This window comes from Siccirubricoccus deserti (genome assembly GCF_014283215.1).
In the GTDB taxonomy this organism is placed as follows: Bacteria; Pseudomonadota; Alphaproteobacteria; order Acetobacterales; family Acetobacteraceae; genus Siccirubricoccus; species Siccirubricoccus deserti.
Genome location: NZ_JACOMF010000035.1, coordinates 1 through 53,477, shown reverse-complemented (window position 1 = coordinate 53,477; position 53,477 = coordinate 1). Strand labels below are relative to the sequence as shown.

Genomic DNA, 53,477 nt, shown 5'->3' with positions numbered 1-53,477 from the left:
TGCCGCCTCGGGAGTGGGCCATGGCCAAGGCCCAGTTCGCCGTGATCTTCAGCCAGCGCTTCACCAAGGCCCTGGCCTGACCGTGTCGTTCAACCGACCGGCCGAACACGGAATTCCTGACACTCCCACTCGTGTTCGGAGGACAGTGTCCTCCCCTCACCCCCCGACGATCACCCCCGCCTCCGCCAGCCTCGCAATCTCCCTCACCTCAAACCCGACCTCGGCCAACACCTCGGCGTTATGCTCGCCCATCCTCGGCGGCTGCCGCACCAGCCCGGCCCTGTTCCTGCCCTCGCCGAATTCCACCGGCAAGGCCGGCAGCCCGAACATCGCGCCGCCGCCGAGCGCCGAGATCGCCGTCTGCAGCAGCCCGCCATTCGCCGCCAGATGCGGGTCGTCGAACAGGTCGGCCGGCTTGCCGACCGGCGCCCAGGAAATGCCGGCGGCCTCGCAGCGGCGGGCGACCTCGTCCTGGTCGTATTGCAGGAACACCTCCTGCAGCGCCGGGATCAGCCAGGACCGGGCGCCGGCGCGCAGCGCGTTGGTGGCAACTCGCGCGTCGGCGGCCAGCGCCTCCAGCCCGAAGGTCTGGGTGAAGCGCACCCATTGCTGGTCGCTGGTCACGCCAATGAACAACTGATTGCTCTCCCCCTTGGCACCCGCGGTGTCGAACACATCGTAGATGCCCCAGGCGCCGCGCCGTGCCGGCATTGGCGGCGGCGGCTCGCCGGTGGCGGCGAGGCCGGCCATGTGGCTGCCCATCAGGAACACCGCGCTCTCGAAGAGCGAGGAGCAGACGCGCTGCCCCTCTCCGGTCCGGTCGCGCTCGCGCAGCGCCGCCTGCACGGCGATCACGCCGAACACCGCGCCGAGGATGTCGACGATGGAAGCGCCGGCGCGCAGTGGCCGCCCCGGCGGGCCGGTCATGTAGGCGAGGCCGGACTGGAACTGCACCACCTCGTCCAGCGCCGGCCGGTGTTCATAGGGGCCGGCGAGGAAGCCCTTCAGCGCCAGATAGACGAGGCGCGGATTGACCTTCCGCAGATCCTCCCAGCCGCAGCCGAGGCGTTCCATGGTGCCCGGCCCGTAATTCTCCAGCACCACATCGGCCTGCGCCACCAGCCGGTGCGCCGCGGCGCGGCCGTCCGGTCGCTTCAGGTCGAGCGCCAGACTGCGCTTGTTGCGGTTGAAGGTGGCGAAGAAGCCGGCGGCGAAGCCGGGCAGCCGGCGGGTGTGGTCGCCGGCCGGCGCCGGCTCGACCTTCACCACATCGGCGCCGAGGTCGGCCAGCACCAGCCCGGCGCAGGGCCCCATGATGGTGTGGGTGAACTCGAGGACCTTGATCCCGGCGAGCGGCTTTGGATTCACGCGTTCTTCTCCGTGTCGAGGCCGGCCAGGAACCGCGCGGCCGCCCGGGTCCGCGGCCGATAGCCGAGCTCGGTCTGGACTGTCCAGAAGCGGACCTTCTCGCAGAACCATGCCTGGGCGCATTGCGCCCTGAAAGTCCTGACCGCACGTTCGACGAGATCATCCTCGACGTAGTTGAGCCGGCGCTTGCCGAGCACGTATTCGAGGTTATCGAGTTCGGCGAAGGTGATCATGTTGCGGTGATGGTCGAGCAGCCAGGATGCCGGCTCCTCCTTCGGCGCAAGCTCGCGCAGCCGGGCGTATTCCCGACCGGCGGCATCGATGTGCTCGTTCACGAGCCTCATCCGGTCGTAGTACTTGTCGTAGGAGGCCTCCTCGCGCCCGAGGTGCCACTGCACATAGGTGAAGGCGAAGGCGATGCCGGCGGCGACGGTCGCCAGGACCCTGGCGACCGGATCCTCCTCTCCCGCCACCGGCTCATGCGGCCGAAGGAGGTAGAGCGCATGCGCCACCACGACCACGGCGGTGGTGACGAGGACCGTGCGCTTGCCCGTCAGTATCCGCCAGAACGGCACCTTGATCCTGGCACGCCGGAGAACCTCGGCGGCCAGGCTGCCGACATCGGGCGCTGGCGCGAGTTGCGTCACGCCGCCTTTCGCCGGAAGGCATCCAGGCTGCCGGCGCGCAGCAGCTCGCTCGGCAGCTGGTGGCCGACGATGCGCTCGGCCAGCCGCCCCACCTCGATCAGCGCGTCGAGGTCGATGCCGGTGGCGATGCCCATCTCCTCGCAGAGCAGGGCCAGCTCCTCGGTGCAGATATTGCCCGCGGCGCCCTTCTGCCCGGCGAAGGGGCAGCCGCCGAGGCCGCCCACGGTGCTGTCGAATTTGGTGACGCCGAGCTTCAGCCCGGCATGCGCATTGGCTACCGCCAGCCCGCGGGTGTCGTGCAGGTGCAGGCCGATGCGCAGCTGCGGCCAGCGTTCCCGCACCGCGCCGACACCGCGCTCGATGCGGATCGGCGTCGCCCAGCCCATGGTGTCGGCCAGCGAGACGTCGGTGACGGTCTCGCCTGCCTCGGCGGCAACCGCCAGCCCGTCGGCGACGGTCTGCACCACCTGGGCCGGCGTGATATCGCCCTGGTAGTTGCAGCCGAAGGCGGCCATGACCCCGACCCGCGTCACCGCGATGCCGTTCTTCCGGTGCACCGCGGTCTGCTTGCGCATCGCCTCAAGGTTCTCGGCATGGCCGCGGTTGAGGTTCTTGATCGAGAAGGCGTTCGAGGCCGCCAGCGAGATCGAGCCGCCGAGGGTCAGCCGGTCGCGGAAGGCCAGCGCCCGGTTCAGCCCGTTCTCGTTGAACCAGAGCGCGGTGTAGTGGACGCCATCCTTCGGCCGGAAGCCGGCCGCCACCGCCTCGGCATCCGCCCAGCCGGGCACCAGCCTCGTGTTGACGAAGGAGCAGATCTGGATGTGGCGGAGGCCGGTCTCGGCCAGCGCCTCGACCAGCGCGATCTTGTCGGCGGCCGGGATCGGCCCAGGTTCGATCTGAAAGCCCTCGCGCGGGCCTTCCTCGAAGATGTCGACGGACTTCGGCAGGTCGGCCATGGCTCCCCCTCCCCTCTGCTGCGTGGTTTCGGCTGCCATGGTGCCCCCGCCGGCGGCCGGACGCCAGACGGTTGCCCGGGACCAGTTGCCGAAGCCGGCATCCCCCGGCACAACCCTCCCGACCGGAGGAACCGAACCATGAGCGCTGCCGCTGACACCGCCCGTGCCACCACCAAGGACGAAGGCAGCCTGCCGAGCCTCGCTCTGGAAGGCAGCCGCGCCACGCTGCATCTCAACCGCCCGCTGGTGATGAACCGGGTCCAGCCCGAGGACATCGTCGAGATCATGCGCATCCTGGCCAAGGTGGAGGCCGACCCGGCGGTGCGGGTGCTGGTCATCGCCTCCACCGGCCGCGCCTTCTCGGCCGGGGCGCACCTCGGCAGCATGGCGCAGCAGGCGGCGGCGGGCGGCATCAAGGACACCCCCGGCGCCACCTTCGAGGACATGATCAACCGGCTGGAAATGCTGACCATCCCGACCGTCGCGCGGCTGCACGGCGGGGTCTATGGCGGCAGCACCGACCTGGCGCTGGCCTGCGACTTCCGCGTCGGCGTCACGCCCTCGACGGTGATGTTCATGCCGGCGGCGCGGATCGGCGTGCACTACTACGAGAGCGGGCTGCGGCGCTACGTCTCCCGTCTCGGCTTCAACAACGCCAAGCGCCTTTTCATGCTGGCCGAGGAGCAGAGCGCGGAGGAGTTGCTGCGGATCGGCTACCTGACCGATCTGGTGACGCCGGAGGCGCTGGACGCGCGGATCGACGCCATCGCCGCGCGGCTCGGCGAGCTGGCGCCGCTGGCGGTGCAGGGCGCCAAGCGGGCGATCAACGAGATCGGCCACCAGGCGCTGGACGTGCCGGCGCTGAAGGAGCGCATCCGGCGCGCCAAGGACAGCGAGGACATCAAGGAAGGGCTGCGCGCCTTCAAGGAGAAGCGCAAGCCGGTGTTCCAGGGGCGGTAGAGGAGGACCTCCGAGGCCGCGACACCCGAGGCCGCGGATCGCGCCCCCGGGCGGAGCTGGGCCGGGGCTGCGAAACCCGAGGCTCTGCCGCGGGTTCATGGGCTCCCAGCCGCCGGAAGCCTGTACCCATGCCCTTCGACGAAGGTGCCGCCGTCTCCGCCATCATCGACGCGCGCGAGGCGGCGAGCGAGGCCGGGCTGCGTTATGTCTCGGACGAGGCGCCCGGCATCGGCCGGCGGCGCGTGGGCAAGGGCTTCAGCTACCGCCAGCCGCAGGGCGGGCCGGTCCGCGACGCGGCAACCTTGCGGCGCATCCGTGCCCTCGCGATCCCGCCGGCCTGGACCCAGGTCTGGATCTGCCCGCATCCGGAGGGGCACATCCAGGCCACCGGCCGCGACCAGAAAGGCCGCAAGCAGTACCGCTACCACCCGCGCTGGCGGGAGGTACGGGACGCCGCGAAATACGACCACATGGTGGAATTCGCGCATAGCCTGCCGGCCATCCGGGCGCGGGTGGACGCCGACATGCGGCGCCCCGGCCTGCCCGGGGAAAAGGTGCTGGCGACGGTGGTGCACCTGCTGGAGGCGACGCTGATCCGCGTCGGCAATGACGATTATGCCCGGCAGAACCAGAGCTATGGCCTGACCACCCTGCGCCACCGCCATGTCGCGGTGGAGGGTACGACCTTGCGCTTCACCTTCAAGGGCAAGAGCGGCAAGACCTGGCAACTCGGCCTGGCCGACCGCCGGGTGGCCCGGATCGTCCGCGCCTGCCAGGACCTGCCGGGCCAGGAGTTGTTCCAGTACCGCGATGCCGAGGGCGGGCTGCGCGACGTCACCTCGGCGGATGTGAATGCCTACCTCCGGGAGATCGCCGGGCGGGACGTCACCGCCAAGGACTTCCGCACCTGGGCCGGCACGGTGCTCGCCGCGCTGGCGCTGCGCGAGTACCAGCGGGCGGACAGCCAGGCCGCGGCCAAGCGCAACCTGCGGGCGGCCATCGAGCGGGTCGCGGCGCGGCTCGGCAACACGCCGGCGATCTGCCGGACCTGCTACATCCACCCGGCGATCCTCGATTGCTACCTCGACGGCGCCCTGGCCTTCGAGGTGGAGGCGGAGCCCGAGTTGCGGGACGGGACCGGCCGGCTGCGGCCGGAGGAAGCCGCGGTGCTCGCCCTGCTGCTCGAACGCCTGAGGGGGGACCGGGCAGCAGCGGGGATGACCAGCGCCACACCCCGGCCGGCCTGCCATGTCGCGGCGGCATGGCCTCGCCTTGGCCACGGGTTGCGGTAAAGATGCCCTGACATCGAAGAGGGTCGCGGCATGGAGGAGTTCGACTGCGTCGTCGCCGGCGCAGGGGTGGTGGGCCTGGCCGTCGCCCGCGCCCTGGCGCTGGCCGGGCGCGAGGTCTTGGTGCTGGACGCGGCGGAGGGGATCGGGACGGAAACCTCCTCGCGCAACTCAGAGGTGATCCACGCCGGCATCTACTACGCCGCCGGCAGCCGCATGGCGCGGCACTGCGTCGCCGGCAAGCACATGCTCTACGCCTATTGCGCGGAACGCGGCCTGCCGCATGCGCGCTGCGGCAAGCTGATCGTCGCCACCGATGAGGAGGAGGCGGGCAAGCTCACCGCCATCCAGGCCCGTGCCGCCGCCAATGGCGTTCCCGACCTGACCCTGCTGAGCCGGGCGGAGGCGCTGGCGCTGGAGCCGGCGCTGCATTGCACCGCGGCGCTGCTCTCGCCTTCCACCGGCATCATCGACAGCCACGCCTACATGCTGAGCCTGCAGGGCGATGCCGGGAATGCCGGGGCGATCTTCGTCTTCCACGCCCCGGTCACCGGTGGCCGCGCCACCGCGGCGGGCATCGAGATCGAGGTCGGCGGGGCGGAGCCGATGGCGCTGCGCTGCCGCACCCTGGTGAACGCCGCCGGGCTGCACGCGCCGAAGCTGGCGCGCAGCATCGCCGGCATGCCGAGCCAGCACATCCCCACCGCCTATTACGCCAAGGGCAATTACTTCACCCTGACCGGGCGCAACCCCTTCTCACGGCTGATCTACCCGGTGCCGGTGCCGGGCGGCCTCGGCACCCATCTGACCATCGACCTCGGCGGCCAGGCGCGGTTCGGGCCCGATGTGGAGTGGGTGGAGAGCCTGGATTACGAGGTCGATCCGCGGCGCGGCGACAGCTTCTACGCTGCCATCCGGCGTTACTGGCCGGGGCTGGCGGATGGCGCGCTGGCGCCGGGCTATTCGGGGATCCGGCCGAAGATCGTCCCGCCCGGCGCGCCGGCGCAGGATTTCACCGTCACCGGGCCGCGCGACCATGGGGTGCCCGGGCTGATCCACCTCTTCGGCATCGAGAGCCCGGGGCTGACCGCATCGCTCTCCCTGGCCGAGGAGGTCAAGGCGGTGGTGGGCGCCGACTGACGTTGGCACAACCGTTGCGGGATCATATGCGGCAGGGCCTACATGTTTCGGTAAGTCACGCCTGCCAGAATGCGCATGTCTGCAATGTCACGCGAATATGGTGGATCGCGGACCCCCCTCATCGCATTGAGGCGCCGCGTTTCGAAGGATCGTCGCGTGTACGAGTCCCATTGGTTGACCTACCTACTTGATGCCACCGACCCCGGCCCGGGCCAGGCCCCGCCTCAGGTAGGCGATGCGCTCGAACTCCGGCTGCTGCGGAACGGCAGGGAGATCGAGGCATGGCGGCTGGACGGCCAGCGGCTCGGACGGCTGCCGCCGGCTGAGACCGTGCTGCTGTCCGGCCGGCTGGCCGAGGATCCTGCCTGGCGGCAGGGCCGCATCACCGCGCTGGTGCCGCGGCCGCTGCAGGGCGGTGCGCGCATTCACGTCAGGATCGGCACGGCCTGATACGAACGGCGTTTGATCATGACCGATCAGCCACCTGCCTCAGTCGCACGGCATGGATGGACCACCCATGCCGCGCACCAGGATTGACGGCGCGCCACCGGTGGCCTGAGCCTGCCGGGTGATGCCGGATGTGCTCACCCTGCGGGAAGCGGCCGACTACCTCCGCCTGTCCGAACGCGCGCTCTATGCCCTGGCGCGCAGCCGGCGGGTCCCGGCGGTGCAACTCGGCGGCAAATGGCTGTTCCCGCGCGGGCTGCTGGAACGCTGGCTGGCGGCCCAGGCCGACATGCCGGGGCAGGAACACCGGCTGGCGCCGCCGCCGATCCTCGCCGGCAGCCATGACCCCTTGCTGGACTGGGCGGTACGGCAATCCGGCTGCGGGCTGGCGCTGCGCGGCGGCGGCAGCCTGGACGGGCTGGAGGCGCTGGCGCGCGGCGAGGCGGCGGCCGCCGCGATCCATCTGATCGATCCCGATTCGGGCGCCTTCAACGAGCCCGCGGCGCGGGCGGCGCTGGCCGGCCGCGGCGTGGTCGGGCTGGTCTGGGCGTGGCGGGAGCAGGGGCTGATGGTGGCACCGGGCAATCCGCTCGGCCTTGCCAGCGTCACCGACCTGGCGCGGCCAGGATTGCGCATCGCCGGCCGCCAGCCCCGCGCCGGCAGCCACGCCCTGCTGCTGCATCTGCTGGCGGAGGCGGAGCTGCGGCTCGACCAGCTCGGCTTCCTGGCGGAGCCGGCGATGGCCGAGGATGAGGTGGCGGCGGCGGTGGCCGAGGGCCGGGCCGAGGCGGGCTTCGGCATCCGCGCCGCGGCGGCGGCCCGCGGCCTCGGCTTCGTGCCGCTGCTGCGGGAGCGCTTCGACCTGGTGATGGACCGGCGGGAGTATTTCGGCCAGGGCATTCAGCGGCTGCTGGGCTTCACCGCCGGCGCCGGCTTCCGCGCCCGGGCCGAGCGGATGGGCGGCTACGACATCGCCGCCTGCGGCACGGTGGCCTTCAACCTTTAGAACGCCCCACCGAACCACCCTGTAGTGTTGCAGGGACTCCGATGATCCCTCCCGATCGGCGCTTCGGCGCGCCTTTCGCGGCAAAGCCGCGGAAGGACACCGGCCAGCGCCCGGTACCGAAGGGCACTCTCGGAGCGGATCGCGGAGAGGCTTGAATCCGCTCCGCAAGCAAAGGGCTGGCGGGCTGGCGTTCGGACAGGAACGCGATTCGCTGCAGCGGGCCGCCAGACCATGGCCGGCCTTGACCTGGCCATCCGGGCGTTTGGCTTCGCTGCGGTGTCCGAGGCGCGGGCCAAGCCCGCGCATGGCGAGAGAAGGCCGCTGGCGGGACCTCGGCACCCTGTCAGGCGTGCTTGCCGCCGGCGTGCTTGCCGCGCCTTACACGTGCATTATTCAGCATACAAAATCAACGCAAGCATCACCCAGAAGACGCTCGACAGGGCCACGGCACAGAACAGGCCAATGGCTGGCCCGCCTGCATCTTCCTCCGGATCATCCCGTCCGGCGCCAGGGTCGGTCGTCATGCCGGCCAAACTCCGCGAACTTCGCCACATGGTTGTAGCCATAGATGGATACACCATCCCTGGCTGTTCAACTTTGCATGCATTCGCCTCAGGCGCAGCAGAATTCGTGCAGCGCCTCGCCAGGAAATCGGCGCCGCCACAATCCGGCCGCAGACACGTCGCAATCCCGTACGGGAATTGCGGGAGAAAGGCTTGCCCGGGTCCCGGGCGGTGCGACGGCAGGACGGCGGAAGCGGCAAGACGCTTCCCACTCCCGCCCCGGACCGCAGCGCGGCACCGGCGAGCGAACGAGAGGGTGACGTCGTCCATGTTGGGCGTTGAAGCGATCCAGACTATGGGCCAGGGCCTCGGCCAGACCATGTCTCCCGAGGCGTCGAGCCAGGCTTTGGCCAGCTATGGCGTCTCGCGGGCCTCATCCCGGCAGGCTGCTACGGGGCATTCCTGGTCGGTGGCGCTGCAGCCGCGGCTGAAACGCGCCTTCGATATCCTCGGCGCCTCGACGCTGCTGCTGCTCTGCCTGCCGGCCTTCGCCGCCATCGCCCTGGCGGTGCGCGCCGATGGCGGCCCGGCCTTCTACGCGCATGAGCGGGTGGGCCGCGGCGGCCGGCGGTTCGGCTGCCTGAAGTTCCGCTCCATGGTCACCGATTCGGCCGAGCGGCTGGCGGCGCTGCTGGCCAGCGACCCGGCGGCGCGGGAGGAATGGGAGGCGACGCGCAAGCTGAAGCAGGACCCGCGCGTCACCTGGATCGGCCGGCTGCTGCGCGCCAGCAGCCTCGACGAGCTGCCGCAGCTGATCAACGTGCTGCGCGGCGAGATGAGCCTGGTCGGTCCCCGCCCGGTGATCCAGGCCGAGCTTTCGGCGCATTACGGCGCCGCGGCCGAGCATTACCTCTCGGTCCGCCCCGGCATCACCGGCCTTTGGCAGATCAGCGGCCGCAACGACACCACCTATGCCGAGCGCGTGGCGCTCGACGTCCGTTACGCGGTGAACCCCTCGCTGCTGGCCGATGTGGTCATCCTGCTGCGGACCCCGGCGGCGGTGGTGGCGCGGCGCGGCGCCTACTGAGGCGTCCTCATAAAGCCGCCGCGCGGTCTTGCGAGGGCTCCGGATTGTCTCTCCCGACCAGCGCTACGGTACGGCCTTCCGCGGCGATGCCGTGGAAGGCCGGCGGCAGGCGGCAGGGTCCGGTGGTGTCTTCAAGGTCATGGGCTGGCTGGCTCCCTGCTGACTGACTTGACCCGGAAGGGCCGGGCTGCCACGCCCCGCCCGACCGCCGCGGCCCGCCCAAACTCCGCCGGAAGGGGCTGATGTCCGATCCTCATGCACGCGCCGGCGCCCGGGCCATGGTCTCGGGCGTGTTCTGGAATGCCCTCGGCCGCGGCCTGCCGCTGCTGCTCGCCCTGGTCCTCACCCCGGTCCTGGTGCATCAGCTCGGCCTGGAGCGCTGGGGCCTGTTCACCCTGGCGCTGGCCATGGTGGGCGTCTTCGGCGTGTTCGACTTCGGCGTTGGCCAGGCGCTGACCCGTGCCCTGGCCGAGCGCATCGGCGCCGGCCGCGCGGCGGAGGCGACCGGGCTGGTCGCCGCGGCCCTCGCGACCCTCGGCATGATCAGCCTCGCCGCGGCGCTCGGCCTCTGGCTCTTCGTGCCCCTGCTGGTGGAGCGCATCCTGAAGGTGCCGCCGGAGCTGCAGCCCCAGGCGGTGGACGCCATGCGGGTGCTGGCCGCGGCGGCGCCGCTGGTGGTGCTGAACGCCTCGCTCTGGGGCGTGCTGGCGGCCTGGCAGAGGTTCCGCGCCGCCAACCTCGTCACCATCCCGGTCAACCTCTTCTACTACCTCGGCCCGGTGCTGGTGCTGCTGGTCTGGGACAGCCTGGTCGGGGTGATGCTGGCCCTGGTCGCCTGCCGGCTGGCCAATACCCTCTCCTACATCTGGCTGGTGCGGCCGCTGCTGCCGGGGCTGTCCTGGCGTGGCGTCAGGCTGCGGCTGGTGGTGCCGCTGCTGCGCCTCGGCGGCTGGATGACCTTCAACGGCATGGTGACCCAGGCGCTGCTCTATGCCGACCGCTTCCTGATCGGGGCGATGCTCTCGCTGGCCGCGGTCGCCTGGTACGCCACGCCGCTCGACCTCGTGCTGCGGGTCTGGATCCTGCCGGTAGCGGTGGCGCAGACCCTGCTGCCGGCCTTCGCCGGGGCCTTCGCCACCATGCCGGCGCAGACCGCGGCGCTGCTGCGGCGCGGCGCGCTGGCGATCATGCTGCTGGTGCTGCCGGCGGCGCTGCTGCTGGTGGTCGGGGCGCGGGAGATCCTCTGGCTCTGGCTCGGTGCCGATTTCGCCGCCGGCGGGGCGCGGGTGCTGCAGATACTGGGCGTCGGCATCTTCTTTAGCTGCGTCGCCTTCGCCCCCAATGCGCTGCTGGATGCGATCGGCCGGCCGGACATGACGGCGCGCTTCGTACTGGGCCAGGCGGTGGTCTTCCTGCCGCTGGCGGCGCTGCTGCTGCCGGTCGCCGGTATCGAGGGTGCGGCGGTGGCCTGGGCGCTGCGCGCCGCCACCGATTGCGCCGGCAAGCTCTGGCTGGCGGCGCGGCTCTACGGACCGGCGGCCGAGGCGGCGCGCGGGCTGGCGCCGGTGCTGGCGGTGGCCGGACTCGGGCTGGCGGCGCTGCTCGCCCTGCCCTCCCTGCCCTGGCTGCTGGGCGGCGCGGTGCTGGTGCTGGCCGGCTTCCTCCTGGTGGCGCTGCGGGCACTGCCGGAGGAGGACCGGATGCTGCTGCGCCACCCGCGCGCGCTGCTGCGACTGAAAGGCGCCTGATGCCAGACTCCGTCCGTGGCCTCGTCATCAACGGCCGCTTCCTGACCCAGCGCCTGACCGGCGTGCAGCGCTTCGCCGGCGAGATCACCCGCGCGCTGGACCTGATGGCGGCCGAGGACAGGCTGCCTGGCGCCCGGCTGCTGCTGCCTTCCGGCGCCGCCTCGCCCTTCGCCCATATCCCGGCCGAGCTGGGCAGGCTGCGCGGCCAGGCCTGGGAGCAGCTGGAGCTGCCGCTGCGCGCCCGTGGCGGAATGCTGCTCAACCTTGGTAATACCGCGCCGCTGGCGCTGGGCCGCGCCCAGGTGGTGGTGATCCACGACGCCGGCGCCTTCGACACGCCGGAGAGCTACTCCACCGCCTTCCGCGCCTGGTACCGTGGGCTGCACCGCGCGCTGCCCCGGCTCGGCGCCCGGCTGGTGACGGTTTCCGAATTCTCCCGGAAGCGGATCGCCTACCATCTGCGCCTCGACCCCGGCCGCATCGCGGTGATGCCGGAAAGCGGCGAGCACATCCTGCGCGAGACGCCGGACCCGGCGGTGCTGGCGAAGCACGGGCTGGAGCCCGGCCGCTTCGCCCTCGTCGTCGGCACCAGGGCGGCGCACAAGAACCTCGGCGGCCTCGGCGACGCGGCCGGGCTGCTCGGCGCGCATGGGATGAAGCTGGCCGTCGCCGGCGCCGCCGATCCGGCGGTGTTCCGGGCCGAGGCGGGGCCGGCCGGGGCGCATGTCGCCCTGCTCGGCCGGGTCAGCGATGCCGAATTGCGCAGCCTCTACGGTGCCGCGCTCTGCCTCATCTTCCCCTCCCGCTACGAAGGCTTCGGCCTGCCGCCGATCGAGGCGATGAGCTGCGGCTGCCCGGTGGTCGCCGCCGAGGCCGCCTCCCTGCCCGAGGTCTGCGGCGAGGCCGCGCTCTGGTTCGACACCGATGGCCCGCGCCGGCTGGCCGATGCGCTGTCCCGGCTGGTCACCGAGGCGGGGCTCGCCGCCCGCCTCGCCGCCGCCGGCCGCGCCCGCGCCGCCGGCTTCACCTGGCGCGGCGCGGCGGAACGCCTGCTCGCCCTGCTCCCGATGGATACCGCCCGATGAAGGTTGCCCTGGTGCATGAATGGCTCGACGGCTACGCCGGCTCGGAGCGGGTGCTGGAGCAATTCATCCGGTTGTGGCCGGAGGCGGATGTCTATGCCATCTGCGACTTCCTGGCCGAGAAGGACCGCCACTTCCTGCAGGGCAGGCGGGTACGCACCAGCTTCATCCAGCGTCTGCCGGCGGCGCGGAAGCGGTTCCGCTGGTACCTCGGGCTGATGCCGATCGCCATCGAGCAATTCGACATGGCGGGCTATGACCTCGTCGTCTCCTCCTCCCATGCCGTGGCCAAGGGGGTGTTGACCGGGCCGGGCACGCTGCATGTGAGCTACGTCCACAGCCCGATGCGCTACGCCTGGGATTTGCAGGCGCAATACCTGCGGCAGGCCGGGCTGGAGCATGGGCTGAAGGGCCTCTACACCCGCTGGCTGCTGCACCGGCTGCGGTTGTGGGACCGCAGCTCCGCCGCCGGCATCGACTCGGTCATCGGCAACAGCCGCTACATCGCCGAGCGCATCAGGAAGGTCTGGCGGCGCGAGGCGGCGGTGATCCACCCGCCGGTGGATGTCGAGCGCTTCAGCCTCGGCACCGCGCCGCGCGAGGGGCATTACCTCATCGCCGCGCGCATGGTGCCCTACAAGCGGGTCGATCTCGTCGCCGAGGCCTTCCGCCGGATGCCCGGCCGCAAGCTGATCATCACCGGCGACGGCCCTTCCCTGCCGCGGGTGCAGGCGGCGGCGGCCGGTGCGCCGAACATCGAATTCCGTGGCCATGTGGCCCAGGCTGAGCTGGTGGCGCTGACCCAATCCGCCCGCGCCTTCGTCTTCGCCGCGGAGGAGGATTTCGGCATCGGCCTGGTGGAGGCACAGGCCTGCGGCACGCCGCTGATCGCCTATGGCCGCGGCGGCGCCCGCGACATCGTCCTTCCCGACACCGGCGTGCTGTTCGGCGCGCAGAGCGCCGAGGCGATCATCGCCGCGGTGGACGCCTTCGAGGCCGGGCCGCCTATCTCTCCCGAGGCTTGCCGGGCGAATGCGCTGCGCTTCTCGGGCGAGCACTTCCGCGCGGCGATGCGGGCGCATGTGGACACTCTGCTGGCCGAGAGGGGAGCATGAAATTCAGCCTCGTCGTCGCCACCCTCGGCCGCGACCGCGAGCTGGCGGCGCTGTTCGACAGCCTGCTGGCGCAGCAGCGCAGCGATGTCGAGGTGATCGTCGTCGACCAGAACCAGGATGACCGGCTGGCGCCGATCATCGCCGGATACGCCGCGCGGCTGCCGCTGCTGCACCGGCGCAGCGCGCGCAACAACGCCTGCCATGCCCGCAACCTCGGGCTGATGCTGGCGCGCGGCGAGATCGTCGGTTTCCCGGACGATGACTGCCTCTACCCGCCCGGGCTGCTGGACCGGGTGGGAACCGCCTTCGACGGCGATCCGGGGGTGCAGATACTGACCGGCCCGGCCGCCTCGCCGGAGGGCGGGCTCGGCTCCGGCCGCTGGCGGGAGGACGGCGGGCCGATCACCCCGGCCAATGTCTGGACCAGCGTCATCGAGTTCAACCTCTTCCTCCGCCGCCAGACCGCGCTGGCGCTCGGCGGCTTCGACGAAGCGCTGGGCCCTGGCACGCCCTTCGGCTCGGCCGAGGGCAACGACCTGGTGCTGCGGGCGCTCGCCGCCGGTCATGCGGCGCGCTACGAGCCGGCGCAGCGGATCATCCACCCGGACAAGCGGCTGACCCCGGTGGCGGTGGAACGGGCCGCGCTTTACGGGCGTGGGCTGGGCCATGTGATGCGGCGCCATGCGGCGCCGGCCGGCGTCTGGCTGCCCTTCGTCATCCGCCCGATTGGCGGTGTGCTGCTGAACGCGCTGCGCGGCCGCGGGCTGGCCTCGCGCTACTTCCTTGCCAGCCTGCACGGCCGGCTGACCGGCTATTTCGCCCCGCGCAGCCCGGCCATGCTGGCACCGCTGGCGGAGCTGCCGCGATGAGGATCGCGATCGGCATCGCGACGCGCGGCCGCGCCGCCATCCTGGCCGAGGTGCTGGCGGAGCTGCGCCGGCAGACCCGCGCGCCCGACCGCATCATCGTCTGCCACGTCACGCCGGAGGATGTCGGTGCCCGCGCCCCCGGGGTCGAATACCTTATCGCCCCGGCCGGGCTGCCGCGCCAGCGCAACGCCATCCTCGACACGGCCGCCGATTGCGACGCGGTGCTGTTCCTCGACGACGACTTCCTGGCGGCGCCCGGGTATCTGGCGGTGACGGAGGCGGTGCTGGCGGCGCGGCCGGAGGTGGTGGTCACCACCGGCACCGTCCTCGCCGATGGCGCCAAGGGGCCGGGGCTCGGCGTCGCCGAGGGTCGCGCCATCCTCGCCGCCGACCGCTACGCGGGCGATCCGCTCGCCGCCCGGCCGCATTTCAACGGCTATGGCTGCAACATGGCGGTGCGCCTCGCCCCGGTCCGCGCCCATGGCATCAGGGTGGATGAGGCGCTGCCGCTCTACGCCTGGTACGAGGACATCGACTTCACCCGCGCCCTTGGCCGGCATGGCGCGATCCTGCGGCTGGAAGGCGCCCGCGGCGTGCACCTCGGCGTCAAACTCGGGCGCACCCCAGGCCTCAGGCTCGGCTATTCGCAGGTGGCGAACTCGCTCTACCTCGCCCGCAAGGGCACCTATCCCTGGAGCCACGCGCTGCGCAGCGCCGCGAGGCACTGCGCCATGAATCTCGCCCGCAGCCCCTGGCCGGAGCCCTGGGCCGATCGCTGGGGGCGGTTCCGCGGCAACATGCTGGCGCTCTCCGACCTGTTGCGCGGCCGCATGGCGCCGGGCCGGATCACGGAGCTCTAGCCGGTGCAGGACATCACCTACGTCCTGTCCAAGCTGCTCTGGCTGCCGGCCCGGCCGGGCACCGCGGCGCTGCTGCTGGCCATCCTCGGCCTCGCGCTGATGTGGCGCGGCCGGCGCTGGGGGCGCTGGCCGCTGCTGGCGGGGCTCGGATTCTACGTCGCGCTGCTGGCGCTGCCGCTGCACCAATGGGTGCAGTTGCCCCTTGAGGAGCGTTTCCCGCGCCCCGCCACCGAGCCGGCCCATATCGACGGCATCGTCGTCCTCGGCGGCGCGGTGGAGCAGAACCTGACCGAGGCGCGCGGCCTGCCGGCGCTGAACGGCGCGGCGGAGCGGATGACCGAGCCGGTCGCCCTGCTGCGCCGCCACCCGGAGGCGAAGCTGCTGTTCACCGGCGGCCAGGGCTCCCTGCTGCATGGCGGGATGACCGAGGCCGATGTTGCCCGCGAGCTTTGGCTGAGCCTCGGCGTCCCGGCCGACCGCATCATCCTGGAGACTGCGGCGCGCAACACCCATGAGAATGCCGTCCTCAGCCTGGCGCTGGCCGCACCGAAGCCGGGCGAGACCTGGCTGCTGGTGACCTCCGCCAGCCACATGCCGCGGTCGATGGGGGTGTTCCGCCATGCCGGCTGGCAGATCACCCCCTGGCCGGTGAACTACCGTACCGGGCATACCGTTGCGGTCTGGTACGATGCCTCCTTCCCGGTCCGGCTGGGAGAGTTCGAATGGGGGCTGAAGGAATGGATCGGGTTGCTGGCCTATCGGCTGATGGGGCGGACCGGGGCGGTGTTCCCGGCGCCCTGAAGGCCGCGTGGGTTGCACGCCGCCGCCACGTATCACCCGGGCAGAGCCCATGGCGCATTCCCTCACCCTCCCCTCCTGGTGCCGCGCGGCGGCCGCCACCCCGGCACGCACCGCGCGGCTGATGGATCTCGCCGGCGCCACGGATGCCGCGCTGATGCAGGCGGCCGCGGCGGGCGACCGCACCGCCTTCGCCGAGCTGGTCGGCCGGCATGGCGAGCGGGCGCTGCGCCTCGCTCTCCGGGTGCTGGGCGACAGCCCGGGCGCCCGCGACGAGGCCGAGGATGTGGCGCAGGAGGCCTTCCTCCGCGCCTGGCAGGCCGCGGCCGGCTTCGACCCGGAGCGCGCCCGCTTCACCACCTGGCTGCACCGGATCGTGCTGAACTTGGCGATCGACCGGGCCCGCCGCCGCGCCACCGCCGGCCCTGCCCTGGGGCCGGAGGTGCTGGCGGAATGGCCCGACCCCGCTCCCGGGCCGGAGGAGCAGGCCGCGACTGCGGAGCGCGCCGCCACGCTGCACGCTGCCCTGGCCACCTTGCCGGCGAAGCACCGCGCCGCCATCGCCCTCGCCTATGAGGATGGGCTGAGCGGGGCCGAGGCCGCCGCCGCCCTCGATGTCTCCGAACGCGCGCTGGAAGGGCTGCTGCGCCGTGCCCGCCAGGCCCTGCGCGCCCTGCTGGAAGGCAAGCCATGACCCCCGAGCGCTTTGCCGAATTGCTCGACCGCCGCGGCCCGGCCCTGGCGCGCTGGCCGGCGGCCGACCGCGCCGCCGCCGAGGCGCTGCTGGCCGGCAGCCCCGCCGCCCGCGCCGCCCTGGCCGAGGCCCGGGCGCTGGATGCGGCGCTGCGCGGCGCGCTGCCGCGGCCCGATCCCGCTGCCCTGGCCCGGCTGCAGGACCGCATCGCCCGCAGCATCGCCCGCGCGCCGCTGCCGGCCCCATCCGGGCTGCTGGCCCGGCTGCGTGCCGCGCTGCACCCGGCGGCGCCGGCCGGCTGGGGGGCGCTGGTGGCGGTCGCCACCTGCGCGCTCTGGCTCGGCCTCGCCGGCGTGCCGCGCGCGGCGGTGGATCCGCTCGGGCCGTTGCTGACCCTGCCGCTGGCTGGCGAATCGCTCTGATGCGCAGATTCAGGTGGATGGCGGGGCTGCTCGGGGCCTCGGTGGTGCTGAACCTCGTATTGGGCTGGCTGGTGCTCGCCACGCCGACGCCGCGCGAACACCGCGGCCGCGGCTTCGACCGCATGGTAGCGCGGATCGAGGCCTCGCTGCCCGAGGCCGACCGGCCGGTGTTCCGCGGCGTGCTGGACCGGGAGCGGGAAGGCTACGCCGGCGCCCTGGCGGCGCTGCGCGCCGCCCGCGCCGAAGTCGATGCGGCGATGACCCGCGACCCCTTCGACCCGGAGGTGCTGCGCCTCGCGATGACCCGCTGGTCGGAGCGCTGGACCGGTTTCAACGCCATCTTCACCGAAACCCTGGTGCACGCCATGGCCGAGGTCTCGCCCGAGGGCCGCGCGCGCATCGCGGCCTCCCAGCCACCCGTTCGCTGAGCATGGCGGCATTCCCGGGATGGGCGGCGCTGGCCGGCGCCGCGGTGCTGCTCGGCGGCTGCAGCTGGCTGACGCCGGGCGCCACCACCTCCGGCATCGGCCTGCCGGCCCGGCTGGCCGCCGCCGATGCCGCCGCGCCGGTGCAATGGCCGGACCCGCTCTGGTGGCGCGGCTTCGGCGCGCCGGAGCTGGACGGGCTGATGGCCGAGGCGATGGCCGCCAACACCGACATCGCCGCCGCCGAGGCCCGCATCCGCCAGGCCGATGCGCAGGTGCGGATCACCGGCGCGGCGCTGCTGCCGAGCATCGACCTCACCGCCCAGGCGCTGCGGCAGCAGAGCGGCGGCGCCAGCGCCGCCAGCATCACCGGCGTCGGCCGCACCACCAGCATCCGCGTCTCCTCCAGCGACCGGCTGGCGCTCTCGGCCAGCTACGAGATCGATTTCTGGGGTAAGAACCGGGCGGCGACGGAAGCGGCGCAGCAGGCCGCCAGCGCCAGCCGGTTCAGCGCCGGGACCATCACGCTGACCACCCAGGCCGCGGTCGCCAACACCTATTTCGCCATGCTCGCGGCGCAGGACCAACTGGCGCTGCAGCAGCAGAACCTCGAGATCGCCGGGCGGGTGCTGCGGGTGATCCGCGACCGGGTCTCGGTCGGCACCGCGACCGGCCTCGACCTGGCGCAGCAGGAGACGGTGCTGGCGCAGCAGCAGGCGCAGGTGCCACCGCTGCAGCAACTGGTGGAGCAGAACCGCAATTCACTCGGCACGCTGGTGGCGCGGCCGCCGCAGACCATCAGGGTGGCGGGCGGGGTGTTCAACCGGCTGGCGGTGCCGCGCGTCGCCCCCGGCCTGCCGGCCGAGGTGCTGGCGCGGCGGCCGGACGTGCTGACCGCCGAAGCCGACCTCGCCGCCGCCCAGGCCAATGTGGTGGCGGCGCGGGCCCAGCTGCTGCCCTCCATCACGCTGACCGGTTCCGGCGGCTTCACCAGCCTGGCGCTTGAGAACCTGCTGCGGCCGGGCTCGGTGGTCTTCAACATCGCCGCCGGGCTGACTCAGCCGATTTTCCAGGGCGGTGCGCTGCGCGGCCAGGTGCGGATCAGCGAGGCGCGGGCGGAGGAGCTGCTGGCGACCTACCGCGGTGCCATCCTGGCCGCCCTGGTCGATACCGAGAACGCCCTGGTGGCGCTGCGCCAGACCACGGAGCAGGAACGGTTGCAGGCGGCGGCGGTACGGATGGCGGAGCGGGCCTATGCGATCTCCGAGGCGCAGCTCAACGCCGGCACCATCGACCTCGTCACCCTGCTCAACACCCAGCAGACCCTGTTCTCCGCCCGCAATACCCTGGCCCAGGCACGGCTGGCGCGGCTGCAATCGGCGGTCGGGCTGTTCCGCGCCCTGGGCGGGGGGTGGGGGATGCCGTGAGCCGCCCCATATCCTGCGCACCGCCCTGGTGTGGGCCGGCGGCGCGGGCCGCGTATCAATTCCACCTGCCAGCAAGGTCGATCCTGCATCCATGCGCCGCCGCTTCCTCATCCTGATCGCCCTGCTGGTCCTCGCCGGCGGCGGAGCCGGCGCCTGGTGGTGGTTCACCCGGCAGGCTGCGGCGCCCGCCCCCCAGGCGGAGCAGCGCGGCCGGCGCGGCGGCCCCGGCATGGGCGGGCCGGTGCCGGTCACCATCACCGCGGCGCGGCGGCAGGACGTGCCGCTGATGCTGGATGCCATCGGCACGGTGCAGGCCTTCAACACCATCACCGTGCGCGCCCAGGTGGATGGCCAGCTGATCGAGATCGGCTTCACCGAGGGGCAGATGGTCAGGCGCGGCGAGGTGCTGGCGCGGATCGACCCGCGCAGCTACCAGGCGCAGCTCGACCAGGCGCTGGCGAAGAAGGCGCAGGACGAGGCGCTGCTGGCCAATGCAAGGCTCGATTTGCAGCGCTACACCCAGCTTGCCGCCAATGCCGGCGTCTCCCGCCAGCAGCAGGACACCCAGCGGTCGACGGTCGCGCAATACGAGGCCCAGGTGGCGGCCGACCAGGCGGCGATCGACCAGGCGCGGACCCAGCTCTCCTTCACCACCATCCGGTCGCCGATCGACGGCAGGGTCGGGCTGCGGCTGGTGGACCAGGGCAATCTGGTGCGCTCGGGCGACGCCACCGGCATTGTCACCGTCTCCCAATTACAGCCGATCGCGGTGACCTTCACCTTGCCGCAGCAGGAGGTGCCGCGGGTGCTGGAAGCGCTGTCGCGTGGCCCGGTGCCGGTGCGCGCGCAGCGCCCCGGCGGCACCGCCGACGGCGAGCTGCTGACCCTCGACAACGCGGTCGATCCGCAGACCGGCACCATCAAGCTGAAGGCGATCTTCCCCAATGACGACGGGAAGCTCTGGCCCGGCGCCTTCGTCACCGTGCGGCTGCAGGTGGAGACGGTGCCCGATGTCACCACCATTCCGCTGGTGGCAGTGCAGCGTGGGCCGGAGGGCGCCTTCGCCTTCGTCCTCAAGCCCGACCGCACGGTGGAGCAGCGGATGCTGCAGCTCGGCCCGCTGACCGCCACCGAGGCGGTGGTGCGCCAGGGGGTAGCGGCCGGGGAGCGGGTGGTAACCTCGGGCGGGTTGCGGCTGACGCCCGGCACCGCCGTTGCGGTCAGCGAGGATGGCGCGCCGGTGGCCCCGCCGGAGCCCGGCCAGCGCCGCCTGCGGCCGCGCCAGGCGGCCGACGCGCGGCCGTGAGCACGCCCGCCGGCCTCGGGCGGCCGCGGACCGGCCCATGAACATCTCCGCCCCTTTCATTGCCCGCCCGGTCGCCACCATGCTGCTGTCGATCGCGGTGCTGCTGGCCGGCGCCTTCGGCTATCTGCGCCTGCCGGTTTCCGCCCTGCCGGAGGTGGATTTCCCGACCATCGAGGTGACGACGCAGCTGCCCGGCGCCTCGCCGGAGACGGTGGCGCTGCTGGTCACCGCCTCATTGGAACGGCAACTGGCGCAGATCGCCGGGCTCACCGACATCGTCTCCACCAGTGGGCCGGGCACCAGCCGGATCACCCTGCAATTCACCCTCGACCGCAACATCGACGATGCGGCGCAGGATGTGCAGGCGGCGATCAACGCGGCGCGCGGCACCCTGCCCGCCTCCCTGCCCTACCCGCCGACCTACGCCAAGGTGAACCCGGCCGATCCGCCGATCATCACCCTGGCGCTGACCTCCGACACCCTGCCGATCCATCGCCTCTCGGATGCTGCGGATTCGCTGCTGGCGCAGCGGCTGAGCCAGGTGAGCGGCGTCGGCCGGGTTATCGTACAGGGCAACATGCGGCCCGCGGTGCGGGTGCAGGCCGACCCGACCCGGCTGGCGGCCTACGGGCTGTCGCTGGAGGATGTCCGCACCGCCATCGCCGCCGGCAACGTCAACACCCCGAAGGGCAGCATCGACGGGCCGCGCCAGGCCAGCGCGATCATGGCCAATGACCAGATCCGCTCGCCCGAGGCCTTTTCCGAGCTGATCATCACCTGGCGCAATGGCGCGCCGGTGCGGCTGAGGGACATCGGCGGCGCGGTGCTCGACCTGGAGAACGTGCTGAACGGTGCCTGGTACAACGGCGCGCCGGCGGTGCTGGTGGATGTGCAGCGCCAGCCCGGCGCCAATATCGTCGGCGCGGTGCGCGATGTGCGGGCGCAGCTGGCGATGCTGGAACGCGCCCTGCCGCAGGGCGCCCGACTGCATGTCGTCGCCGACCGCACCGAGACCATCCGCGCCTCGGTCCATGACGTGCAGTTCACCCTGGCGCTGGCGGTCTTCCTGGTGGTCGCGGTGATCTGGCTGTTCCTGCGCAGCGGCAGGGCGACGGTGATCGCGGGTGTCGCCCTGCCGCTGTCGATCATCGGCACCTTCGGCGTGATGGCGGTCTGCGGCTTCTCGCTCAACAACCTGTCGCTGATGGCGCTGACCATCGCGACCGGCTTCGTCGTCGACGACGCCATCGTCATGATCGAGAACATCGTCCGGCTGATCGAGGGCGGGAAGAAGCCACTCCAGGCCGCCTTCGAGGGAGCCCGGCAGATCGGCTTCACCGTGGTTTCGCTGACCGTCTCCCTGGTCGCGGTGTTCATCCCGCTGCTGTTCATGCCGGGGGTGGTGGGGCGGCTGTTCCAGGAATTCGCCCTGACCCTGACCATCGCCGTCACCGTCTCGATGTTCGTCTCGCTGACCCTGACGCCGATGATGTGCGCCCGGCTCCTGCGCCCGGCCGACACCGTCTCCACCAGCCGCATCGGCGCCGCCTTCGAGCGCGGCTTCGACCGGCTGCGCGACGGCTACGCCCGCAGCCTTCACCTGGCGCTGCGGCATGAGGGGCTGATGCTGCTGCTGGCGACCCTGACCGTCGCCGGCACCGTCGCGCTCTACGTCGTCATGCCGAAGGGCTTCCTGCCGCAGCAGGACACCGGCCTCATCGTCGCCTCGGTGGAGGGACCGGACGATGTCTCCTTCGGTCGCATGGCGGAGCTGCAACGCCAGGTGGCCGAGGTGATCCGCAGCGACCCGGCGGTGGCGGCCGTCACCTCGGTGGTCGGCGCCGGCGTCGTCAACCCGGCCTCGAACACCGGCCGCGTCACCGCGGTGCTGGTTCCGCGCGACCTGCGGGCCGACAACGCGCATGACATCGCGCTCAGGCTGCAGCCGCGGCTGGACGCGCTCTCCGGCACCGTCGTGCAGCTGCAGCCGGTGCAGGACATCCAGATCGGCGCCCGCCCCGGCAGCACCGCATACCAGTACACGCTGATGGGGCCGGACCCGGCGGAGCTCGGCCGCTGGGCGCCACGGCTGGAAGCGCGGATGGCGGCGCTGCCGATCCTGCGCGACGTCGGCTCCGACCAGCGCGACGGCGGGCTGCGCGTCACCCTCGATGTCGACCGCGACCTCGCCGGCCGGCTCGGCGTCACCATGCAGGCGATCGACGACACGCTCTACAATGCCTTCGGCCAGCGCCAGATCAGCACCATCTACGCCCAGAACAACCAGTACCGCGTGGTGCTGGAGGCAACGCCTGGGGTGCGCGACGACCCGGCGATGATCGGCATGCTGCGGGTGCCGGCGACCGCCGGGCTGGCGGCGACGGCGCAGGGCACGCCGGTGCAGGCACCGGCCGGCACGCCGCAGGTGCCGCTGGCCGAGATCGCCCGCATCGGCCGCGCCGCCGGGCCGCTGACGGTGACCAAGCAGGGGCAGTTCCCCGCCATCACCCTCGGCTTCGACCTCGCCCCCGGTGCCTCGCTGGGCGAGGCCGTCGCCGCCATCCGCGCCGCCGAGGCCGAACTCGGCATGCCGGCGACCATCGCCGGCAGCTTCGCCGGCGACGCCGCAGAATTCCAGCGCTCGCTCCGCGGCGAGCCCTGGCTGATCCTGGCCGCGCTCATCGTCATCTACATCGTGCTCGGCGTGCTCTACGAGAGCGTGATCCACCCGGTCACCATCATCTCGACCCTGCCCTCGGCCGGCATCGGCGCGCTGCTGGCGCTGCGGCTGTTCGACCTCGACCTTTCGGTGGTCGGGCTGATCGGCATCGTTCTGCTGATGGGCATCGTCAAGAAGAACGCAATCATGATGATCGACTTCGCGCTGGAGGCGCAGCGCGACCACGGCCGCACCCCGCGCGAGGCGATCACCGAGGCCAGCATCCTGCGCTTCCGCCCGATCATGATGACCACCATGGCGGCGCTGCTGGGCGCGCTGCCGCTGGTGCTGGAAAGCGGCACGGGGTCCGAGCTGCGGCTGCCGCTCGGCGTCTCGGTGGTCGGCGGGCTGCTGCTGAGCCAGGTGATCACCCTCTACACCACCCCGGTGGTCTATCTGGCGATGGAGCAGCTGCGCGAGAGGGCGCGGCGGCTGGCGCGGCGGCCGCGGCCGGTGGCGGCGGAATAGCGTGTCGATCAGCGAGCCCTTCATCCGGCGACCGATCGGCACGGCGCTGCTGGCGCTGGGGATGGCGCTGGCCGGGCTGGTCGCCTATCTGCACCTGCCGATCGCGCCGCTGCCGCGGGTCGACCTGCCGACCATCGTGGTCTGGGCCAGCCAGCCGGGCGCCGATCCCGCCACCATGGCGGCCTCCGTCGCGGCGCCGCTGGAACGGCGGATCGGCGCCATCGCCGGGGTGACGGAGATGACCTCCTCCTCCTCCCTCGGCAGCATGTGGATGGTGGTGCAATTCGACCTGTCGCGCGACGTGGAGGGCGCGGCGCGGGACATCCAGGGCGCGATCAACGCCGCCGGCACCGACCTGCCCGCCGGCCTGCCCTCGCCACCCAGCTTCCGCAAGGCCAATCCCGGTGACGCGCCGGTGCTGATCATGGCGATGTCCTCGGAGACCGCGAGCCCGGGCGCGGTCTATGACGCGGCGGACAGCCTGGTGGCGCCGCGCCTCGCCCAGGTGCCCGGCGTCGCCCAGGTGCAGATCCAGGGCGCCGAGCAGCCGGCGGTACGGGTCACCATCAACCCGCCCGCCGCCCGCGCCGCCGGGGTGAGCATGGAGGCGGTGCGCCAGGCCATCACCCAGGCCAATGTCACCCAGCCTACCGGGCTGATCGACGGCCCCGACCAGGCCGCCGCCGTCACCGTCAACGACCGGCTGCTCTCGGCCGAGGAGTTCGGCCAAATCATCGTCCGCCGCCAGGCGGATGGCGCCATCGTCCGGATCAACTCCATCGGCCGGGTCGCGCTGGACGTACGCGACCGCCGCCAGGGCGGCTCGGTGGACGGCCGGCCCGCGGTGCTGATGGTCATCTTCAAGCAGGCCGACGCCAATGTGCTGGAGGTGGTGGATGGCATCCAGGCGCTGCTGCCGGAGGTCCGCCGCTGGCTGCCGGGCGGCGTCGAGATCCGTACCATCCGCGACCGCTCGGAGACCATCCGCGCCAGCGTGCACGAGGTGCAGACCACGCTGCTGATCTCGATCGCGCTGGTCATCATGGTGGTGGCGCTGTTCCTCCGCCGCACCTCCTCGGTGGTCGCCGCCGGCGCGGCGGTGCCGCTCTCGCTGCTCGGCACCCTGGCGGTGATGTGGCTGCTCGGCTACTCGCTCAACAACCTGTCGCTGATGGCGCTGACCATCTCGGTCGGCTTCGTGGTCGACGACGCCATCGTCATGATCGAGAACATGGCGCGGCTGATGGAGCGCGGCATGAAGCCGATGCAGGCGGCGCTGGAGGGCGCCCGGCAGATCGGCTTCACGGTCGTCTCCATTACCGTCTCATTGATCGCGGTCTTCATCCCGCTGCTGTTCATGGGCGGCATCATCGGCCGGATGTTCCGCGAATTCTCGGCCACTCTCGCCATCGCCGTGGCGATCTCCGGCGTGGTGTCGCTGACCCTGACGCCGATGCTGGCGGCGCATCTGGCGCGCGCCGAGCCACCGCCGCCGGGCCGCCTCTCGCGCGGGATCGACGCGGCGATGGAGCGGCTGACCCGCGGCTATCTCTGGAGCCTCGGCTATGTGCTGCGGGTGCGAAGACTGATGCTGGTGGCGACCATCGGCCTCGTCGGCGTCACCGTCTGGCTCTATATGATCGTGCCCAAGGGCTTCTTCCCGGAGCAGGACACCGGGCTGATCATCGCGGCGACCCGCGCCGCGCCGGATACCTCCTTCCAGACCATGCTGCAGTTGCAGGAACGCGTGGTGGAGGTGATGCGGCGCGACCCGGCGATCGCCAGCATCGCCTCCTCGGTCGGGTCCGGCAACGGCAGCGTCTCGGTCAGCACCGGGCGGGTTTTCATCAGCCTGAAGCCGCTGGCGGAGCGCGATAACGTCACCGCGGCGCAGGTGATCGACCGGCTGCGCCGGCCGCTGTCCACCATACCCGGCATCCAGACCTTCCTGCGCGCGGTGCAGGATGTCGCGATCGGCGGCCGCGCCGGCAATGCGCAATTCCAGTTCGTGCTGCTCTCGCCCGACCTCGAGGGCCTCGCCACTTGGTCGGAGCCGCTGGTGCAGCGGCTGCGCGAACTGCCGGGCATCAACGACGTCAACTCCGACCAGCAGCGGGCCGGCCTCGTCACCCGGCTGGTGATCGACCGCGACGCGGCGGCGCGGCTCGGCGTCAGCGCCCAGGCCGTGACGGCGGCGCTCAACAGTTCCTTCTCCCAGCGCCAGGTCTCGATCATCTACCGCAGCCGCAACCAGTACCGGGTGATCCTGGAGATCGAGCCCTCGCTGGCTCAGCACCCGGAGCAGGTGGACAACATCTACGTCTCCGGCAGCGGCGGCATTCAGGTGCCGCTGTCGAGCCTCGTCACCCTGGAGGCGACCTCGGCGCCGGTCTCGGTCTCTCACCAGGGGCAGTATCCGGCGGCGACCATCACCTTCAATCTGGCGCCGGGCATGAGCCTCGGCGAGGCGACGGCGCTGGTCGAGCGGGCGGCGGCCGACATCGGGCTGCCCGACGGCATGCGCACCGAATTCGCCGGCAACGCCCGCGCCTTCCAGTCCTTCACCCAGGGCCAGCCGCTGCTGATCCTGGCGGCGCTGCTGTCCATCTACATCGTGCTCGGCGTGCTCTACGAGCATTTGCTGCACCCGATCACCATCATCTCCACCCTGCCGACCGCCGGCATCGGTGCGCTGCTGGCGCTGCTGGCGACCGGTACGCCCTTCGGCGTGCTGTCGCTGATCGGCGTGATTTTGCTGATGGGCATCGTCAAGAAGAACGCCATCATGCTGGTGGATTTCGCGCTGGAGCATGAGCGCACCGAGGGCATCGGCGGGGTCGAGGCCATCCTCGCCGCCTGCCGGGAGCGCTTCCGGCCGATCCTGATGACGACGCTGGCCGCGGTGTTCGGCGCGGTGCCGCTGGTGGTCGCCTCCGGCGCGGGGTCGGAGCTGCGCCAGCCGCTCGGCATCGCCATCATCGGCGGGCTGCTGCTGTCGCAGTTGCTGACGCTCTACACCACGCCGGTGGTCTATCTGGCGCTCGACCGCAAGCCGGGCCGCAAGCTGGCCGCCAGGCTGGCACCGGCGGAGTAGAACGACCCGCGGGCTGATGCGACCGTGGTCGCCAGCGGATTCGTGCCACAGGATCATGACGAGATCGCGAGAGCGGGCGGCGGCGTCCCGAGCCAGGTAACCGCGCTCGTCCGACCGCCGAAGCAGCGGGGGTGAACGGAGGAACACCACCATGATCAGCAGGAATCTTCTCGTCGCTGCCTTCGCCCTCGCCGCCGGCACCGCCTTCGCGCAGACCGCGCCGGCGCCGATGCAGCCCGGGCAGCGCATGCAGACCAGCGCCGCGATCGGCGAGCGCACCGTGCGCCAGGTGATGATCAGCGAGGGCGGCGGCGGCCTGACCATCGTCTACGACATGGCGCCGGGTCAGCCACAGTCACAGCGCGTGCTGCGGCTGGAGAACGTCAATGGCATGCTGGAGGTGATCTACGATACCGCAACGCCGACGATGCCGCTTTCGAGCGGCGGCACGCCACGCCTGGTGCAGCGCGGCGGCGGCATGTACAGCGTCGAATACGACCGCTGACGCCCGGAGCGTGACGCCGCTCCGCAGGCAACGGGCGGTGGTGCCGGTACGGCACCACCTGGTCGGCGCACGGGACCCGGGTTGCCGGATGATATCCTGCAGCGTGCTTCGGGGCGACGCCGGCCAGTGATAGCGGCCACGCCGGCGTTGATCCGCGCGCCGGGCCAGGGCCTAATGGCGGCATGGCGGGCCGCAAGCGGCCCGCGAAACCTCCGGACTCCGGTCCTGAAGGAGCCGCCAATGGCCCATCCGCTCGAGTTCATCGGCATGATTTCGCATCGTGCGCAGTCGGAGATCCATCCGCCGCAGGGTCCGGTCATCGACCCGGACTACGTCCGCCGCTTCGCCCAGGCGCATGAGGCGGCGGGGTTCGACCGCATCCTGGTGGCCTGGGGCAGCACCTCCCCGGATGCGCTGCTGGTGGCGAGCCATGCCGCGGCGGCGACCTCGCGCATCGGCTTCATGGTGGCGCACCGGCCGGGCTTCATCGCCCCGACCCTGGCGGCCCGGCAATTCGCCACCTTCGACCAGCTCTCCGGCGGCCGCGCCGCGGTCCATGTCATCAGCGGCGGCAGCCCGCAGGATCAGAAGAAGGACGGCGACTACCTCTCGCATGACGAGCGCTACGCCCGTTCCGAGGAATACGCCGCGTTGCTGAAGCGGCTCTGGACCAGCACCACGCCCTTCGACCACCAGGGCACCTACTACCGCTTCGAGGGCGGCTTCTCCGAGGTGAAGCCGATGCGGAGCATCCCGGTGTTCTTCGGCGGCTCCTCCGATGTCGCCATCGACATCGCCGGGCGCATCGCCGATGTCTATGCCTTCTGGGGCGAGACGCTGGATCAGGCGCGCGAGACCATCGGCAAGGTCCGCGCCAGTGTCGCCCGGGCCGGGCGCGACCCGGCCTCCATCCGCTTCAGCCTGTCCTTCCGCCCGGTGCTGGCGGCGACCGAGGAGGCCGCCTGGACCCGCGCCCGCGGCATTCTCGAACGCATCCGGGAGATCCGCGGCGAGCGCTTCGGCAACGGCAGCGCCAAGTCGGAGAGCGTCGGCTCGCAACGGCTGCTGGCCGCTGCGGCGGGGGGCGCGGTGCGCGACACGCGGCTCTGGACCGAGGTCGCCGCCGCGGTCGGCGCCGGCGCTAACACCACCGCGCTGGTCGGCACGCCGGAGCAGGTGGCGGAAACGCTGGCGCAGTACCACGCCCTCGGCATCACCACCTTCCTGATCCGCGGCTTCGACCCGCTGGAGGATGCGGTGGCCTTCGGGCAGGAGCTGCTGCCGGCGACCCGCGCCGCCATCCACAATGCAGTGCCGGCCGCCGCCGAATAGGCCGCCTAACCCGCCGCCGGCAGTTCCAGCCGGGCGCGGAGCCCGCCGAGCCTGGTCCCGGGTGCCAGTACCAGCCGCCCGCCGTGCAGCCTCGCCAGATCATCGACGATGGCGAGGCCGAGGCCGGTCCCCGGCACCGACTCATCGAGCCGCACGCCGCGCCCGGTCGCCGGTTCCTGGCCCGCCGGCAGCCCCGGCCCGTCGTCCTCCACCTCCAGCACCGCCATCCGGCCTTCCGCTCCCAGCCGGATCTCGATGCGGTAGGCCGCCCATTTGCAGGCGTTCTCGATCAGGTTGCCGAGCATCTCGACCAGATCCTGCCGGTCGGCCCGCAGCCGCAGCCCGGAAAGGCCCTGCACGGCGATGGTCGCCCCACCCTCCCCCTGCAGCCGCCGCAGCGCTGCCGCCACCTCCTCCACCACCGCCCGCGCATCGACATTGCCGGTGGCGGCGCCAGCCAGGGCCGATGCCCGGGCGCGGGCCAGATGGTGGCGCAGGATGCGCTCGATCTCCCCGGCCTGGACCCGCGCCACCTCGGCGCCCGGTCCGCTGACCTGGTCCAGCGCATTGGTGAGCACCGCCGCCGGCGTCTTCAGCGCATGCGCCAGATTGCCGATATGCGCCCGCGCCCGCTCCACCGTTGCCCGGTTCTGGGCGATCAGCGCATCCACCTCCTCGACCAGCGGCGCGATCTCCGCCGGCGCGGCAAGGTTGAGGCGCTCACGCTCGCCTGCCCTGACCGCCGCCAGGGCGGCACGCGCCTCGCGCAGCGGCTGCATCGCCCAGACCACCTGGGCCGCCACCCCGGCGACCAGGCCGGTGCCGAGCAGGCCGAAGGCGAGCACAAGGCCGTGGCGCAGCCAGGCCAGCTCCCGTTCGGTCTCGGCGCGCGAGGCGGCCACCTGCACCAGCAGCGGCTGCGGCGTGTCCGGCAGCACGATCCGGCGTTCCAGCAGGCGGAGGCCCTCGCCGCGCGGTCCGGCCGCGTCGCGCGCCACCGGCCTTCCGGCCTCCTCTGCCTTGAGCGGCGGCGCTGGCAGGGCGGCGTCCCAGAGCGAGCGGGAGCGGGCCACCCCGCCCGGGCCGGTCACCTGCCAGTAGCGGCCGGACAGCGGCCGCTCGAACTCCGAATCGGGTGGCGAGCGGTCGAGCCGCGGCACCCCCGCAGGACCGATGGCAACCGCGGCGATGACGGCATCGAGCGTGGCCGAGAGCCGGGCATCCGCCGCCGCGACGATGGAGCGCCCGGCGAGGCCGGCGACGAACCAGCCGGTCAGCACCAGTCCCGCCGCGACCCAGAGTGCCGCCAGCAGCGCGACCCGCCGGGTCAGCGAGAAGGTGCCGCGCGGGCGGGTCACCCGCTGCCGGCCACCAGCCGATAGCCCTGGCCGCGCAGGGTCTCGATCAGCGCCCCGCCGAGCTTCTTGCGCAGCCGGGCGACGACCACCTCCAGCGTGTTGCTGTCGCGGTCGAAATCCTGGGCGTAGAGGTGCTCGGTCAGCTCGGTCTTCGAGACCGGCCGGCCGGCGTGATGCGCCAGATAGGCCAGCACGCCGTATTCCAGCGCGGTCAGCCGCACCACGGCGCCGGCCAGGGTGACGCTGCGCGCCGCGGTGTCGATGCGCAGCGGGCCGAGCCGGATCTCCGCCGAGGCCAGCCCGTGCGCGCGGCGGATCAGCGCCTGCAGCCGGGCGATCAGCTCGGCCATGATGAAGGGCTTGGCCAGGTAGTCGTCGGCGCCGGCGTTCAGCCCCTCCACCTTCTCGGTCCAGGCGTCGCGCGCCGTCAGGATCAGCACCGGCATGCGCCTTCCGGCCGCGCGCCAGCGCTTCAGCACCGACAACCCGTCAAGCTTCGGCAGGCCGAGGTCGAGCACCACCGCATCATAGGGCTCGGTTTCGCCGAGGAAGAGCGCCTCCTCGCCATCCGCGGCGGCATCCATCACGAAGCCGGCCTCGGCCAGCGCGGCGCGGAGCTGCGCCGCCAGCGCCGCGCTGTCCTCCACCACCAGCACCCGCATCAGCGCCGCTCCTGCACCGGCCCCTTGCTCTTCAGCAGCGCGGCGGTGGCGGCGTCAACCTCCAGCTCATAGACCCGGCCACTCGGCGGCAGCAGCTTGAACTCGTAGACCCAGCGGCCGTCCTCGCGGTCGAGTTCCACCTCGATCACTCGACCGATGTAGCGGCGCTCGACCTCGGCCAGGATCTCGGACAGCGGCCGGATCTCGCCGGCGGCAAGCGCCGCCCGGGCACGGTCCTGGTCGTCGCGCGCCGGCGCGGGCGCCGCCCGGAGGGCGGCCGCCATGCCACCGAGCAGGGTGAGGATGGTCCTACGCTGCATGGCGCCGGGATGCGCCCCCGAAGCTGAACCCAGGCTGAACGGCACGCTCAGCGAAGGTTCAGCCTCCCCTCGTCATGCTCCGCCACGAGAGACCGAGGGCGCTGCGAGCCATCGCCCCGGAGCGGATCGCCGGAAGGCCGGATGCCTGAAGGCGTGACTCCGCCCCGCAACAACAGCATGGAGATTGGCGGATGTTCGGCATGGACGATTCCCTGGTGCGGCTGGCGATGCTGATGGCGCTGGTGGGGCTGGTCCCCTCAGCCGTGGCCCTGGCTTCCGACCGGCGGGGCGAGGCAGGGCTGCAGCGGATCACCGGCGTGGTCGAGACGGTGGGGCGGGAGAGGATGCAGCTTCGGCGGGAGGATGACCGGCCAGTGCGGGTGGATGCCGAGGATTGTGCCATCCGCGCGGTGGCCGGCGAGACGGTGGAACTGCTCGGCCAGTGGGACAAGGACGGGGAGTTCGAGCCGCGGCGGATGATCCGCCCGGATGGCGCGGTGGTGACCTGCCGCGATACGCCCCTGGACCGGGACCGTCTGGCCCAGGTCGCGCCGGTGAATGCCGCCGCCGCCATCGCCGCGGCCGGGCGTGCCGGCTACGGCACGGTGACCGAGGTGGAGTGGCAGCACGGCGCCTGGCGGCTGCGGGCGCGGGATGCCTCGGGCATGCCGATGCGGCTGCTGGTGGATGGCTGGAGCGGGCAGGTCACCTCCTCGCCATGGCGCTGAGGCAGGCCCCGCCAGCCGGAGTGCCTCTGCCCGGCGTGGCCGCCCTCACCTTCACCCGCAATCGTCATGGCGGGACCTGATCGGCCTCCCCAATTCCTTGCCTTCGCAGCAAAGCCGGATGCACGGGCCGATCCCGTGCATGATGGGCAATGGGCGCGCCGCGGGTCCGGGGACGCTGCGTGGCGATCCATCCTAACCGAGCTGCGCCAGGCTGCCGGCCTGGACCATGCCCCTCCAGCGCGCGACCTCCGCCGCAAACCAGGCGCCGAAGCCGGCGCCATCCGCCGGCAGCGGGACCGCGCTGGCCTGGGCCAGCCGTTCCTGCACCTCCGGCGTGGCGACGGCATGGTGGATGGCCGCTTCCAGCCTGGCCCGCGCCGGCTCCGGCGTGCCGCTGCGGGCGAAGAAGCCGAACCAGGTGAGGAATTCATAGCCGGCGATACCCTGCTCGGCGATGGTCGGCACCTCCGGGAAGGCCGCCGCCCGCTGCTTCGCGGTGATGCCGATCGGCCGCACCGCGCCGGCCGCCGCCTGGGGCGCCGAACTGCCCATCACGTCGAGCAGGATGCTGATGCGCTGCGCGATCAGATCGGGGTAGACCGCGCCGGAGCCGCGATAGGGCACATGGAGCAGCTCCACCCCCGCCTCGGCGCCGAGCAGCGCCCCGGCCAGGTGGCTGCCGGTACCGGGGCCGCTGCTGCCGTAGGAGATCTCGCGCGGCTTCATCCGCGCCGCGGAGATGACGTCGGCGACGCCGTGGAACGGGCTTTTCGGGGAGACCACCAGCAGATTCGGGATGGCGCCGAGCCCGGCGACGGCGACCAGGTCGCGCAGCGGGTCAAAGGGAATCGATTGCAGCGCCGGCGCGGTGGAGAGCGAGAGCGAGGCGAAGAGGATGATATGGCCATCCGCCCTCGCGTTCAGCGCGACATGGGCGGCGCCGATGTTGCCGCCGGCGCCCGGCCGCAGTTCCACCACCACGGACTGGCCGAGGAACTCCCCCATCGGCGGGCCGATCACCCGGGCCAGCACATCGGCCGAGCCGCCGGGCGCATAGGGCACGATCATGGTGACCGGCCGGTTCGGGAAGCCCTGGGCGCGGGCCGGCCAGGCGGCCAGCGCCGGCACGGCAAGCAGGTGGCGTCGAAACATGCTCGTCATTCTCCATAGGCTGGAGTGACGGCGCTTCCCCCCGGCGGTTTCCTGGGCCGCGCCCGCTGGCGCGGCGGTTCAGTCGGCGCCCAGCCGCTCCGCCGCCAGCGCGGCAAGCCGGGCCTTGTCGATCTTGTTGGTCCCCATCAGCGGCAGCGCATCGAGGAACCAGATACGCCGTGGGTGCATATAGGCGGGGGCATGCTCCAGGGCATGGGCCTTCAGCGCGGCTTCATCCACCGCCCCGCGCCGCACCACGAAGGCAACGGGCTTGGTCCCCTTGATGGCGTCCGGCACCGGGATGACGGCGGATTGCTCGACCGCCGGATGGCTCTCCAGGACCTTCTCCACCTCGCTCGGGAAGATGTTCTCCCCGCCCGAGATGAACATGTCGTCGATCCGGCCGACCACGGTGAAGAAGCCGTTCTCGTCGCGGTGGAAGACATCGCCGGTGACGTAGAAGCCATCCGGGGTCAGCGGCGATTTCAGGTCGGGGCGGTTCCAGTAGCCGTTCATCAGCGCCGGGCATTTCTGCTCCAGCACATTGTCGGCGTTCAGGCGCAGTTCCACCGCCGGATGCGGGTAGCCGACCGAGAGCGGCGGGGTCGGGATGCCCTCCGGATGCCTGCCGAACACCACCGGCCCGGCTTCCGTGGTGCCGTAGCCGTTGACGAAACCGGCCTGCGGGAAGGCCGCCCGGATCGCCGCCACCAGCGCCGGCGAGACCGGCGCGGAGCCGCAGCGGACATGGCGGACGCAGCTGGTGTCGGTCGCCGTCAGCGTCTCCCGCTCCTGCAGCAGCATCGCCATCATCGGCGGCACGCCGGTGATCCAGGTGACGCGGTGCGCGCCGATGGCGCGGATGTAGCTGCGCGCCTCGAAGGCCGGCAGCAGCACCACGGTGATGTGGGCGGCCGAGGCAAGCTGGGCCAGCGCCAGCCCGTTCATGTGATAGAGCGGCGCGGCGATCAGCACCCTCTCCCGCGCCATGTCGGCGCCGGCCAGTCGCTGCTCCACCACCCAGAGATGCGACTGGTGCGACAGCACCACACCCTTTGGCCGGCCGGTGGAGCCGGAGGTGTAGAGGAAGAGGGCCGGCTCCGCCGGCTCCGGCATCACCGGGGTGAAATCGCCGGGATCGAGCAGCGCATCCCATGCGGCGCTGCCGAAGGTGATGCCCGGCACGCCCTCCGGCACCGCGGCGGCGCGGGCGGCATCGGTCAGCACCAGTGCGGCGCCGCTGTTGCGCAGCACGTATTCGACCGTTGCCGGCGGGAAGCGCCAGTTCACCGGCACGGCGACCAGCCCGGCACGCATCGCGCCGTTCAGCGCCGCCAGGAATTCGGTTGAATTGGCGGCGAGGATGCCGACCCGGTCGCCGCGCCTGAGCCCCCGCCGCAGCAGCCCGCGCGCCGCGGCATTGCTCAGCGCGTCGAGTTCCGCGTAGCTCACCTCGCGCGGCGCCGCGCCCGAGAGGTCGATCAGCGCCGGCTTGGCCGGGTCCCGGGCGCGGTCGATCAGCGCGCCCAGGTTGGTGAAGCCGGTCACTTCGGCGGCGCGGTGAGGTAGGTGCCGCGGCCGGAGGCGCAGAGCTTGCCGTCGAGGTCGTAGATGGCGGCCTCCGCCACCGAGACCATGCCGCCCTGCCGCACCACCTTGCCTTTGCAGATCAGGTCGCCCGGCATGGCGGCGCGATGGTAGTCGACCCGCATGTCGACGGTCGGGATGCCGCGCCCCAGCTCGATCCCGAGCGCCCAATCGGCGGCGAGGTCGACCAGCGCGGCGAGGATGCCGCCATGGGTGTAGCGGCGGTCCGGATTCACCACCCATTCCTCGCGCCAGGTGGCGCGGATGGTGATCTCGCCCTGCCCGACCGCCTCGACCTTCAGGCCGAGCCATTTGTGGTAGGGCGCGCGGGTGACGAGCGCCTGGGCTTCCTCGAGGGAGATGGTCATGGCGTCACCACCACCTTGCCCATGACCTTGCGGTCGCGGATCAGCGCCAGCCCCTCGGCGGCCTTCTCCAGCGGCACCACCGTGTCGATCACCGGCTTCATCTCGCCGCGCTGGATCATGCCGAGCAGCGATTCGAAATCCTCGTTGTAGAAGCTGTTGCTGCCGATCACCTGCAACTCGAAGGTCCAGATAAAGCGGAGATCCTCCTTCGGGTCGAAGCCAGCCGTCGCGCCGCAGACCAGGATCTTGCCGCCGCGCTTCACGCAGCGCAGCCCGGGGGCCCAGGTGTCGCCGCCGGTGTAGTTGATCAGGACGTCGACGCCGCCCTCGTAGCTGCGGCGCTGCGGCTTGCCGAAGCGCTGGATCGCCCACTTCGAGAAATCGACCTCGTTGTAATTGATCGCCTCGTCGGCGCCGATCTCCTTCAGCCGCTCGCACTTCTCCGCGCTGCCTGCGGCCGCGACGACATAGGCGCCGAGCTGCTTCGCCAGCAGCACGCAGCCGGTGCCGACGCCGCCCGAGGCGCCGAGGATCAGCACATTGTCCCCGGCCTTGATGGTCTTGTGGGTCACGATCATCCGGTGCGCGGTGCCATAGGCCACCGGCAGCGACGCCGCCTGCTCGAAGCTGACGCCAGTGGGGATGCGGATCAGCTGCGCCGCCTCGACCAGACAGTACTCCGCCATGCCGCCATCCAGCATCTCGCCCATCAGGCCCTTGGCCTTGTTGATGGGGTTGACCATGACGCGCTCGCCGGTTGACCAGCCGGCGACCTCCGGACCGAGCTCGGCGATCTCGCCGGCCATGTCGAGGCCGATGACCACCGGCATCGGCACCTTGATGCCGGGCATGCCCTTCACGGTGAAGACGTCATGATAGTTGAAGGAGGAGGCGCGGACGCGGATCACCACCTGGCCCGGACCAGGCTTCGGCGTAGGGTAGTCCGCTTCCAGCGCCAGCCGGTCCAGATCGCCATGCTGGCGCAGCACGAGGGCACGCATCGATTGCAACAATCCTTCCTGGTCTGCGGCCGAGATTGGTCCAGCGGGGCGCCCCGATCAAGCCGGGGCCGGGCCATCGCCCCGCGGGCCGGCTCAGAAGCTGAGCTGCACCTTCATCGCCCGGCTGCGGTCGCCGGCCAGTTCGAAGGCCGCCACCGCCTCCTCGGCCGGCAGGGTCGCGCTCAGCAGCGGCATGGGATCGATGCCGCCGCGCGCCAGCACCTCCACCGCCAGGGCGAATTCCGCGTGGAAGCGGAAGGTGCCGCGCAGGGTGATCTCCTTCGCCACCAGTGCCGAGAGCGGCAGGCCGACATCGCCGCCGAGGCCAAGCTGGACGATGGTGGCCTGCGGCCGCGCCACCTGGATGGCCGCGGCCAGCGCCGCGCCGCTGCCCGAGGCCTCGAACACCACGTCGAAATGCCCCTTGTCCAGGGCGTAGGAGGCCAGCGCCTCGGTGTCCTCGCCGACCGCGACGGTGCGGTCCGCGCCCATCCGCCGCGCGGTCAGCAGCGGTGTCGCATGCAGGTCGGTGACCACGATCTCGCGGGCCCCGGCATGCCGCGCCACGGCGATGGCGAGATTGCCGATCGGCCCCGCCCCGGTGACCAGCACCCGCGCCCCGAGCAGCGACCCGGCCTGGCGGGCGGCGTGCAGGCAGACCGCCAGCGGCTCGGCGAAGGCGGCGCATTCCAGCGTCATGCCGGGCGGCAGCGGCACCGCGCGGGCGGCCTCGCAGACCAGCGTCTCGGAGAAGCCGCCCTGGACATGCGGCAGCCGCATGGCGCTGCCGTAGAAGCGCATGTCGAGGCAGTGGTTCGGCCGGTCGCCCAGGCAATGCCGGCAGGCGCCGCAGGGCAGGCTGGGGTTCACCGCAACCGCCTGGCCCACCGCGAGACCGGAGACCCCCTCCCCGAGCGCCGCGACGGTGCCGGCGATCTCATGCCCCAGCACCATCGGCTCCCGCAGCCGGACCGCGCCGAAGCCGCCGTGCTGGTAGTAATGCAGATCGGAGCCGCAGATGCCGCCGCGGCCGATGCGGATAGCGATCTGGCCCGCCCCCGGCGCTGCGTCCTCCCGCGCCTCCACCCGCAGGTCGCGGGGGCCGTGGATGACGATGGCGCGGCTCATGGCCGGATCTCCGTCGGCAGGGGCCGGCCGGCGAAATGGGCGGCGAGGTTGTCCTGCATCAGCCGGCCCATGGCCTTCCTGGTCTCCACCGTGCCGCTGGCGGCATGCGGCGCCAGCAGGACATTCGGCAGAGTGCTGAGTTCGGCGGCGATCGCCGGCTCGTTCCAGAACACGTCGAGCGCGGCCAGCCCGATGCGGCCGGCGCGGATCGCCGCCAGCAGCGCCGGCTCATCGACGCAGGAGCCGCGCGAGACATTGACGAAGATCGCCCCGGGCGGCAGGGCGGCGATCGCCGCAGCGTCAATCAGCCCCTGGGTCGTGGGGCCGCCCATGGCGCAGCAGACCATGATCTCCACCTGCGGCGCCAGCGCCGCCGGGGTCGGGTAATAGGCATAGGGAAGGTCCGGCTTCTTTGCCCGGCCGCTGTAGGCGACCGGCATGCCGAACCCCTCCGCCCGCCGCGCCACCGCCCGGCCGATCCGCCCCAGCCCGACGATGCCGAGCCGCTTGCCCCAGACCCGCGTGGTCAGCGGCATCGACCCCTCCGTCGCCCAGCGCCCCTGCCGCACTCAGGCATCGGCGGCGGGGATGCGCCGCGCCGCGCCGAGCAGCAGGGCGAAGGCCATGTCGGCCATATCCTCGGTCAGCACATCCGGGGTGTTGGTGACCGGAATGCCATGGGCGGCGCACCAGGGCCGGTCGATGGCATCGACGCCGACGCCGTAGCAGGCGACGATCTCCAGCCTCGGCAGCCGGTCCAGCAGGGCCGCGCTAGCGCCGATCTCGCCCTTGGTGACGATGCCGCGGATATTCCCGGCGTGGCGCGCCAGCAGGGCCTCCGGGTCTGGCGCTTCATAGAGCAGGTGCAGGGTGTAACGCTCGGCCATGGCGGCGAGGTCCCAGTCGGGCAGATCGCCCAGCACCAGAAGCTCCGGCTTGTCCATGCGGGCGTCCCCTGCTTGTTTGCGGGAGAAGTAAAGCAGATCGCCGCCCGGCGGAACGCCTCATGGCGGAGACTGCCGTGACATCAACGGGCTGGCCGTGTCAGGGGATGGATCCATGTCGCTCAAGCTGTTCGACCTCACCGGGCGGCGCGCCCTGATCACCGGATCCAGCCAGGGGATCGGCCTGGCCCTGGCCCGCGGGCTGGCGGAGGCCGGGGCGGCGGTGGTGCTGAACGGCCGCGACCGGGCGAAGCTGGAAGCGGCGGCGGCGCGGCTGAAGGCGGATGGGCTGGCGGTGGACATCGCCGCCTTCGACGTCACCGACAGCGCCGCGGTGGATGCCGGCGTGGCGCGGATCGAGGCGGAGCTCGGCCCGGTCGGCATCCTCTGCAACAATGCCGGGGTGAACCTGCGCGGCGCGCTGCACGAGATGCCGGACGAGACCTGGCACACCGTCATCGCCACCAACCTGCACAGCGCCTTCTACTGCGCCCGCGCGGTGGCGAAGGGGATGGTGGCGCGCGGCCAGGGCAAGATCATCAACACCTGCAGCGTGATGAGCATGCTCGGCCGCGCGACGACAGGCCCCTATACCGCGACCAAGGGCGCCATCGGCATGCTGACCAAGGCGATGTGCGCCGACTGGGCGAAGCACGGCATCCAGTGCAACGGCATCGCCCCCGGCTATTTCAGTACCGAGCTGACCGCGCCGCTGCGCGCCAACCCGGAGTTCAACGACTGGCTCTGCAAGCGCACGCCCGCCGGCCGCTGGGGCGAGCTGCCGGAGCTGGTGGGAGCGGCGGTCTTCCTTGCCTCCGACGCATCGAGCTACGTCAACGGTCACCTGCTCTATGTCGATGGCGGGCTGACCAGCGTGGTATGAGCCCGGCTTGACGCCCGCCGCGCGCAAGGCGAGGTTGCGCGCCATTCCAAGGGAGGGGCTGACCACCCATGAGCATCAACGGCAAGGCCTACATCGTCGGGGCCTATGAGCACCCGACGCGCAAGGCCGACGACAAATCCGTGGCGCAACTCCATGCCGAGGTCGCCTTCGGCGCCTTGCAGGATGCCGGCCTCTCCAAGGACGACATCGACGGCTATTTCTGCACCGGCGCCGCGCCCGGCCTTGGCCCGCTGAACATGGCCGACTACCTTGGCCTGACGAAGCTCAGGCACCTCGACAGCACCGATGTCGGCGGTTCCTCCTACGTGCTGCATGTGGGCCACGCGGCGGAGGCGATCGCGCTCGGCCTCTGCGACGTCGCGCTGGTGACCCTGGCCGGGCGGCCGCGGGCCGAAGCGATGGCGACCGGCACCGCGCCGCGCACCTGGGGCGCCAATGTGCCGGACGACCCCTTCGAGATGGTCTATGGCCGCACCGTCGCCAATGTCTACGCGATGTGCGCGATGCGCCACATGCATGAGTTCGGCACCACCAGCGAGCAGCTCGCCTGGATCAAGGTCGCGGCCAGCCACCACGCGCAGTGGAACGAGCATGCGATGCTGCGCAAGGTGGTGACGGTCGAGGATGTGGTGAACTCGCCCATGGTCTCCGACCCGCTGCACCGGCTGGATTGCTGCGTGATCTCGGATGGCGGCGGCGCGCTGATCATCACCCGGCCGGAGATCGCGAAGTCGCTGAAGCGCCCGCTGGTCAAGGTGAAGGGCCATGGCGAGGCGACCAAGAACCAGAATGCCGGCTACACCGACGTAACCTTCTCCGGCGCCCGCTGGTCCGGCCCGCGCGCCTTCGAGGAAGCCGGGGTGACGCCGCAGGACATCCAGTACGCCAGCATCTACGACAGCTTCACCATCACCGTGCTGATGCAGCTGGAGGATCTCGGCTTTTGCGAGAAGGGCCAGGGCGGGAAATTCGTCAGCGACGGCAATCTCATCAGCGGCGTCGGCAAGCTGCCCTTCAACACCGATGGCGGCGGGCTCTGCAACAACCACCCGGCCAACCGCGGCGGCATGACCAAGGTGATCGAGGCGGTGCGGCAACTGCGCGGCGAGGCGCATCCGAAGGTGCAGGTGCCGGGCTGCACCCTGGCGCTGGCGCATGGCACCGGCGGGCTGCTCGGCACGCGGCACGGCAGCGCGACCGTCATCCTGGAGAGGGAGTGAGTCGCCCGATCGCCGGCGCGCCGCAAGGCGCGCCGCAAGGCGCGCAAGCGTGACTCGGCCGACCTCAAGGAGACAAGACCATGGCAACGCCAGCTTCCAACCGCACCCTTCCCGCCATCCAGGTGGACCCGACCAACAAGCCCTATTTCGACGCCGCCCGTGAAGGCCGGCTGCTGATCGGCCTCTGCAAGGACACGAACAAGCATTTCTGGTACCCGCGCGGCTGCTCCCCCTTCACCCTCTCGAACAATGTCGAGCTGGTGCAGGCCAAGGGTACCGGCACCATCTACACCTACACGGTGATGCGGACGAAGGAGCCGTACTGCGTCGCCTATGTCGAGCTGGATGAGGGCGTGCGCGTCTTCACCAACATCGTCGACTGCGATCTGGACAGCCTGAAGATCGGCCAGAAGGTGAAGGTCGTCTTCAAGCCGACCCAGGGCGATTCCCCGCCGGCGACGATGTTCACCCCGGCCTGACGGGGCTTGGCGCCAGGACGGCCCCCGTCAGGCGCCAGCATTGGAAAACATTTTTAGGATCAAGGCACTAAGAGTGCCTATCAACACCGGACACGTCCTGGTGTCCTTCCGCGGCTTTGCCGCGGAAGGCGTGCCGAAGCGCCGATCGGGAGGGGATCATCGGGGCCCCCGCAAAACTGCGAAGCGGTTTTGTGGGGAGTTCCAAATCGGGGGTTCTGCCCCCACCCTTCACCGGGGAGGCAAGCGCCTCCCCGCCTCCCATGACCCCGGCGTGGGCTTGTGCATGGTGGGTCCTATCGCCGTCTCACCACCGACGCTTGGGTCGAGCAATCAGCGCTGAGGCTGGTGCAGTTCTCCGCGACGCCAAAAATTCCAAGTCGAGAACGAGAGGGCGCCTTTACCGGCTCCACGACAACGCGCCCCTCAAGGTGAAACCCACGTAGAAGCCGTTGCTGTGGGTGGACAGTGGACCTAGGCGGCCCAGCCTGTTCCGTAATCGACCGCTTTTGCAACGAGATGGCCCTGCTTGATCCCCGAGAGTAAAGGGGGCAACAGCAAGGCATGAAAATCCGGCCCGAAGAATTTTCCGATATCCAAGCAATCCGCGCCGTCGTGGCGGAGGCATTCACGGATGCACCGCACAGCAGCGGCACGGAAACCGTCATAGTGGACGCCCTCCGGCGGGACGGCGCATTGACCATCTCTCTGGTCGCAGAGGATGAGGGCGAGGTCATCGGCCATGTCGCCTTCTCCCCGGTCACGATTGATGGGGTGGCAACGGGCCGGTTCGGCCTGGGTCCGGTGGCAGTCCGAAGCGACAGGCAGCGAAGCGGCATTGGGCAGGCGTTGATTCGCGCGGGTCTCGACGAACTCAGGAAGCAGGGCGCCCAAGGCTGCGTCGTCCTGGGTGATCCAGCCTATTACGCTCGCTTCGGCTTCAGCAGTGATCCTGCTCTCCGGTACGGCGACGTGCCTGCGGAGTACTTCCAGCGGTTCGGCTTCGGACAAGAACAACCCAGAGGAATGGTCGATTATCACCGCGCCTTTCTGGAAAGCTGACCCAAAACCTCCGTTTCCGTGGCAGAGGCGGGGTTGCGGGCCCGGCCATCCCGTCCCCGCGGATCGATCCGTCAGCGCCACCCGGAAGGTGCAGAAAGCCTTCCCGCCCTTGCCCCGCGCCGGCCCGGGACGCGATACTAAGCCGCCAAGGGAGACGCCGGATGCTCGACAATTCGCCCGCCGTGCTGCGCCAGGATGTGGGCGCGGTCGCTCTGCTCACCCTCAACCGGCCGGCAGCGCGCAACAGCCTCTCCCTTGCCATGATCGCCGCGCTGCAGGCGGCGCTGGACGAGGTTGGCGGGGATGAGGCCATCCGCTGCGTGGTGATCGCCGCCGAGGGCCGCGCCTTCTCCGCCGGCCACGACCTGAAGGAGATCGCCGCGCACCGCACCGATGCCGATGGCGGCGCCGCTTTCTTCGCCGAGACCATGGCGGCCTGCAGCGCGGTGATGCAGTCGGTGGTCACCCTGCCGCAGCCGGTCGTCGCCGCGGTGGAGGGCATCGCCACCGCCGCCGGCTGCCAGCTCGCCGCGAGCTGCGACCTGGTGGTGGCTGCCGAGGGCGCCGGATTCTGCACTCCTGGCGTGGACATCGGGCTGTTCTGCACCACGCCTGGCGTGGCGCTGGCCCGCGCCGTACCGCGCAAGGCGGCGATGGAGATGCTGCTGCTCGGCGAGATGATCCCGGCGGATGAGGCGCTGCGCATGGGGCTGGTCAACCGCGTGGTGCCGGCCGGCGAGGCGCTGCCGGCGGCCATGGCGCTGGCCCAGCGCGTCGCCGCCCGCTCTGCCGTCGCGCTGCGCATGGGCAAGCGTGGCTTCAACATGCAGGCGGCGCAGCCGCTGGCCGAAGCCTATGCGACGGCCGGCCAGGTGATGGTCGAGAACCTGCTGGCGGCGGATGCGGCGGAAGGCATCGGCGCCTTCCTCGGCAAGCGCAAGCCGGAATGGCGGCACGAGTAGGACGGGCAGCGATGGATTACGACACCGGCCTCGGGCGGAATCCCGCCAACCACCAGCCGCTGACGCCGCTGCTGTTCCTGGAACGCGCGGCGGCGGTGTTTCCGGACCACCTCGCCGTGGTGCATGGCGCGCTGCGGCGCGACTACCGCAGCCTGCGGGAGCGCTGCGTGCGGCTGGCCTCGGCGCTGGCGGCGCGCGGCATCGGTCGCGGCGACACGGTGGCGGCGCTGCTGCCGAACATCCCGGAAATGCTGGAATGCCACTATGGCGTGCCCATGGCGGGTGGCGTGCTGAACACCATCAACACAAGGCTCGACGCCGACACCATCAGCTACATCCTGAGCCATGGCGAGGCGAAGGCGGTCATCGTCGACCGCGAGCTGGTGCCGGTGCTGCGCGCGGCGCTTGCCATCTCCGGCGCCGCGCCGCTGGTGATCGAGGTGGATGACCCGGAAGCGCCGGCGGCGGCGCGGGCGCAGACCATGGGCGGGATCGGCTATGAGGCGCTGCTTGCGGAGGGCGATCCGGCCTATGCCTGGGCGCCGCCGCGCGACGAATGGGATGCCATCACGCTGAACTACACCTCCGGCACCACAGGAAGGCCGAAGGGCGTGGTCTACCACCACCGCGGGGCGCAGCTGCTGGCGACGGGCAATGTGCTGTCCGCCAGCATGGCACGGCATCCGGTCTATCTCTGGAGCCTGCCGATGTTCCATTGCAACGGCTGGTGCTTCCCCTGGACCGTCACCGCCGTCGCCGGCACCCATGTCTGCCTGCGGGCGGTGCGCGGCGCGGCGATGTGGGCGCTGATGGCGGAGCATGGCGTCACCCATATGTGCGGCGCGCCGGTGGTGATGGCGACGCTGCTGGACACACCGGCGGCCGAGCAGCGCCCGCTGCCGCACCAGGTGCAATTCGTCGTCGCCGGGGCGCCGCCGCCGGAAGCGGTGCTGGGACGGATGCGCGCCGCCGGCTTCGCCGTGCTGCATGTCTATGGTCTCACCGAATGCTACGGCCCCGCCGTGGTCAACGAATGGAACCGCGCCTGGGACGCGCTGCCGCCACCGGAACAGGCCAGGCTGATGGCGCGGCAGGGCGTGCGCTATCAGGCGCTGGAAGCCCTCGAGGTGCGCGACCCGGTCACCCTGGAGCCGGTACCCGCCGATGGCGTGACCATGGGCGAGGTGATGATGCGCGGCAATGTGGTGATGAAGGGCTACCTCAAGGACAAGGCGGCGACCGAGGCGGCTTTCGCCGGCGGCTGGTTCCACACCGGCGACCTCGCGGTGAAATACCCGGATGGCTATGTGCAGCTGAAGGACCGCTCGAAGGACATCATCATCTCGGGCGGCGAGAACATCAGCTCCATCGAGGTGGAGGAGGCGCTGTACCGCCACCCCGCCGTGGCGCTGGCCGCGGTGGTGGCAAAGCCGGACGAGAAATGGGGCGAGGTGCCCTGCGCCTTCGTCGAGCTGAAGTCGGATGCGGCGGCGACGGAGGCGGAGTTGATCGCCTTCGTCCGTGAGCATCTGGCCGGCTTCAAGGCGCCGAAGCAGGTCATCTTCACCGAGCTGCCGCGGACCAGCACCGGCAAGATCCAGAAGCACATCCTGCGCGGCCAGGCGCGCGGCGACTGAAGGGAAGAAACCCGCCCTCTCCCCTTGCCGTCATGCGCGGGCTTCCCCGCGCACAGGGTGGCGTTGCAGGGCCGCTTCCGGCGCTTGCCGGTCAGCCCGAAGGCGCGCTACCGCGCCAGCAGCGTCTTCGCCAGCAACCCGCCCACGCCGGCGAGGGCCACGCCCAGCGCCATCGGCACCGCGGTTCCATCGTGCAGTGCGCCGACCATCCAGCCGGCCAGCGCGCCCAGGCCGAACTGCAGCGTGCCGATCAGCGCCGAGGCGCTGCCGGCCACCCTGCCCTGCGGCGCCATCGCCACCGTCGTCGCCAGCGGCATGGTGGCGCCGATGCAGGCGACATAGCAGAACAGCAGCGCGGCGATCGCCGGGAAGCCGCCCGCCCCGGTCGCCGCCACGCCCAGCAGCAGCAGCCCGACCACTGCCATGAAGCCCAGCACCAGGGTCAGCGCCCGCTCCGGCGCGATGCGGCGGGCGAACCGGGCGTTGACCTGCGCCACCAGCATGATGCCGAAGGCATTGAGGCCGAAGAACATGCCGTAATGCGCCGGCGCCACCCCGTGCAGATCCATGAAGACGAAGGGTGAACCGCCGATATAGGCGAACATCCCCGCCGCCGGCAGCGCGCCCGACAGCGCGTGTCCGAGGAAATGCCGGTTGCCCAGCAGCCGGGCATAGACCTGCAGGACACCCCCCAGCCCATCCTTCCGCCGCCGCTCCGCCGGCAGGCTTTCCCGCAGCCCGAGCCATACCACCACGGCGAGCCCGGCACTGTAGAGCGCCAGCACCCAGAAGATCGCCCGCCAATCGGCCACCGTCAGCAGCGCGCTGCCGATGGAGGGCGCCAGGATGGGCGCCATGCCGGACACCAGCATGAGCTGCGACATCAACCGCACCGAGGCACTGCCCTGGGTCAGGTCGCGGACGATGGCGCGGGCCATCACCATGCCAGCGCAGCCGCCGATCCCCTGGACGAAGCGCCATGCGGTGAACCAGTCGATATCGCTGGTCAGCGCGCAGCCGAGCGAGCCAGCGGTGAAGATGGCCAGACCCACCATGGCCGGCGGCTTGCGGCCGAAACGGTCGGCGAGCGGTCCATAGACCAGCTGCGCCAGCGCCATGCCGGCGAAGAAGGCCGCCAGGGTCCGTTGCACCGCACCGGCATCGGTGCCGAGCCCGAGGCGGATGACCGGAAAGGCGGGAAGGTACATGTCGGTCGCCAGCGGTCCGAAGGCCGACATGGCGCCAAGAATGAGCGTAAGGCTCAGGGCGACCGGTTGCATCGCCCGGGGGTTAGCACCGCATGCTGCGCTGCACCATGGGCCAGCACGACTGTTTCAGGTGAAGCTTACGCCATCATCCCGCAATCGCTGCTGGACCAGTGCCTTCGGGATCTTGCCATAGCCGGATTTCGGCAGCGCCTCCCACAGCACCACGCGCAGCGGCTGCTTGTAGCGGGCGATGCGGTCGGCCAGGTGGCGCAGCACCGCCGCCTCATCCAGCGTGGCGCCGTCGCGCGGCACCACGGCGGCGACGCCCGCCTCCCCCCAGCGCGGGTGCGGCAGCCCGACCACGGCGCACTCCAGCACCGCAGGATGGGTCAGGATCGCCTCCTCCACCTCGCGCGGATAGACGTTGCTGCCACCCGATATGTACATGTCGGATGCCCGGCCGGTGATGCTGAGGAAGCCGCGCGCATCCAGGGTGCCGAGGTCGCCGGTGTGGAACCAGCCGCCGCGGAAGGCCTTCTCGTTCGCCTCCGGATTCTCGAAATAGCCGGCGAAGACGGCGGCGCCGCGGACGCAGATCTCGCCGGTCTCGCCCGGCGGCAGGCGCTGCCCGGCGTCGTCGAGGATGGCGATCTCCATCCCGGTGCGGGCGCTGCCGCAGCTGCCGATGGGGATGCCGCCGGCATCCTCCGCCAGGCTGTGCTGGTCGGGCCGCAGCACGGTGATGTTGCCAGTCACCTCGCCAAGGCCGAAATACTGCACCAGGCAGGGGCCGAGCTTTTGCAGCGCCAGGATCTGGTCGGCGCGGTACATCGGCGCCCCGGCGTAGATGACGTGGCGCAGGCTGGAGTGGTCGGTGCGGTCCACCGCCGGATGCTCGACCAGCGCCTTCAGGATGGTCGGCACGGTGAAGATGTTGTCGATGCGGTGCTCCTCCACCAGCCGCCAGGCTTCCTCGGCATCCAGCCGCTCGGTCGGCAGCAGCACGCTGCGGGCGCCGCGCGCCACCTGGCCGAGCTGGTGGATGCCGGCGCCATGCGACAGCGGAGCGACGACCAGGGAGGCGCTGGCCTCGGTGGTGCCGGGGTAGAGGTCGGCGAGCTGATTGTTGACGCAGAAGGCGAGCTGGCCATGCGTCAGCACCGCCGCCTTCGGCCGGCCGGTGGTGCCGGAGGTGAAGAAGAACCAGATCGGGTCGTCATAGGCGACCGGCGCCTCATGGTCGGGCGGCGGCGGGGCGGCGGCGGCGAGCGCGGCCTCGTAATCCTGCTCCCCCTCCCGCGCATCGCCCACCGCCAGGACGAAGGGCGCGTGGCCGGTGGCGCGCACCGCATCGGCATGGGCGGCGAAGCCGCGGTCGCGCAGCAGGGCGCGCGGCCGGGCGGTCTCGGCGAGGCCGGCGACCTCGGCCGGGGTCAGGCGGAAATTCGTCGGCACCCAGACGGCGCCGAGCTTGAACGTCGCCCACATGCTCTCGAACATCGCATTGGAGTTGCGGGCGTGGACCATCACCCGGTCGCCCTTGCCGATGCCGGCCCCGGCCAGCACCGCGACCAGCCGGTCCACCCTCCTGTCCAGCTCGGCCCAGGACCAGCGCCGCTCGCCCCAGACCAGGGCGAGGTGGTCGGGCAGCCGGCGCGCCGTCTGGGTCAGCAACCGGCCGAGATTCATCGCTGTCGCCGGGCCCATGCGCGTGTCCTCCGTGGCGCCGAGGATAGCGGGCCGGCCGAGGCTGTAAATCGCCGGCCCCGCCGCGCTACTCGACCTGGATCGCCGCCGCCTTCACCACCTCCCGCCATTGCGGGACCTCAGCCCGCAGCCGTTCGGCGAGCGGCTGCGGGCCGGTCAGCAGCAGCTCCGCCCCGCGCTCCGACAGGCGGCGGGCGAGGTCGCCATCCGGCGCGCGCAGCGGCGCGAGCTCGGCCAGCATGCGCCGGATCGCCTCCGGCGCCGTCGCCTTGGCTGCGAACAGCCCGTACCAGAGCGTCGAGGAATAGCCCGGCACCAGCTCCCCGACCGCCGGCACATCCGGCAGCAGCGGCGCGCGCGCCGCGGTGGTCACGGCGATGCAGCGGGCGGTGCCGGCGCGGATATGCTCGAGCGGCACGGAGACATCGCCGGTGTAGCAGTCGATGTCGCCGGCCAGCAGCGCACTCATGATGAGCTGCGACCCGCGATAGGGCACATGGGTAAGGTCCACCTTCGCCTGCTGCATCAGCATCGCCATGGTGAGATGCGTCGAGGAGCCGACGCCGGAGCTGCCGAAGGTGAGGCGGTTCGGCTCCTCCCGCGCGCGGGCGAGGAACTCCGCCAGGCTTGCGGGACCATTGGCACGCACGACCAGAGTGTAGGGCGACTGCATCACCATCGTCACCGGCAGCAGGTCGGTGAAGGGATCGAAGCCGAGGTCGCGGCGGATCGCCGGCAGGGTGGCGACGGCGTTGGAGGTGATGAGGAAGGTGTGCCCGTCGGTCGCCTGCGCGACATGCTGCATGCCAACCGAGCCGCCCGCCCCCGCTCGGCTGTCATAGACCATGGGCTGGCCGAGCTTCGGCGTCAGGGCGTCGACGAAGAAGCGCCCCGGCACATCCTGCGGGCCGCCGGGCGCGAAGGGGCTGATCAACCGGACGGGGCGGTTGGGCCAGGCGGGCGCCTGCGCGAGCGCGGGGGCGGCCAGCCCGCCCAGCAGCGCCGCGCCAAGCCCACGGCGGGTGATGGTCATAGGTCTTCCTCCCAGGCTTTTTTCTTCCCCGGGATGCTAAGGCCAGTCAGGCCCCGAGGTACATTGCCAATCGACCTGACTCCGGCGGCATCTCCTCCAGCAGGGCGCACGGAGGCGCCGCGATGGGGCTGGCGCACAAGTCGCGATAGGCGGGGCCGGCGCCAGCGCGAACAGCGGCGGCGTCCGGCAGCGCGGCACTGACGACGACAGCTAAGGATGAAGCAGAGGAAGCGCGCCAACCTGGCATCGCCTCGCGGCTGTGCGCCACGCCCGGCTGATACGGAGGGACGCACCAAAGCGACTGCCGGAGGAGATTACCTCCGTGGCCGCACCGGCTGAGTCAATCGCCCTTTAATTTGGCATCTATAGTCCTTATCGCCAACATACTGTGCGCTTCATCCTTGATCGGCGCTATTTTAATCTGAATTCGGTCTCTTGCGCAGTGCAGCATGCGGACGGCAGCGGCTAGGCTCCCACACCGGAATTCCGAAGCGGAGTGGTCACTGCATGGACATCGGCGTCTTCCTTCCCATCGGCAACAATGGGTGGCTGATCTCCAGCACCTCGCCACAATACATGCCGAGCTTCGACCTCAACCGCGAAGTCACGCTCAAGGCAGAGCAATACGGCTTCGAATTCGCGCTCTCGATGATCAAGCTCCGCGGCTTCGGCGGGCCGAGCCAGTACTGGGACCACAACCTCGAAAGCTTCACCCTGATGGCCGGGCTGGCGGCCGTGACCACCCGCATCAAGCTCTTCGCCTCGGTCGCGGTGCTGACCGTGCCGCCGGCGCTGCTGGCGCGCATGGCGGTGACGATCGACAGCATCAGCCATGGCCGCTTCGGGGTGAACATCGTCTCCGGCTGGCAGAAGGCGGAGTACGAGCAGATGGGCATCTGGCCGGGTGAGCGGCATTTCGAGAAGCGCTACGAATACTGCTCGGAATACGTCCAGGTGATGAAGGACCTCTGGGCCAGCGGCGTCTCCGACTTCAAGGGCGAGTTCTTCCGGATGACGGATTGCCGCGTCAGCCCGACGCCGGCGGCGAAGCACATCGACATCATCGCCGCCGGGCAATCCAACCGCGGCATGCAATTCGCGGCGGAATACGCCGACTACAACTTCATCAGCGCCGGCGGCATCAACGACATCTCCCAGGTGGCGCCGCACACCACCCGGCTGATCGCCGCCAACGCCGCCGCCGGGGCGAACTGCAAGGCGATGCTGCTGATGATGATCATCGCCGACGAGACCGACGAGGCAGCGATGGCGAAGTGGCACCACTACGTCGCCGGCACCGACCTGGAGGCGCTGGCCTGGCGCGACGCCCAGGCCGGCGCGGATGTGAAGGCGGAGGCGCACAGCACCGTCGGCCGGATGGTGCGCAGCGACCGCCTGCCGACCAACATGCTCCGCCTCATCGGCTCCTACGCCACGGTGGCGCGGCAGCTGGATGCGTTGGCGGAGACGCCGGGCCTCGCCGGGGTGATGCTGACCTTCGACGATTTCCTCATCGGCATGGAGCAATTCGGCACCCGCATCCAGCCGCTGATGCAGAGCCGGCGGCACCTGGCCCGCGCGGCGGCCTGAGCGCCATGCCGGAGGGCCCCCTGCTGACCCAGCTCGACCTCGAGCTGCGTGGCATCCGCAAGCGCTACGGCAGCTTCACCGCGGTGGACGGCGTCTCGCTGGAGGTCGGCAAGGGGCAGTTCGTCTGCCTGCTCGGCCCCTCCGGCTGCGGCAAGACCACGACCTTGCGCTGCATTGCGGGCCTTGAGGAGCCGGATGACGGCGACATTCTGATCGGCGGGCGCGAGGTCACCGGCGACCCGCCCTGGAAGCGCGACATCGCCATGATGTTCCAGGACTTCGCGCTGTTTCCGCATATGAGCGTGGCGAAGCAGATCGGCTTCGGGCTGGAGATGCAGGGCAGGCCGCGGGCCGAGATCGAGGCGCGGGTGCGGGAGGTGCTGGCCAGCTTCGAGATCCTGCCGCTGGCCGACCGCCGGCCGGCCAGCCTGTCCGGCGGGCAGAAGCAGCGGGTGGCGCTGGCCCGGGCCATGGTGACCGAGCCGCGCATCCTGCTGCTGGACGAGCCGATCGGCGCGCTCGACTACAGCCTGCGTGAGACGGTGATGCTGGAGCTGAAGCTGCTGCAGCAGCGCAGCGGAATCAGCTTCATCTGGGTGACGCACGACCAGAACGAGGCCTTCTCGCTTGGTGATCTGGTGGTGGTGATGAACCACGCGCGGATCGAGCAGCAGGGCCCGCCGGAGGAGATCCTGGCGCGGCCGCGTACCCCCTTCGTCGCCGGCTTCGTCCAGGGCAACAACGTCTTCCGCGGCAAGGCCGGCGCCATCGAGGCCGGGCTGCTGCGCATCGTCACCGAGGTCGGCGAGTTCCTGGTTCCGGCCGGTGCGCACACCGCGGCGCCGGGCGCGCTGGTTTCCTTCTCGGTGCGGGCGGAGCGGATCATCGACCAGCCGGATGCCGCGGTGCGCAACCGCGTCACCGGCCGCTGCACTGCGGTGGAGTTCTTCGGCGCGGTCCGCCGCCATGTGCTGGAGCTGGCGGATGGCTCGCTGCTGAAATACGACCAGTTCGGCGCGCTGGCGCCGCGCTTCGTCACCGGGCAAGTGGTCGACCTCGGCTGGCGGGCCGAGGATGCGGTGCTGCACGCGCCATGAGCACCATTCGCCCCGGCTCGCCCACAAGCTACTGGCTCGCCGTGCCGGCGGCGGCCTGGATGCTGGCCGCGGTGGTGGTGCCGACTCTGCTGCTGCTCTGGGTATCCTTCTGGGGTGGCCGGGCCTTCTCCACCGCCAGCCCGCTGACCTTCGACAACTACATCCGCTTCTTCTCCAACGGCGCCTATCTGGGCCTCGTGCTGTCCACCTTCGGCCAGGCGGCGCTGCTGATGGCGATCACCGGCACCCTCGGCTACAGCATCGCCTATTTCCTGGTGGTGAAGCTGCAGAGCGCGCGCTGGCGCACGGCGCTGTTCCTGGCCTTCGTCATCCCCTTCTGGACCAGCACGCTGATCCGCGCCATCGCCTGGGTGCCCTTCCTCGGCGTCAATGGGGTGATCAACCAGGCGCTGATCTTCCTCGGCCTGACCTCGGCGCCAATCGAGGCCTTCCTCTATTCCATGGCCGGCATCACCATGGCGCAGGTCTCGCTCTACACCATGCTGGCGGCGGGGCCGGTGGTGTACATGCTGAACACCATCCCGCCGGCGCTGCGCGAGGCGGCGATGACCCTGAAGGCGACGCCCTTCACCGTCTGGCGGCGGATCATCTTCCCGCTGACCCTGCCGGGCGTGGTCATCGGCCAGGTGCTGGTGTTCCTGAACGTGATGGCGGATTTCGCCACCGTCGCCACCATCGGCGGCAACAAGCATGCGCTGCTCGGCAACCTCGTGCTGAATTTCTACGAGGGCTCGCAGCTCCGCTTCGCCTCCGTCGTCGCGGTGCTGCTGATGGTCTGCATGCTGGCCGGTGTGGCGCTGGCGCTGCGCGTGGTCGACATCCGCAAGCTCGGAGCCTAGCCATGACGCAGGTGACAATCGCCAAGGCCGAAGCCCCGGCGGCCGCGCCGCGCCGTGCCGTGCGGCGCCTCGACCACCGGACCCGCTCGCGCATCACCGCCTGGATGCTCGGCGGCATCACCCTGCTGTTCCTGCTGTACCAATGGCTGCCGATCCTGACCCTAGGCCTGCTGTCCTTCAGCGGCCCGACCGGCGGCACCACCTTCCCGATGAACGGCGTCTCGCTGCACTGGTACCGGGAGCTGTGGGACGCCTCCATCATGAACGACTTCAAGCCGCCGCTGGCGCGCAGCTTCCTGCTGGCGCTGGCCTGCTCGGCGACGACCGTCGTGCTGGCGGTGATGGCGGCGCAGGCGGTGCGCGGGCGGTTCCGCGGCAACGGGCTGTTCTTCTACCTGCTGCTGCTCGGCATCATGGCGCCGGGCATACTGGTCGGCTTCGGCTTCGCGCTGCTGATGCGGCTGATGGGTATCGAGCTGTCCTGGGACACCACAGCCTTCGTCACCCATGTCACCTGGACCCTGCCCTTCGGCTTCCTGACCATGCTGGCGGTGTTCAACCGCTTCGATGCCCGGCTGGAGGAAGCGGCGCTGACGCTTGGCGCCTCCCGCCTCACCACCTTCCGTCGCGTCACCCTGCCGATCGTGCTGCCCGGGGTGATGGGTGCCGGCCTGTTCGGCTTTTCCCTCTCCTACGACGAGTATCCGCGCAGCCTCTTCACCACGGGCGCCGACCTCACCCTGCCGCTGGCGGTGATGGCCCAGCTCGACCGGCAGCTGACGCCGGAGCTCTACGCGATCGGCACCACGACCACGGCCTTCTCCTTCATCGCCATCGGCATCTTCACCTTCGCCTTCTGGGTCCTGCGCCGCCGCGTGCAGGCCCGCAAACCCTGACGAGGAGCCACGACCCATGACGATCCAGCGTCGCCATCTGCTCGGGGCCGCTGCGGCCTCGGGTTTCGCGCTGCCCGGGATCTCCCGGGCCCGGGCGCGGCAGATCAACCTCGCCGGCGCCAGCTTCGACATGCGGGAGCCGATCCTCCGCGAATTCGCCAAGCGCACCAGCATCATCCCGCGCCCCTGGGTGAACCCTTCCACCCAGGCCCGCGTCGACCGCATGCGCACCGCGCCGGTCGATTGCGTCACCATCGATGCGCCCTTCGCCGCCTTCGCCAGTGGCGAGACGCTGATCCAGCCGATCGACACCTCCCGCATCGCCAATTGGGGCAAGCTGCATCCGCTGCTGCGCGAGGGGCGGGCGACGCCGGACTCGCCGCTCGGTCTCGGCGCCAACCCGGGGCGGATGATGTATGTCGATGCGGCGCGCAGCCGCTCGCTGTTCCTGCCCTGCTTCTTCCAGATGGACAGTATCGGCTACAACAGCCGCCACGTCGCCGCCGAGGGCAACGAGCTGAGCTGGGGCGAGCTGTTCAATCCGAAGTATCGCGGCAAGGCCGCGCTCTACGGCATCGACTGGCTGGGCATGCTGGATGCGGCGCTGGGCATGAAGGCACTCGGCCTGCTGCCGGAGAGCACGGATCCGACCGGGCTGACCGAGAAGGAGGTCGATACCGTCGTCGCCTTCCTCAAGGAGAAGAAGAAGGAAGGCCATTTCCGCGCGCTCTGGCGGGCCTATGGCGAGCTGGTGAACCTGATGGCCGCGGAGGAGGTGTGGATCGCCGATGCCTGGTGGCCGGTGGTGGTGGAGGTCGCGGGCAAGGGCGTGCCGGTGCGCTATGCCGCGGCGAAGGAGGGCTACCGCGCCTGGTGCGTTGGCCAGGCGATTTCCGCCTCCACCCGCGACCTCGATGCCTGCTATGAATGGCTGAATTTCTGGCTGGAAGGCTACGCCGGGGCGCGGCAGTCGGAGATCGGCTATTTCTCCACCGTCGATACCTATGCGAACTACCTGCCGGCGCAGATGGTCGCCGAGGTCTATGGCGGCGTCGGCCGCGACGGCGGCTCGCTGGAGAACCGCGCCGCCAAGGTCTATGTCTGGAACACCCGCCCAGCCAACCTTGAGTACTATACAGAGAAATGGAACGAATTCCTGGCGGCATAATCCAAGGGTTCCAAGCACTACTTCGGCAGATTTCTGTTGGCCTGAGATCCCGGCTGGTAAGCTGATGGACGTTCCGATTGAGGTGCGGCCCGGTGAGGTGGCGCATGATCGAAGCGGCAGCGGAGTGGGAATCGACCTTTGC

50 protein-coding genes are annotated in these 53,477 nt (G+C 71.1%); 33 read left to right on the top strand and 17 right to left on the bottom strand.

The features are described 5' to 3' along the window. Nucleotides 1-156: 156 nt before the first annotated feature. The 3 genes from H7965_RS21215 to H7965_RS21205 are packed head-to-tail and all read right to left on the bottom strand — an operon-like array spanning nt 157 to nt 2,971. Nucleotides 157-1,368: a CaiB/BaiF CoA transferase family protein gene (locus H7965_RS21215; RefSeq protein WP_229682727.1), complete on the bottom strand. Its 1,212-nt coding sequence runs from the start codon at nt 1,366-1,368 to the stop codon at nt 157-159. Continuing rightward, on the bottom strand, nt 1,365-2,015 hold the full coding sequence (locus tag H7965_RS21210; protein ID WP_186772585.1) for a hypothetical protein: 651 nt from the start codon (nt 2,013-2,015) through the stop codon (nt 1,365-1,367). Before H7965_RS21210 ends, H7965_RS21215 begins: the two co-directional genes overlap by 4 nt. Beyond that, on the bottom strand, nt 2,012-2,971 hold the full coding sequence (locus H7965_RS21205) for a hydroxymethylglutaryl-CoA lyase (RefSeq protein WP_186772584.1): 960 nt from the start codon (nt 2,969-2,971) through the stop codon (nt 2,012-2,014). Before H7965_RS21205 ends, H7965_RS21210 begins: the two co-directional genes overlap by 4 nt. A gap of 138 nt (nt 2,972-3,109) precedes the next feature. Between H7965_RS21205 and H7965_RS21200 the strand changes: the two genes are divergently transcribed. From H7965_RS21200 to H7965_RS21180, 5 genes are all read left to right on the top strand, one after another. Next, nucleotides 3,110-3,931, top strand: coding sequence for an enoyl-CoA hydratase/isomerase family protein (locus H7965_RS21200; RefSeq protein WP_186772583.1), 822 nt, complete (start codon nt 3,110-3,112; stop codon nt 3,929-3,931). 128 nt (nt 3,932-4,059) lie between these two features. After that, on the top strand, nt 4,060-5,223 hold the full coding sequence (locus tag H7965_RS21195; RefSeq protein WP_186772582.1) for a DNA topoisomerase IB: 1,164 nt from the start codon (nt 4,060-4,062) through the stop codon (nt 5,221-5,223). A gap of 30 nt (nt 5,224-5,253) precedes the next feature. Next, nucleotides 5,254-6,360 carry an NAD(P)/FAD-dependent oxidoreductase gene (locus H7965_RS21190; RefSeq protein WP_186772581.1) on the top strand — a complete coding sequence of 369 codons (1,107 nt, stop codon included), beginning with the start codon at nt 5,254-5,256 and terminating at the stop codon, nt 6,358-6,360. A gap of 156 nt (nt 6,361-6,516) precedes the next feature. Continuing rightward, nucleotides 6,517-6,810 (top strand): hypothetical protein, encoded by a 294-nt coding sequence (locus H7965_RS21185; protein WP_186772580.1) that lies wholly within the window; start codon nt 6,517-6,519, stop codon nt 6,808-6,810. 121 nt (nt 6,811-6,931) lie between these two features. Beyond that, entirely contained in the window at nt 6,932-7,813 is an 882-nt protein-coding gene (locus H7965_RS21180; RefSeq protein WP_186772579.1) for a helix-turn-helix transcriptional regulator, read from the top strand. A 389-nt stretch (nt 7,814-8,202) separates the two neighbouring features. On the opposite strand, the gene H7965_RS31145 is transcribed toward H7965_RS21180, so the two are convergent. Continuing rightward, nucleotides 8,203-8,337 carry a hypothetical protein gene (locus H7965_RS31145; RefSeq protein WP_261394326.1) on the bottom strand — a complete coding sequence of 45 codons (135 nt, stop codon included), beginning with the start codon at nt 8,335-8,337 and terminating at the stop codon, nt 8,203-8,205. Nucleotides 8,338-8,644: 307 nt separating this feature from the next. On the opposite strand from H7965_RS31145, the gene H7965_RS21175 reads away from it, so the two are divergent. The 16 genes from H7965_RS21175 (at nt 8,645) to H7965_RS21100 (ending at nt 28,267) form a co-directional block, all read left to right on the top strand. Then, nucleotides 8,645-9,403, top strand: coding sequence for a sugar transferase (locus tag H7965_RS21175; RefSeq protein WP_229682728.1), 759 nt, complete (start codon nt 8,645-8,647; stop codon nt 9,401-9,403). A 242-nt stretch (nt 9,404-9,645) separates the two neighbouring features. Next, a complete protein-coding gene (locus H7965_RS21170) occupies nt 9,646-11,151 on the top strand; it encodes an oligosaccharide flippase family protein (protein WP_186772577.1) in 1,506 nt (501 codons plus the stop codon). Next, nucleotides 11,151-12,236 carry a glycosyltransferase family 4 protein gene (locus tag H7965_RS21165; RefSeq protein WP_186772576.1) on the top strand — a complete coding sequence of 362 codons (1,086 nt, stop codon included), beginning with the start codon at nt 11,151-11,153 and terminating at the stop codon, nt 12,234-12,236. Before H7965_RS21170 ends, H7965_RS21165 begins: the two co-directional genes overlap by 1 nt. Beyond that, a complete protein-coding gene (locus tag H7965_RS21160; RefSeq protein WP_186772575.1) occupies nt 12,233-13,348 on the top strand; it encodes a glycosyltransferase in 1,116 nt (371 codons plus the stop codon). The genes H7965_RS21165 and H7965_RS21160 overlap by 4 nt, the downstream gene beginning before the upstream one ends. Further along, entirely contained in the window at nt 13,345-14,217 is an 873-nt protein-coding gene (locus tag H7965_RS21155; RefSeq protein WP_186772574.1) for a glycosyltransferase family 2 protein, read from the top strand. Before H7965_RS21160 ends, H7965_RS21155 begins: the two co-directional genes overlap by 4 nt. Beyond that, on the top strand, nt 14,214-15,077 hold the full coding sequence (locus H7965_RS21150; protein ID WP_186772573.1) for a glycosyltransferase family 2 protein: 864 nt from the start codon (nt 14,214-14,216) through the stop codon (nt 15,075-15,077). Before H7965_RS21155 ends, H7965_RS21150 begins: the two co-directional genes overlap by 4 nt. 3 nt (nt 15,078-15,080) lie before the next feature. Then, a complete protein-coding gene (locus H7965_RS21145; protein WP_186772572.1) occupies nt 15,081-15,878 on the top strand; it encodes a YdcF family protein in 798 nt (265 codons plus the stop codon). Nucleotides 15,879-15,927: 49 nt separating this feature from the next. Beyond that, entirely contained in the window at nt 15,928-16,569 is a 642-nt protein-coding gene (locus H7965_RS21140; RefSeq protein WP_186772571.1) for a sigma-70 family RNA polymerase sigma factor, read from the top strand. Then, nucleotides 16,566-16,991, top strand: a complete 426-nt coding sequence (locus H7965_RS21135) for a hypothetical protein (RefSeq protein ID WP_186772570.1) — start codon at nt 16,566-16,568, stop codon at nt 16,989-16,991. Before H7965_RS21140 ends, H7965_RS21135 begins: the two co-directional genes overlap by 4 nt. Continuing rightward, nucleotides 16,991-17,419, top strand: a complete 429-nt coding sequence (locus tag H7965_RS21130; RefSeq protein WP_186772569.1) for a periplasmic heavy metal sensor — start codon at nt 16,991-16,993, stop codon at nt 17,417-17,419. The genes H7965_RS21135 and H7965_RS21130 overlap by 1 nt, the downstream gene beginning before the upstream one ends. Nucleotides 17,420-17,421: 2 nt before the next feature. Continuing rightward, nucleotides 17,422-18,843 (top strand): efflux transporter outer membrane subunit, encoded by a 1,422-nt coding sequence (locus tag H7965_RS21125; protein WP_186772568.1) that lies wholly within the window; start codon nt 17,422-17,424, stop codon nt 18,841-18,843. Nucleotides 18,844-18,934: 91 nt separating this feature from the next. Beyond that, complete coding sequence (locus H7965_RS21120; RefSeq protein ID WP_186772567.1) at nt 18,935-20,149, top strand: efflux RND transporter periplasmic adaptor subunit; 1,215 nt, start codon at nt 18,935-18,937, stop codon at nt 20,147-20,149. 37 nt (nt 20,150-20,186) lie between these two features. After that, the gene (locus H7965_RS21115) at nt 20,187-23,336 is read left to right on the top strand and encodes an efflux RND transporter permease subunit (RefSeq protein ID WP_186772566.1); all 3,150 of its coding nucleotides are present in this window, start codon (nt 20,187-20,189) and stop codon (nt 23,334-23,336) included. A 1-nt stretch (nt 23,337) separates the two neighbouring features. Further along, nucleotides 23,338-26,430, top strand: a complete 3,093-nt coding sequence (locus tag H7965_RS21110) for an efflux RND transporter permease subunit (RefSeq protein WP_186772565.1) — start codon at nt 23,338-23,340, stop codon at nt 26,428-26,430. A 151-nt stretch (nt 26,431-26,581) separates the two neighbouring features. Next, nucleotides 26,582-26,935, top strand: a complete 354-nt coding sequence (locus H7965_RS21105; RefSeq protein ID WP_186772564.1) for a hypothetical protein — start codon at nt 26,582-26,584, stop codon at nt 26,933-26,935. A 240-nt stretch (nt 26,936-27,175) separates the two neighbouring features. Next, the gene (locus H7965_RS21100) at nt 27,176-28,267 is read left to right on the top strand and encodes an LLM class flavin-dependent oxidoreductase (RefSeq protein WP_186772563.1); all 1,092 of its coding nucleotides are present in this window, start codon (nt 27,176-27,178) and stop codon (nt 28,265-28,267) included. Between the two features lie 5 nt (nt 28,268-28,272). Here the strand turns inward: H7965_RS21100 and H7965_RS31795 are convergent, their stop codons facing one another. From H7965_RS31795 to H7965_RS21085, 3 genes are read right to left on the bottom strand one after another with little or no spacing between them, the layout of a single operon-like run. After that, complete coding sequence (locus tag H7965_RS31795) at nt 28,273-29,625, bottom strand: sensor histidine kinase (RefSeq protein WP_186772562.1); 1,353 nt, start codon at nt 29,623-29,625, stop codon at nt 28,273-28,275. Next, nucleotides 29,622-30,287: a response regulator transcription factor gene (locus H7965_RS21090; protein WP_186772561.1), complete on the bottom strand. Its 666-nt coding sequence runs from the start codon at nt 30,285-30,287 to the stop codon at nt 29,622-29,624. The genes H7965_RS31795 and H7965_RS21090 overlap by 4 nt, the downstream gene beginning before the upstream one ends. Further along, nucleotides 30,287-30,607 (bottom strand): PepSY domain-containing protein, encoded by a 321-nt coding sequence (locus tag H7965_RS21085; RefSeq protein WP_186772560.1) that lies wholly within the window; start codon nt 30,605-30,607, stop codon nt 30,287-30,289. The genes H7965_RS21090 and H7965_RS21085 overlap by 1 nt, the downstream gene beginning before the upstream one ends. Nucleotides 30,608-30,807: 200 nt before the next feature. Between H7965_RS21085 and H7965_RS21080 the strand changes: the two genes are divergently transcribed. Further along, nucleotides 30,808-31,335 (top strand): hypothetical protein, encoded by a 528-nt coding sequence (locus tag H7965_RS21080; RefSeq protein ID WP_186772559.1) that lies wholly within the window; start codon nt 30,808-30,810, stop codon nt 31,333-31,335. Nucleotides 31,336-31,527: 192 nt separating this feature from the next. On the opposite strand, the gene H7965_RS21075 is transcribed toward H7965_RS21080, so the two are convergent. The 7 genes from H7965_RS21075 to H7965_RS31130 form a co-directional block, all read right to left on the bottom strand. Continuing rightward, on the bottom strand, nt 31,528-32,487 hold the full coding sequence (locus H7965_RS21075) for a Bug family tripartite tricarboxylate transporter substrate binding protein (protein ID WP_186772558.1): 960 nt from the start codon (nt 32,485-32,487) through the stop codon (nt 31,528-31,530). A gap of 78 nt (nt 32,488-32,565) precedes the next feature. Next, a complete protein-coding gene (locus H7965_RS21070) occupies nt 32,566-34,035 on the bottom strand; it encodes a class I adenylate-forming enzyme family protein (protein ID WP_186772557.1) in 1,470 nt (489 codons plus the stop codon). Next, complete coding sequence (locus H7965_RS21065) at nt 34,032-34,442, bottom strand: PaaI family thioesterase (protein WP_186772556.1); 411 nt, start codon at nt 34,440-34,442, stop codon at nt 34,032-34,034. Before H7965_RS21065 ends, H7965_RS21070 begins: the two co-directional genes overlap by 4 nt. After that, a complete protein-coding gene (locus H7965_RS21060) occupies nt 34,439-35,443 on the bottom strand; it encodes a quinone oxidoreductase family protein (protein ID WP_186772555.1) in 1,005 nt (334 codons plus the stop codon). Before H7965_RS21060 ends, H7965_RS21065 begins: the two co-directional genes overlap by 4 nt. A gap of 93 nt (nt 35,444-35,536) precedes the next feature. Beyond that, the gene (locus H7965_RS21055; protein ID WP_186772554.1) at nt 35,537-36,571 is read right to left on the bottom strand and encodes an L-idonate 5-dehydrogenase; all 1,035 of its coding nucleotides are present in this window, start codon (nt 36,569-36,571) and stop codon (nt 35,537-35,539) included. Then, nucleotides 36,568-37,140, bottom strand: coding sequence for an NAD(P)-dependent oxidoreductase (locus H7965_RS31135; protein ID WP_268239766.1), 573 nt, complete (start codon nt 37,138-37,140; stop codon nt 36,568-36,570). Before H7965_RS31135 ends, H7965_RS21055 begins: the two co-directional genes overlap by 4 nt. Beyond that, a complete protein-coding gene (locus tag H7965_RS31130; protein WP_229682730.1) occupies nt 37,141-37,515 on the bottom strand; it encodes a Rossmann-fold NAD(P)-binding domain-containing protein in 375 nt (124 codons plus the stop codon). It lies immediately after the preceding gene. A gap of 115 nt (nt 37,516-37,630) precedes the next feature. On the opposite strand from H7965_RS31130, the gene H7965_RS21045 reads away from it, so the two are divergent. The 6 genes from H7965_RS21045 to H7965_RS21020 all read left to right on the top strand — a co-directional run bounded on the left by H7965_RS21045 (nt 37,631) and on the right by H7965_RS21020 (nt 43,776). Beyond that, the gene (locus H7965_RS21045; RefSeq protein ID WP_186772553.1) at nt 37,631-38,398 is read left to right on the top strand and encodes an SDR family oxidoreductase; all 768 of its coding nucleotides are present in this window, start codon (nt 37,631-37,633) and stop codon (nt 38,396-38,398) included. Between the two features lie 68 nt (nt 38,399-38,466). Next, nucleotides 38,467-39,639, top strand: a complete 1,173-nt coding sequence (locus H7965_RS21040; RefSeq protein WP_186772552.1) for a thiolase domain-containing protein — start codon at nt 38,467-38,469, stop codon at nt 39,637-39,639. An 80-nt stretch (nt 39,640-39,719) separates the two neighbouring features. Beyond that, the gene (locus H7965_RS21035) at nt 39,720-40,118 is read left to right on the top strand and encodes a Zn-ribbon domain-containing OB-fold protein (protein WP_186772551.1); all 399 of its coding nucleotides are present in this window, start codon (nt 39,720-39,722) and stop codon (nt 40,116-40,118) included. Nucleotides 40,119-40,679: 561 nt separating this feature from the next. Beyond that, nucleotides 40,680-41,177: a GNAT family N-acetyltransferase gene (locus H7965_RS21030; protein ID WP_186772550.1), complete on the top strand. Its 498-nt coding sequence runs from the start codon at nt 40,680-40,682 to the stop codon at nt 41,175-41,177. A gap of 161 nt (nt 41,178-41,338) precedes the next feature. After that, nucleotides 41,339-42,139 carry an enoyl-CoA hydratase gene (locus H7965_RS21025; RefSeq protein ID WP_186772549.1) on the top strand — a complete coding sequence of 267 codons (801 nt, stop codon included), beginning with the start codon at nt 41,339-41,341 and terminating at the stop codon, nt 42,137-42,139. An 11-nt stretch (nt 42,140-42,150) separates the two neighbouring features. Further along, nucleotides 42,151-43,776 carry an acyl-CoA synthetase gene (locus tag H7965_RS21020; RefSeq protein ID WP_186772548.1) on the top strand — a complete coding sequence of 542 codons (1,626 nt, stop codon included), beginning with the start codon at nt 42,151-42,153 and terminating at the stop codon, nt 43,774-43,776. A 107-nt stretch (nt 43,777-43,883) separates the two neighbouring features. Here H7965_RS21020 and H7965_RS21015 read toward each other — a convergent pair whose 3' ends face one another. From H7965_RS21015 to H7965_RS21005, 3 genes are all read right to left on the bottom strand, one after another. Continuing rightward, the gene (locus tag H7965_RS21015) at nt 43,884-45,056 is read right to left on the bottom strand and encodes a multidrug effflux MFS transporter (protein WP_186772547.1); all 1,173 of its coding nucleotides are present in this window, start codon (nt 45,054-45,056) and stop codon (nt 43,884-43,886) included. A 54-nt stretch (nt 45,057-45,110) separates the two neighbouring features. Then, entirely contained in the window at nt 45,111-46,691 is a 1,581-nt protein-coding gene (locus H7965_RS21010) for an acyl-CoA synthetase (protein ID WP_186772546.1), read from the bottom strand. Between the two features lie 67 nt (nt 46,692-46,758). Continuing rightward, the gene (locus tag H7965_RS21005) at nt 46,759-47,724 is read right to left on the bottom strand and encodes a Bug family tripartite tricarboxylate transporter substrate binding protein (RefSeq protein WP_186772545.1); all 966 of its coding nucleotides are present in this window, start codon (nt 47,722-47,724) and stop codon (nt 46,759-46,761) included. A gap of 507 nt (nt 47,725-48,231) precedes the next feature. Here H7965_RS21005 and rutA point away from each other — a divergent pair. From rutA to H7965_RS20980, 5 genes are read left to right on the top strand one after another with little or no spacing between them, the layout of a single operon-like run. Next, nucleotides 48,232-49,314 (top strand): pyrimidine utilization protein A, encoded by a 1,083-nt coding sequence (gene rutA / locus H7965_RS21000; protein ID WP_186772544.1) that lies wholly within the window; start codon nt 48,232-48,234, stop codon nt 49,312-49,314. A gap of 5 nt (nt 49,315-49,319) precedes the next feature. Beyond that, a complete protein-coding gene (locus tag H7965_RS20995) occupies nt 49,320-50,411 on the top strand; it encodes an ABC transporter ATP-binding protein (RefSeq protein WP_186772543.1) in 1,092 nt (363 codons plus the stop codon). Continuing rightward, nucleotides 50,408-51,271, top strand: a complete 864-nt coding sequence (locus tag H7965_RS20990; RefSeq protein WP_186772542.1) for an ABC transporter permease — start codon at nt 50,408-50,410, stop codon at nt 51,269-51,271. Before H7965_RS20995 ends, H7965_RS20990 begins: the two co-directional genes overlap by 4 nt. A 2-nt stretch (nt 51,272-51,273) precedes the next feature. Next, nucleotides 51,274-52,167 (top strand): ABC transporter permease, encoded by an 894-nt coding sequence (locus H7965_RS20985; protein WP_186772541.1) that lies wholly within the window; start codon nt 51,274-51,276, stop codon nt 52,165-52,167. A gap of 16 nt (nt 52,168-52,183) precedes the next feature. Continuing rightward, nucleotides 52,184-53,335 (top strand): ABC transporter substrate-binding protein, encoded by a 1,152-nt coding sequence (locus tag H7965_RS20980; protein ID WP_186772540.1) that lies wholly within the window; start codon nt 52,184-52,186, stop codon nt 53,333-53,335. Nucleotides 53,336-53,477: the final 142 nt, after the last annotated feature.

Bases quoted from the DNA above. Each gene is read 5' to 3' on its own strand.
- H7965_RS21130 (WP_186772569.1), top strand. From the start codon at position 16,991: ATGCGCAGATTCAGGTGGATGGCGGGGCTGCTCGGGGCCTCGGTGGTG.
- rutA (WP_186772544.1), top strand. From the start codon at position 48,232: ATGGACATCGGCGTCTTCCTTCCCATCGGCAACAATGGGTGGCTGATC.
- H7965_RS21020 (WP_186772548.1), top strand. From the start codon at position 42,151: ATGGATTACGACACCGGCCTCGGGCGGAATCCCGCCAACCACCAGCCG.
- H7965_RS21075 (WP_186772558.1), bottom strand. From the start codon at position 32,487: ATGTTTCGACGCCACCTGCTTGCCGTGCCGGCGCTGGCCGCCTGGCCG.
- H7965_RS21055 (WP_186772554.1), bottom strand. From the start codon at position 36,571: ATGAGCCGCGCCATCGTCATCCACGGCCCCCGCGACCTGCGGGTGGAG.
- H7965_RS21040 (WP_186772552.1), top strand. From the start codon at position 38,467: ATGAGCATCAACGGCAAGGCCTACATCGTCGGGGCCTATGAGCACCCG.
- H7965_RS21105 (WP_186772564.1), top strand. From the start codon at position 26,582: ATGATCAGCAGGAATCTTCTCGTCGCTGCCTTCGCCCTCGCCGCCGGC.
- H7965_RS21005 (WP_186772545.1), bottom strand. From the start codon at position 47,724: ATGACCATCACCCGCCGTGGGCTTGGCGCGGCGCTGCTGGGCGGGCTG.
- H7965_RS21015 (WP_186772547.1), bottom strand. From the start codon at position 45,056: ATGCAACCGGTCGCCCTGAGCCTTACGCTCATTCTTGGCGCCATGTCG.
- H7965_RS21170 (WP_186772577.1), top strand. From the start codon at position 9,646: ATGTCCGATCCTCATGCACGCGCCGGCGCCCGGGCCATGGTCTCGGGC.
- H7965_RS20990 (WP_186772542.1), top strand. From the start codon at position 50,408: ATGAGCACCATTCGCCCCGGCTCGCCCACAAGCTACTGGCTCGCCGTG.
- H7965_RS21025 (WP_186772549.1), top strand. From the start codon at position 41,339: ATGCTCGACAATTCGCCCGCCGTGCTGCGCCAGGATGTGGGCGCGGTC.
- H7965_RS21165 (WP_186772576.1), top strand. From the start codon at position 11,151: ATGCCAGACTCCGTCCGTGGCCTCGTCATCAACGGCCGCTTCCTGACC.
- H7965_RS21195 (WP_186772582.1), top strand. From the start codon at position 4,060: ATGCCCTTCGACGAAGGTGCCGCCGTCTCCGCCATCATCGACGCGCGC.
- H7965_RS21140 (WP_186772571.1), top strand. From the start codon at position 15,928: ATGGCGCATTCCCTCACCCTCCCCTCCTGGTGCCGCGCGGCGGCCGCC.
- H7965_RS21125 (WP_186772568.1), top strand. From the start codon at position 17,422: ATGGCGGCATTCCCGGGATGGGCGGCGCTGGCCGGCGCCGCGGTGCTG.
- H7965_RS21200 (WP_186772583.1), top strand. From the start codon at position 3,110: ATGAGCGCTGCCGCTGACACCGCCCGTGCCACCACCAAGGACGAAGGC.
- H7965_RS21115 (WP_186772566.1), top strand. From the start codon at position 20,187: ATGAACATCTCCGCCCCTTTCATTGCCCGCCCGGTCGCCACCATGCTG.
- H7965_RS21010 (WP_186772546.1), bottom strand. From the start codon at position 46,691: ATGGGCCCGGCGACAGCGATGAATCTCGGCCGGTTGCTGACCCAGACG.
- H7965_RS21045 (WP_186772553.1), top strand. From the start codon at position 37,631: ATGTCGCTCAAGCTGTTCGACCTCACCGGGCGGCGCGCCCTGATCACC.
- H7965_RS21160 (WP_186772575.1), top strand. From the start codon at position 12,233: ATGAAGGTTGCCCTGGTGCATGAATGGCTCGACGGCTACGCCGGCTCG.
- H7965_RS21080 (WP_186772559.1), top strand. From the start codon at position 30,808: ATGGACGATTCCCTGGTGCGGCTGGCGATGCTGATGGCGCTGGTGGGG.
- H7965_RS21155 (WP_186772574.1), top strand. From the start codon at position 13,345: ATGAAATTCAGCCTCGTCGTCGCCACCCTCGGCCGCGACCGCGAGCTG.
- H7965_RS21060 (WP_186772555.1), bottom strand. From the start codon at position 35,443: ATGCGTGCCCTCGTGCTGCGCCAGCATGGCGATCTGGACCGGCTGGCG.
- H7965_RS21065 (WP_186772556.1), bottom strand. From the start codon at position 34,442: ATGACCATCTCCCTCGAGGAAGCCCAGGCGCTCGTCACCCGCGCGCCC.
- H7965_RS21205 (WP_186772584.1), bottom strand. From the start codon at position 2,971: ATGGCCGACCTGCCGAAGTCCGTCGACATCTTCGAGGAAGGCCCGCGC.
- H7965_RS20980 (WP_186772540.1), top strand. From the start codon at position 52,184: ATGACGATCCAGCGTCGCCATCTGCTCGGGGCCGCTGCGGCCTCGGGT.
- H7965_RS21085 (WP_186772560.1), bottom strand. From the start codon at position 30,607: ATGCAGCGTAGGACCATCCTCACCCTGCTCGGTGGCATGGCGGCCGCC.
- H7965_RS21100 (WP_186772563.1), top strand. From the start codon at position 27,176: ATGGCCCATCCGCTCGAGTTCATCGGCATGATTTCGCATCGTGCGCAG.
- H7965_RS21190 (WP_186772581.1), top strand. From the start codon at position 5,254: ATGGAGGAGTTCGACTGCGTCGTCGCCGGCGCAGGGGTGGTGGGCCTG.
- H7965_RS21035 (WP_186772551.1), top strand. From the start codon at position 39,720: ATGGCAACGCCAGCTTCCAACCGCACCCTTCCCGCCATCCAGGTGGAC.
- H7965_RS21150 (WP_186772573.1), top strand. From the start codon at position 14,214: ATGAGGATCGCGATCGGCATCGCGACGCGCGGCCGCGCCGCCATCCTG.
- H7965_RS21120 (WP_186772567.1), top strand. From the start codon at position 18,935: ATGCGCCGCCGCTTCCTCATCCTGATCGCCCTGCTGGTCCTCGCCGGC.
- H7965_RS21090 (WP_186772561.1), bottom strand. From the start codon at position 30,287: ATGCGGGTGCTGGTGGTGGAGGACAGCGCGGCGCTGGCGGCGCAGCTC.
- H7965_RS21175 (WP_229682728.1), top strand. From the start codon at position 8,645: ATGTTGGGCGTTGAAGCGATCCAGACTATGGGCCAGGGCCTCGGCCAG.
- H7965_RS21030 (WP_186772550.1), top strand. From the start codon at position 40,680: ATGAAAATCCGGCCCGAAGAATTTTCCGATATCCAAGCAATCCGCGCC.
- H7965_RS20985 (WP_186772541.1), top strand. From the start codon at position 51,274: ATGACGCAGGTGACAATCGCCAAGGCCGAAGCCCCGGCGGCCGCGCCG.
- H7965_RS21135 (WP_186772570.1), top strand. From the start codon at position 16,566: ATGACCCCCGAGCGCTTTGCCGAATTGCTCGACCGCCGCGGCCCGGCC.
- H7965_RS31145 (WP_261394326.1), bottom strand. From the start codon at position 8,337: ATGACGACCGACCCTGGCGCCGGACGGGATGATCCGGAGGAAGATGCA.
- H7965_RS20995 (WP_186772543.1), top strand. From the start codon at position 49,320: ATGCCGGAGGGCCCCCTGCTGACCCAGCTCGACCTCGAGCTGCGTGGC.
- H7965_RS31130 (WP_229682730.1), bottom strand. From the start codon at position 37,515: ATGGACAAGCCGGAGCTTCTGGTGCTGGGCGATCTGCCCGACTGGGAC.
- H7965_RS21180 (WP_186772579.1), top strand. From the start codon at position 6,932: ATGCCGGATGTGCTCACCCTGCGGGAAGCGGCCGACTACCTCCGCCTG.